Source organism: Comamonas odontotermitis (genome assembly GCF_040396735.1).
GTDB classification, from domain to species: Bacteria; Pseudomonadota; Gammaproteobacteria; order Burkholderiales; family Burkholderiaceae_C; genus Comamonas; species Comamonas odontotermitis_C.
In genome coordinates, this window is the sequence record NZ_JBEBNZ010000022.1 from 1 (window position 1) to 57,181 (window position 57,181).

49 protein-coding genes (1 of these 49 cut by a window edge) are annotated in these 57,181 nt (G+C 62.3%); 28 read left to right on the top strand and 21 right to left on the bottom strand.

Features of this window, described 5'->3' with window-relative positions:
* The 5 genes from ACH2DG_RS16490 to ACH2DG_RS16510 form a co-directional block, all read left to right on the top strand.
* Positions 1–1,095 (top strand): ATP-dependent metallopeptidase FtsH/Yme1/Tma family protein (locus ACH2DG_RS16490; RefSeq protein WP_395027497.1); only part of this gene is annotated, 1,095 nt, incomplete at its 5' end.
* 86 nt (positions 1,096–1,181) lie between these two features.
* Positions 1,182–2,033, top strand: a complete 852-nt coding sequence (gene folP / locus ACH2DG_RS16495; RefSeq protein ID WP_395027499.1) for a dihydropteroate synthase — start codon at positions 1,182–1,184, stop codon at positions 2,031–2,033.
* 136 nt (positions 2,034–2,169) lie between these two features.
* Positions 2,170–3,504: a phosphoglucosamine mutase gene (gene glmM / locus ACH2DG_RS16500; RefSeq protein ID WP_395027500.1), complete on the top strand. Its 1,335-nt coding sequence runs from the start codon at positions 2,170–2,172 to the stop codon at positions 3,502–3,504.
* A 216-nt stretch (positions 3,505–3,720) separates the two neighbouring features.
* Positions 3,721–4,542, top strand: a complete 822-nt coding sequence (locus ACH2DG_RS16505) for a GNAT family N-acetyltransferase (RefSeq protein WP_395027501.1) — start codon at positions 3,721–3,723, stop codon at positions 4,540–4,542.
* 134 nt (positions 4,543–4,676) lie between these two features.
* On the top strand, positions 4,677–5,636 hold the full coding sequence (locus ACH2DG_RS16510) for a 2-hydroxyacid dehydrogenase (RefSeq protein WP_395027503.1): 960 nt from the start codon (positions 4,677–4,679) through the stop codon (positions 5,634–5,636).
* Between the two features lie 113 nt (positions 5,637–5,749).
* On the opposite strand, the gene ACH2DG_RS16515 is transcribed toward ACH2DG_RS16510, so the two are convergent.
* On the bottom strand, positions 5,750–7,270 hold the full coding sequence (locus tag ACH2DG_RS16515; protein WP_395027504.1) for an exopolyphosphatase: 1,521 nt from the start codon (positions 7,268–7,270) through the stop codon (positions 5,750–5,752).
* Between the two features lie 347 nt (positions 7,271–7,617).
* Between ACH2DG_RS16515 and pstS the strand changes: the two genes are divergently transcribed.
* The 7 genes from pstS (at position 7,618) to phoR (ending at position 14,293) form a co-directional block, all read left to right on the top strand.
* Positions 7,618–8,655, top strand: a complete 1,038-nt coding sequence (pstS, locus tag ACH2DG_RS16520) for a phosphate ABC transporter substrate-binding protein PstS (protein WP_395027505.1) — start codon at positions 7,618–7,620, stop codon at positions 8,653–8,655.
* Positions 8,656–8,769: 114 nt separating this feature from the next.
* Positions 8,770–9,741 (top strand): phosphate ABC transporter permease subunit PstC, encoded by a 972-nt coding sequence (pstC, locus tag ACH2DG_RS16525; protein ID WP_224149643.1) that lies wholly within the window; start codon positions 8,770–8,772, stop codon positions 9,739–9,741.
* Positions 9,738–10,619 carry a phosphate ABC transporter permease PstA gene (pstA, locus tag ACH2DG_RS16530; protein WP_377779501.1) on the top strand — a complete coding sequence of 294 codons (882 nt, stop codon included), beginning with the start codon at positions 9,738–9,740 and terminating at the stop codon, positions 10,617–10,619. Before pstC ends, pstA begins: the two co-directional genes overlap by 4 nt.
* A gap of 19 nt (positions 10,620–10,638) precedes the next feature.
* Positions 10,639–11,430, top strand: coding sequence for a phosphate ABC transporter ATP-binding protein PstB (gene pstB / locus ACH2DG_RS16535; RefSeq protein ID WP_184708179.1), 792 nt, complete (start codon positions 10,639–10,641; stop codon positions 11,428–11,430).
* 24 nt (positions 11,431–11,454) lie between these two features.
* Complete coding sequence (gene phoU / locus ACH2DG_RS16540) at positions 11,455–12,156, top strand: phosphate signaling complex protein PhoU (RefSeq protein ID WP_224149641.1); 702 nt, start codon at positions 11,455–11,457, stop codon at positions 12,154–12,156.
* Positions 12,157–12,166: 10 nt separating this feature from the next.
* Positions 12,167–12,874 carry a phosphate regulon transcriptional regulator PhoB gene (phoB, locus tag ACH2DG_RS16545; RefSeq protein ID WP_395027507.1) on the top strand — a complete coding sequence of 236 codons (708 nt, stop codon included), beginning with the start codon at positions 12,167–12,169 and terminating at the stop codon, positions 12,872–12,874.
* Positions 12,875–12,940: 66 nt separating this feature from the next.
* Entirely contained in the window at positions 12,941–14,293 is a 1,353-nt protein-coding gene (phoR, locus tag ACH2DG_RS16550) for a phosphate regulon sensor histidine kinase PhoR (RefSeq protein WP_395027508.1), read from the top strand.
* A gap of 25 nt (positions 14,294–14,318) precedes the next feature.
* Here phoR and ACH2DG_RS16555 read toward each other — a convergent pair whose 3' ends face one another.
* From ACH2DG_RS16555 to trxA, 5 genes are all read right to left on the bottom strand, one after another.
* On the bottom strand, positions 14,319–15,701 hold the full coding sequence (locus tag ACH2DG_RS16555) for an MATE family efflux transporter (RefSeq protein ID WP_395027509.1): 1,383 nt from the start codon (positions 15,699–15,701) through the stop codon (positions 14,319–14,321).
* A gap of 8 nt (positions 15,702–15,709) precedes the next feature.
* On the bottom strand, positions 15,710–17,422 hold the full coding sequence (locus ACH2DG_RS16560) for a hypothetical protein (protein ID WP_395027510.1): 1,713 nt from the start codon (positions 17,420–17,422) through the stop codon (positions 15,710–15,712).
* Between the two features lie 191 nt (positions 17,423–17,613).
* The gene (locus tag ACH2DG_RS16565; RefSeq protein WP_224149636.1) at positions 17,614–17,859 is read right to left on the bottom strand and encodes a type B 50S ribosomal protein L31; all 246 of its coding nucleotides are present in this window, start codon (positions 17,857–17,859) and stop codon (positions 17,614–17,616) included.
* A 139-nt stretch (positions 17,860–17,998) separates the two neighbouring features.
* Complete coding sequence (rho, locus tag ACH2DG_RS16570) at positions 17,999–19,261, bottom strand: transcription termination factor Rho (RefSeq protein ID WP_224149635.1); 1,263 nt, start codon at positions 19,259–19,261, stop codon at positions 17,999–18,001.
* 324 nt (positions 19,262–19,585) lie between these two features.
* Positions 19,586–19,918, bottom strand: coding sequence for a thioredoxin TrxA (trxA, locus tag ACH2DG_RS16575; protein WP_224149634.1), 333 nt, complete (start codon positions 19,916–19,918; stop codon positions 19,586–19,588).
* A 281-nt stretch (positions 19,919–20,199) separates the two neighbouring features.
* Between trxA and ACH2DG_RS16580 the strand changes: the two genes are divergently transcribed.
* The 4 genes from ACH2DG_RS16580 (at position 20,200) to ACH2DG_RS16595 (ending at position 22,971) form a co-directional block, all read left to right on the top strand.
* On the top strand, positions 20,200–20,691 hold the full coding sequence (locus tag ACH2DG_RS16580) for a hypothetical protein (RefSeq protein WP_395027511.1): 492 nt from the start codon (positions 20,200–20,202) through the stop codon (positions 20,689–20,691).
* A 203-nt stretch (positions 20,692–20,894) separates the two neighbouring features.
* Positions 20,895–21,344, top strand: a complete 450-nt coding sequence (gene dut / locus ACH2DG_RS16585; protein ID WP_395027513.1) for a dUTP diphosphatase — start codon at positions 20,895–20,897, stop codon at positions 21,342–21,344.
* Positions 21,345–21,412: 68 nt separating this feature from the next.
* Positions 21,413–21,946 carry a glycine zipper 2TM domain-containing protein gene (locus ACH2DG_RS16590; RefSeq protein WP_224149631.1) on the top strand — a complete coding sequence of 178 codons (534 nt, stop codon included), beginning with the start codon at positions 21,413–21,415 and terminating at the stop codon, positions 21,944–21,946.
* Positions 21,947–22,230: 284 nt separating this feature from the next.
* Complete coding sequence (locus ACH2DG_RS16595) at positions 22,231–22,971, top strand: transporter substrate-binding domain-containing protein (RefSeq protein WP_395027514.1); 741 nt, start codon at positions 22,231–22,233, stop codon at positions 22,969–22,971.
* Between the two features lie 163 nt (positions 22,972–23,134).
* Here the strand turns inward: ACH2DG_RS16595 and ACH2DG_RS16600 are convergent, their stop codons facing one another.
* The 4 genes from ACH2DG_RS16600 to ACH2DG_RS16615 are packed head-to-tail and all read right to left on the bottom strand — an operon-like array spanning position 23,135 to position 28,603.
* On the bottom strand, positions 23,135–24,730 hold the full coding sequence (locus ACH2DG_RS16600; protein ID WP_395027516.1) for a gamma-glutamyltransferase family protein: 1,596 nt from the start codon (positions 24,728–24,730) through the stop codon (positions 23,135–23,137).
* 32 nt (positions 24,731–24,762) lie between these two features.
* Positions 24,763–25,710 (bottom strand): MurR/RpiR family transcriptional regulator, encoded by a 948-nt coding sequence (locus tag ACH2DG_RS16605; RefSeq protein WP_395027518.1) that lies wholly within the window; start codon positions 25,708–25,710, stop codon positions 24,763–24,765.
* Entirely contained in the window at positions 25,700–27,340 is a 1,641-nt protein-coding gene (locus ACH2DG_RS16610) for an ABC transporter substrate-binding protein (protein WP_395027519.1), read from the bottom strand. Before ACH2DG_RS16610 ends, ACH2DG_RS16605 begins: the two co-directional genes overlap by 11 nt.
* Positions 27,341–27,388: 48 nt before the next feature.
* A complete protein-coding gene (locus ACH2DG_RS16615; RefSeq protein ID WP_395027521.1) occupies positions 27,389–28,603 on the bottom strand; it encodes a M20 aminoacylase family protein in 1,215 nt (404 codons plus the stop codon).
* Between the two features lie 428 nt (positions 28,604–29,031).
* Here ACH2DG_RS16615 and ACH2DG_RS16620 point away from each other — a divergent pair, with 428 nt between their 5' ends.
* The 5 genes from ACH2DG_RS16620 (at position 29,032) to ACH2DG_RS16640 (ending at position 35,743) form a co-directional block, all read left to right on the top strand.
* The gene (locus ACH2DG_RS16620) at positions 29,032–31,335 is read left to right on the top strand and encodes a TonB-dependent hemoglobin/transferrin/lactoferrin family receptor (RefSeq protein ID WP_395027523.1); all 2,304 of its coding nucleotides are present in this window, start codon (positions 29,032–29,034) and stop codon (positions 31,333–31,335) included.
* Between the two features lie 63 nt (positions 31,336–31,398).
* A complete protein-coding gene (locus ACH2DG_RS16625) occupies positions 31,399–32,580 on the top strand; it encodes a hemin-degrading factor (protein WP_395027524.1) in 1,182 nt (393 codons plus the stop codon).
* A 10-nt stretch (positions 32,581–32,590) separates the two neighbouring features.
* The gene (locus ACH2DG_RS16630; protein ID WP_395027525.1) at positions 32,591–33,589 is read left to right on the top strand and encodes a hemin ABC transporter substrate-binding protein; all 999 of its coding nucleotides are present in this window, start codon (positions 32,591–32,593) and stop codon (positions 33,587–33,589) included.
* A 203-nt stretch (positions 33,590–33,792) separates the two neighbouring features.
* Positions 33,793–34,806 (top strand): FecCD family ABC transporter permease, encoded by a 1,014-nt coding sequence (locus ACH2DG_RS16635; protein ID WP_395027554.1) that lies wholly within the window; start codon positions 33,793–33,795, stop codon positions 34,804–34,806.
* Positions 34,807–34,816: 10 nt separating this feature from the next.
* The gene (locus ACH2DG_RS16640; RefSeq protein ID WP_395027526.1) at positions 34,817–35,743 is read left to right on the top strand and encodes an ATP-binding cassette domain-containing protein; all 927 of its coding nucleotides are present in this window, start codon (positions 34,817–34,819) and stop codon (positions 35,741–35,743) included.
* Between the two features lie 59 nt (positions 35,744–35,802).
* Here ACH2DG_RS16640 and ACH2DG_RS16645 read toward each other — a convergent pair whose 3' ends face one another.
* Together ACH2DG_RS16645 and ACH2DG_RS16650 are read right to left on the bottom strand one after the other, a co-directional pair.
* Positions 35,803–36,255 (bottom strand): hypothetical protein, encoded by a 453-nt coding sequence (locus ACH2DG_RS16645; protein ID WP_395027528.1) that lies wholly within the window; start codon positions 36,253–36,255, stop codon positions 35,803–35,805.
* A 132-nt stretch (positions 36,256–36,387) separates the two neighbouring features.
* Positions 36,388–37,200: a pyruvate, water dikinase regulatory protein gene (locus tag ACH2DG_RS16650; protein ID WP_224149620.1), complete on the bottom strand. Its 813-nt coding sequence runs from the start codon at positions 37,198–37,200 to the stop codon at positions 36,388–36,390.
* A gap of 305 nt (positions 37,201–37,505) precedes the next feature.
* Here ACH2DG_RS16650 and ppsA point away from each other — a divergent pair, with 305 nt between their 5' ends.
* The gene (gene ppsA / locus ACH2DG_RS16655) at positions 37,506–39,899 is read left to right on the top strand and encodes a phosphoenolpyruvate synthase (protein WP_395027530.1); all 2,394 of its coding nucleotides are present in this window, start codon (positions 37,506–37,508) and stop codon (positions 39,897–39,899) included.
* A gap of 111 nt (positions 39,900–40,010) precedes the next feature.
* On the opposite strand, the gene ACH2DG_RS16660 is transcribed toward ppsA, so the two are convergent.
* Together ACH2DG_RS16660 and ACH2DG_RS16665 are read right to left on the bottom strand one after the other, a co-directional pair.
* Positions 40,011–41,363: a heavy metal sensor histidine kinase gene (locus ACH2DG_RS16660; RefSeq protein ID WP_395027531.1), complete on the bottom strand. Its 1,353-nt coding sequence runs from the start codon at positions 41,361–41,363 to the stop codon at positions 40,011–40,013.
* Positions 41,360–42,049: a heavy metal response regulator transcription factor gene (locus ACH2DG_RS16665; RefSeq protein WP_395027532.1), complete on the bottom strand. Its 690-nt coding sequence runs from the start codon at positions 42,047–42,049 to the stop codon at positions 41,360–41,362. The genes ACH2DG_RS16660 and ACH2DG_RS16665 overlap by 4 nt, the downstream gene beginning before the upstream one ends.
* 264 nt (positions 42,050–42,313) lie before the next feature.
* Here ACH2DG_RS16665 and ACH2DG_RS16670 point away from each other — a divergent pair, with 264 nt between their 5' ends.
* The 4 genes from ACH2DG_RS16670 (at position 42,314) to ACH2DG_RS16685 (ending at position 48,796) form a co-directional block, all read left to right on the top strand.
* Positions 42,314–43,651, top strand: coding sequence for a TolC family protein (locus ACH2DG_RS16670; protein ID WP_395027534.1), 1,338 nt, complete (start codon positions 42,314–42,316; stop codon positions 43,649–43,651).
* A 2-nt stretch (positions 43,652–43,653) separates the two neighbouring features.
* On the top strand, positions 43,654–45,036 hold the full coding sequence (locus ACH2DG_RS16675; RefSeq protein WP_395027536.1) for an efflux RND transporter periplasmic adaptor subunit: 1,383 nt from the start codon (positions 43,654–43,656) through the stop codon (positions 45,034–45,036).
* Between the two features lie 14 nt (positions 45,037–45,050).
* A complete protein-coding gene (locus ACH2DG_RS16680) occupies positions 45,051–48,209 on the top strand; it encodes a CusA/CzcA family heavy metal efflux RND transporter (RefSeq protein ID WP_395027537.1) in 3,159 nt (1,052 codons plus the stop codon).
* Positions 48,210–48,451: 242 nt separating this feature from the next.
* Positions 48,452–48,796 (top strand): DUF4148 domain-containing protein, encoded by a 345-nt coding sequence (locus tag ACH2DG_RS16685; protein WP_395027539.1) that lies wholly within the window; start codon positions 48,452–48,454, stop codon positions 48,794–48,796.
* A 172-nt stretch (positions 48,797–48,968) separates the two neighbouring features.
* Here ACH2DG_RS16685 and ACH2DG_RS16690 read toward each other — a convergent pair whose 3' ends face one another.
* The 4 genes from ACH2DG_RS16690 to ACH2DG_RS16705 all read right to left on the bottom strand — a co-directional run bounded on the left by ACH2DG_RS16690 (position 48,969) and on the right by ACH2DG_RS16705 (position 53,197).
* On the bottom strand, positions 48,969–50,033 hold the full coding sequence (locus ACH2DG_RS16690) for a hypothetical protein (protein ID WP_395027541.1): 1,065 nt from the start codon (positions 50,031–50,033) through the stop codon (positions 48,969–48,971).
* Positions 50,030–50,626 (bottom strand): sigma-70 family RNA polymerase sigma factor, encoded by a 597-nt coding sequence (locus tag ACH2DG_RS16695; protein ID WP_395027542.1) that lies wholly within the window; start codon positions 50,624–50,626, stop codon positions 50,030–50,032. Before ACH2DG_RS16695 ends, ACH2DG_RS16690 begins: the two co-directional genes overlap by 4 nt.
* 112 nt (positions 50,627–50,738) lie before the next feature.
* A complete protein-coding gene (locus tag ACH2DG_RS16700) occupies positions 50,739–51,764 on the bottom strand; it encodes a hypothetical protein (RefSeq protein ID WP_395027544.1) in 1,026 nt (341 codons plus the stop codon).
* Between the two features lie 221 nt (positions 51,765–51,985).
* A complete protein-coding gene (locus ACH2DG_RS16705) occupies positions 51,986–53,197 on the bottom strand; it encodes an ABC transporter substrate-binding protein (protein WP_395027546.1) in 1,212 nt (403 codons plus the stop codon).
* A gap of 265 nt (positions 53,198–53,462) precedes the next feature.
* Between ACH2DG_RS16705 and ACH2DG_RS16710 the strand changes: the two genes are divergently transcribed.
* Entirely contained in the window at positions 53,463–53,741 is a 279-nt protein-coding gene (locus tag ACH2DG_RS16710) for a hypothetical protein (RefSeq protein ID WP_395027548.1), read from the top strand.
* Between the two features lie 15 nt (positions 53,742–53,756).
* Positions 53,757–55,817: a VC_2705 family sodium/solute symporter gene (locus ACH2DG_RS16715; protein ID WP_395027549.1), complete on the top strand. Its 2,061-nt coding sequence runs from the start codon at positions 53,757–53,759 to the stop codon at positions 55,815–55,817.
* A 226-nt stretch (positions 55,818–56,043) separates the two neighbouring features.
* Here the strand turns inward: ACH2DG_RS16715 and ACH2DG_RS16720 are convergent, their stop codons facing one another.
* From ACH2DG_RS16720 to fdhD, 3 genes are all read right to left on the bottom strand, one after another.
* Positions 56,044–56,397, bottom strand: a complete 354-nt coding sequence (locus tag ACH2DG_RS16720) for an FKBP-type peptidyl-prolyl cis-trans isomerase (protein ID WP_224149606.1) — start codon at positions 56,395–56,397, stop codon at positions 56,044–56,046.
* Positions 56,398–56,502: 105 nt separating this feature from the next.
* A complete protein-coding gene (locus ACH2DG_RS16725; protein ID WP_224149605.1) occupies positions 56,503–56,811 on the bottom strand; it encodes a helix-turn-helix domain-containing protein in 309 nt (102 codons plus the stop codon).
* Positions 56,812–57,054: 243 nt separating this feature from the next.
* Positions 57,055–57,181, bottom strand: partial view of a formate dehydrogenase accessory sulfurtransferase FdhD gene (fdhD, locus tag ACH2DG_RS16730; RefSeq protein ID WP_395027551.1) — the 3' end only. 701 nt of this gene lie beyond the right edge of the window; 127 of the gene's 828 nt are visible here — the last part of the coding sequence; its start codon lies off the right edge, out of view; it ends in the stop codon at positions 57,055–57,057.

A 57,181-nucleotide genomic window follows, 5' to 3' on the forward strand; every position in this document is an offset into this window, starting at 1 on the left:
AATGACGAGCGCGAGCAGACCCTGAACCAGATGCTGGTCGAGATGGATGGTTTTGAGACCAACCTCGGCGTGATCGTCGTGGCAGCCACCAACCGTCCCGACATTCTGGATGCGGCCTTGCTGCGCCCGGGTCGTTTTGACCGTCAGGTCTATGTCACGCTGCCCGATATTCGCGGCCGCGAACAGATCCTGAATGTGCACATGCGCAAGATCCCTGTCGGCCAGGATGTGAACCCAGGCGTGATCGCCCGTGGCACGCCCGGCATGTCCGGCGCCGATCTGGCCAACTTGTGCAACGAAGCTGCGCTGATGGCAGCGCGCCGCAATGCGCGCACTGTCGAGATGCAGGATTTCGAGAAGGCCAAGGACAAGATCATCATGGGCCCCGAGCGCAAATCCATGGTCATGCCTGAGGAAGAGCGTCGCAACACGGCCTACCACGAGGCAGGCCATGCGCTGATCGGCAAGCTGCTGCCCAAGTGCGATCCGGTGCACAAGGTCACCATCATTCCGCGTGGCCGTGCGCTGGGCGTGACAATGAGCTTGCCCGAGAAGGATCGCTACTCCTATGACAAGGAGTTCATGCTGAACCAGATCGCCATGCTGTTTGGTGGCCGCATTGCCGAAGAAGTGTTCATGAACCAGATGACCACCGGCGCCTCCAACGACTTCGAACGTGCAACCCAGATTGCCCGCGACATGGTGACGCGTTACGGCATGACCGATGCATTGGGTCCCATGGTGTATGCCGAGCAGGAAGGCGAGCCTTTCCTGGGCCGCTCGATGAGCAAGCCCAGCAACATCAGCGAAGAGACCATGCAGAAGGTCGACGCCGAAGTGCGCCGCATCATTGACGAGCAGTACCACCTGGCACGCAAGCTGATCGAGGACAACAGCGACAAGATGCATGCCATGGCCAAGGCCATGCTGGACTGGGAAACCATTGATGCCGAGCAACTCGATGACATCATGGCTGGCAAGGAGCCCCGTCCTCCCAAGGATTGGACGCCGCGCAACCCGCCGTCCAACAACGATGGCGGCAGCGCTGGTGGCGGTACCTCCGTGGTGACCGACCATGCGCCCAACGCCGCCTGATGGGGCCTGCCTGATTCTCTGCTGAATCAAGACACACACCGAAAAGCGCTCCTGGAGCGCTTTTCTCTTTTGCGAAGGATTCATCCATGCCAATCTGGCAAACCAGCCGCTTTGCGATTGACCTGGCAGAGCCCAGGATCATGGGCATCGTCAATGTTACGCCCGATTCCTTCTCGGACGGAGGCAGCCACCAAGGCGTTGCGGCCGCCATGGCACACGCAGAAAAGCTGCTGGCTGATGGAGCGCACATTCTGGATATCGGTGGCGAATCCACCCGCCCGGGCAGCCCGGCCGTGCCGCTGGATGAAGAGCTGCGCCGAGTGCTGCCGGTGGTGGAGGCCGCAGTGGCATTGCAAGTGCCCATTTCAGTCGATACCTACAAGCCCGAAGTGATGCAGGCAGTGCTAGATGCCGGAGCCGACATCATCAACGACATCTGGGCGCTGCGGCAGCCGGGAGCCCGTGCCGCAGTGGCCGCCCACCCCGGTTGCGGCATATGCCTGATGCACATGCATGCCAATCCGCAGACCATGCACCTGCAGCACATGGACGCGGCACAGGACGTGACAGCGCAAGTGCTGCAATTTTTGCAGCAGCAAACGGTTGAACTACGTGCACTGGGTGTGCAAAAGGATCGCATTGTGTGGGATGCTGGCACCGGGTTTGGCAAAACCGTGGAGCAGAACTTTGTCTTGCTGCAGCAGCAGCCTGTGCTGGCGGCGGCTGGGTATCCACTGCTGGCGGGCTGGTCGCGCAAAGGCTCGCTGGGCAAGGTCACAGGGCGTGAAGTGGGCGAGCGCATGCCTGCGAGCATTGCGGCGGCACTCTTGGCGGCCGAGCACGGGGCGGCCGTGGTACGCGTGCACGATGTGCGCGAAACTGCCGATGCGCTGGCCGTACTGGGCGCCATGCGGCGGCCGGCGGCCTTGCATGTTTAACGAATGACAAGCGGGAGCCTCGCTTTCAACTGGAAACGTGGCACAAACGTTACACTTGACCTGCGCGTCTGAATGGTCGCCAAAACCTGCCATTGCCAAGGCGGGTGCTTACTTTCTTGCTACGGAAACAAAGAATATGCCACGCCAGTATTTTGGAACCGATGGAATTCGCGGCACGGTCGGCAAATCGCCCATCACGCCTGATTTCGTGCTGCGCCTGGGCCACGCCGTAGGCCGTGTGCTGCGCCGGGGCGAGGATCGCCCGACGGTGCTGATCGGCAAGGACACGCGCATCTCGGGTTACATGCTGGAAAGTGCGCTGGAATCGGGCTTCAACTCTGCAGGCGTTGATGTAGTGCTGCTTGGGCCGCTGCCCACGCCCGGAGTGGCTTACCTCACGCGGGCCTTGCGTGCCAGCCTGGGCGTGGTCATCAGCGCCAGCCACAATCCTTTCGAGGACAACGGTATCAAGTTTTTCAGCGCAGAAGGCACCAAGCTGCCCGATACCTGGGAGGAATCGGTAGAGGCCGCGCTGGCCGAGAGCCCGGTGTGGGTGGAGTCTGCGCAGCTGGGCAAAGCGCGCCGTCTTGATGACGCCCCAGGCCGCTATATCGAGTTTTGCAAGAGTACCTTCGACAACCAGTTGTCGCTGCACGGGATGCGGGTGGTGGTGGATGCGGCGCATGGCGCTGCCTACCAGATCGCGCCCAAGGTCTTCCACGAACTGGGGGCCGATGTGATCACCATTGGCTGCAACCCCGATGGTCTCAATATCAACCAGGGCGTGGGCGCCACCCACCCCGAGGCACTGGTGCGTGCCGTGCGCGCCAACAATGCGGACGTCGGCGTGGCGCTGGATGGCGACGCCGACCGGCTGCAATTGGTGGATGCCAATGGTCGCCTGTTCAACGGCGACGAATTGCTCTACCTGATGGCGATGGATCGCCTGCACCGCGGCGAAAAGGTGGCAGGCGTTGTCGGTACCCTGATGACCAACCTGGCCGTGGAGGCGGCCCTGCGTGCGCAAGGCATCGAGCTGGTGCGAGCCAAGGTGGGTGACCGCTATGTGCTGGAAGAGCTGCAACGCCGCAACTGGATACTGGGCGGTGAAGGCTCCGGCCACCTGTTGGCGCTGGACAAGCACACCACGGGCGATGGCCTCATCAGCGCGCTGCAGGTGTTGCAAGCCTGTGTGAGCCGCCAGCAGGGCATTGCCGAGCAGCTCAAGGGCGTCGACCTGTGCCCGCAGGTTCTGCTGAACGTGCGCCTGCAGCCGGGCCAGGACTGGAGCCGAAACCAGAAGCTGGCCGATCTGCAGCGCGACATCACCGAGCGCTTTGCGGGCCAGGGGCGTGTGTTGATCCGCGCAAGCGGCACCGAGCCGCTGTTGCGTGTGATGGTGGAAGCCTTTGATGCTGCCCAGGCGAGCCGTTGTGCCGAGCAGCTGGCCGAAGCAGCGCGTCTGTCCTGAGCGGAGAGGTCTGTACCTGCACCGACCAGTGCAGGTAGCCCTCGTTTGCGGGTGTTGCATGGGCGCCATGTCATGCAGGCGTCATGATTTGCACATCGCGCTGTCATGCGGCAGCGAGAAACTGGCGGGGCTCTGTGATAGCCCGGTGTGGGCACGAGGCGCGGCATAGCGGCTGGTGTGCAGCAAAGGGCGGCAGAGCGATTGAGGAGCCCTGCCATGCACAACAAGCCCGAATTCTCCAGCGCATCCGACATCCTGGTCTCCAGCCCGGCTGCTGCCAAGCATCCCTCTGCCTTGCCGGCTGCAGCGGCATTGGCCGATATCGAGGTGTCCTGGGCGCGCCATCTGGACGAAGTACGCGAAGCCCAGCGCCTGCGCCACCAGGTATTTGCCGGTGAAATGGGAGCGCAGCTGCAAACCACTAAGCCTGGCCACGATGTGGATGGTTTTGACGATTACTGCGAGCACCTGCTGGTGCGCAACAGCAGCACGCAGCAGGTGATCGGCACCTACCGCCTGCTCACGCCCGCCCAGGCCCTGCGCGCCGGGCGTACATACTCCGACGGCGAATTTGATCTCACTGCCATTGATGCGCTGCGCCCGCGCATGGTGGAGCTGGGGCGCAGCTGCGTACATGCCGACTTCCGCCAGGGTGGCGTCATCATGGCACTGTGGGGGGCGCTGGCCAGTTTCATGCAGCGCAACAAGCTCGATGTCATGATGGGCTGCGCCAGCATTCCGATGTGGCACAACGGCATCGTCAGCGGCGATGCGGCAGCGAGTATCTGGCGCCAGTTACAGGCCAAGAAGCAGGTATCGTCGGAGTACACAGTTACCCCACGCCTGCCGCTGCCACTGGAGCAACTGGATGACCAGGTAGATGTAGAGCCGCCGGCACTCATCAAGGGTTATCTGCGCGTGGGTACCGAGGTGATCGGCGCGCCAGCCTGGGATCCGGATTTCAACACCGCCGATCTGCCCATGCTGATGCAACTCGATCGCCTGCCGGCACGCTATCGCAAGCATTTTCTGGGTTGATGGGAACAGCTCCGCAGGGTGCCTCTGGTAATGCTGAGCCAGGGAACAACCCTGTCGTCAAAAAGCCTTCATAATCAAAAGAGCCGCTTGCATACGTTGCAAGCGGCTCTTTTGCTATCAATGAAGGAGTTGTGGTGAGCCAGTCCTCGCATTCCCCGATCACGCTGCTGGTCTTCAATCCCATGGCCGAGCAGCATCTGGACCAGATTCGCCAGCATGCAACGGTCCTCTACGCGCCCACGGAGGCGCAGCGCACGCAGGCTGTCGCAGAGCAGGGCGCCGAGGTGGATGCGGTGCTCACCATTGGCTCCATCGGTTTGACAGCCGATGAGGTGGCACGCATGCCGCGCCTGCGCCTGGCCTGCACCCTGGGCGCGGGCTACGAAGGGCTGGCGCTGGAAGCCTTGAAGGCGCGCGGCGCCGTCGTGGCCACCGGGGCGGGCACCAACGACACCAGTGTCGCCGACCACACCTTTGGCCTCATACTGGCCACGATGCGCAATTTTCGTTCGCTGGACCAGCAGGCGCGCGCTGGGGTGGACCGTTTCACGATTCCGCACCCACCGGGCGTGTCGGGCAAGAAGCTGGGCATCATCGGCCTGGGTCATATCGGCCTCAAGATCGCCAGACGCGCTGCGGGCTTCGACATGCCGGTGGGCTACCACAACCGCAAGCCCAAGGCCGATGTGCAGCACCCGTACTTTGACTCGGTGCTGGCACTGGCTGCCTGGGCTGATGTGCTGGTGTGCGCGACACCGGGCGGTGCGGGCACGCGGCATCTGGTCAATGCGCAAGTGCTGCAGGCGCTGGGCCCACAAGGCTATCTGATCAACATCGCGCGCGGTTCGGTGGTGGATACCGAGGCGCTGGCTGCGGCGCTGAAAGAAGGCCGCATCGCAGGCGCGGGCATTGATGTGTACGAGAGCGAGCCGCACCGGCCCGAGCCTCTGATCGATCTGCCCAATATCCTGATCACGCCCCATGTTGCCGGCTGGTCGCCAGAGGCGACGCAGGCCAGTGTGGATCAGTTCATTGGCAACCTGACCGGGGTGTTCTCTGGCCGTGGCGCTGTGGCGCCGGTAGACCTGGGGTAATGCCTCAACGAGTGTTTACCTGCATCCCGGTAGTTCATTGTTTGCTATATAAATAATAGCTGTTTGCGCTTGATGAATGAGCGCTAGCAGCTATTTCCATATGCAATGGACAATTATTTGGCAAGAATGCTGCCTGCCTGCTTGAACTGGAACACGTACGGGGTCTTCTGCCAGGCGAGCACCTCTTCGCCCAGCAGGTAGGCGGATTGCGGAAACTGCTCCGACCAGCCGGCCAGGGCCTTGAGCGACCATTTCTCGGGTTTGTCGCGCAGATTCAGCTGTTCCAATTCTGGATTGCGGCGGGCATGGCACAGCACGGTGGCCAGGCGCAGGCACAACAGCTCCAGTGCAAACTCGGGGTTCTGCAAGAAGCCCTCGACCTTGCGCAGCTTGCCGCGCTGGGCCAGCACCAAGGCGGCGAGGTGCGACAGCTCGGTTTGGGTAAAGCCCGGCACATCGCTGTGGCTCAGCACATAGGCGCCATGGTGGTGGTAGTCGTTGTGCGAGATGAGGCAGCCCATTTCATGCAGCTGGCTGGCCCAGTCCAGCATGGGGGATTTCAGTTTCACAGGGTCGGTCACGCCGGTGTAGCGTCTGGCCTGCTCAAACAGGATGGCGGCGGTTCGCTGAACGCGGGCCGCTTGCGCGCCATCGACCTGGTAGCGCTCCATCAAGGTGCTGATGGTGCGGTTGCGGATATCGGAATATTCCTCATGCTGCACCATGTCGCGCAGCAGACCCTGGCGCAGTGCTCCGCTGGCAATGCGCAATTCATCGATCTGCAGCAGATCGAAAATGGCGCACAACGCGGTCACGCCGCCGCCGATCACTGCACGGCGCTCCTCCTTCAGACCTTCAAGCCTGATGTTTGCGGCGTTGCCTGCGGCCAGCAACTGTTCACACAGCCAGTACAGCTGCTCGCGGCGCACCACATCGGGCTCTCCGCCATGAGCCGCCAGCACATCCGCAATCGCATTGGCTGTGCCCGATGTGCCGTAAGCCATGTCCCAGCTGTTGGGGGCGAAGTGCAGGGCGGCCTCTTCCATGACGGCCTGCGCGGCAATGTGCGCCGTTCTCAAGCTGGCCTTGGTGAATTCGCCATTGGGAAAGTAGCGCAGCGACCAGGCCACGCTGCCCACGGGGTAGGAGGCCACGCGCTCGGTCAGAAAGCGCTGGCCCAGGATCAGCTCGGTCGAACGCCCGCCGATGTCCACGACCAGCCTGCGCTCGTCAGACGGTGGCAGCGAATGCGCGGCGCCCTGGTAGATCAACCGGGCCTCCTCTGGGCCGGAGATCACGCTGATCGGGTAGCCCAGGATCTGGTTGGCCTGCTGGATGAAGATGTCGCGGTTTTTGGCTTCGCGCAGGGTCTGGGTGGCCACGGCGCGCACCTGGGCAGGCGGAAAGCCCTTCAGGCGCTCGGCAAAGCGCGCCAGGCAATCCCAGCCGCGCTGCATGGACTCCACCGAGAGGTTGCCCGCTTCGTCCAGGCCCGCGCCCTGGCGTACCATTTCCTTGAAATACTGCACGCGTTCGATATGGCCGGATGCGTAGCGCCCAACCTCCAGGCGAAAACTGTTGGATCCCAGATCCACGGCGGCGAGCAGGGTTCCATCGAGCATAGGTGTCGTCATCAATCAAGTCTGCAAAAATAGGAGTGCGCTTTACAAATTACAAATTGCAAGGAAATCCGCGTGGCTGGCCTCGCCAGCACACCCTGTCCGCCTGATGCGCAGTCCAGCAAAAGCACTCCAGGGCAGGGAGCATAGCACCGCGACTGTAGTCCATCGCAAAGCCATTCCTTATGCTGACAAAACTTTGAAATTAAGTCTTTTGCATGACTGAAATATGACAATTGCCTCTTTGTTGCTCAGGGGCATCGATTGATTTCCATGGGGAATATGACGGAATATGTCATATCAATGTCATAAAGGTTTTTTACAGTCCACTCCATTGCGTTTCATTACCAACAGGAGTTTTCATGAAACTGTCCGCGATTCGAGTGCTGGTTGCTGGTTTGGTTGCTGCGGGTGCATTTGCCCAGGTTCATGCGGAAGAAGCCACGGGCGCGGGCGCAAGCTTCCCCGCTCCGCTGTATTCCAAGTGGGCAGCCGATTACAACAAGGCAACTGGCGTCAAGATCAACTACCAGTCCGTGGGCTCCAGCGCCGGTATCAAGCAGATCGATGCCAAGACGGTGGACTTCGGTGCTTCCGACATGCCATTGAAGGACGACGAGCTGACCCAGAAGGGCCTGGTGCAGTTCCCCACCGTGATTGGCGGCATTGTGCCCGTGGTCAACATCAAGGGCATCAACCCCGGCCAGCTGAAGCTGTCGGGCCAGGTGCTGGGCGATATCTACCTGGGCAAGATCACCAAGTGGAACGACCCTGCCATCACCGCCCTGAATCCTGGCGTGGCGCTGCCTGACGCCGCCATTGCCCCGGTGCGCCGTGCTGACGGTTCGGGCACAACCTTCGGCTTCACCAACTACCTCTCCAAGGTCAACACCGAGTGGAAGGACAAGGTCGGCGAAGGCGCTGCCGTGAACTGGCCTACGGGTGCCGGTGGCAAGGGCAACGAAGGTGTTGCAGCGTACGTGGGCCGCCTGCCCAACTCCATCGGCTATGTGGAGTACGCCTACGTCAAGCAGAACAAGATGACCTTTGCCCAGTTGAAGAACGCAGAGGGCAATTTCGTCAGCCCCGATGACACCAGCTTCAAGGCCGCGGCCGCCGGTGCCGACTGGACCAAGAGCTTCTACCAGATTCTGACCAACCAGCCAGGCAAGGATTCGTGGCCCATCACCAGCGCCACCTTCATCCTGATGCACAAGACCCAGGACAAGCCAGCACAGGCTGCCACCTCGCTGAAGTTCTTTGAGTGGGCCTACAAGTCGGGTGACCAGACGGCAGATGGCCTGGACTATGTGCCAATGCCTGCCAGCGTGAAGGACATCATCTACAAGTCCTGGAACAACATCAAGGACAGCGGCGGCAAGGCTGTTGTAGCCAAGTAAGTCGCAAATACCACAGGCCGCTCGGGTAGCGGCCTTTTCCACCTTCCATGGAATTCACAAGTGTCGACATCTTTTCCAGTACAAAACAGCGCGGTCGCGGGGGATAAAGCAGACATGCAGTCCAGCCAGCCTCCTTCGCGAAAGCCCTGGCTTTCCAATTCTGTCGCCGACGGCCTGTTCGCATTGCTGGCGCGCGGCGCGGCAGTGCTGACCCTGGCTTTGCTGCTGGCGATCATGGGCTCCCTGGTTGTGGGTGCCTGGCCTGCCATTCGCGAGTATGGAATCGGCTTCTTCTTCCGCAGCGAATGGGATCCGGTGCAGAACCAGTACGGCGGCCTGGTGATGATCTACGGCACCTTGGCCACATCGGCCATTGCCTTGCTGATTGCGGTGCCCGTGAGCTTTGGCATTGCCCTGTTTCTGACGGAGCTGTCGCCCGTCTGGCTCAAGCGGCCACTGGGTACAGCCATTGAATTGCTGGCCGCCGTGCCCTCCATCGTGTATGGCATGTGGGGCCTGATGGTGTTTGGCCCGCTGCTGGCCACCTATGTGCAGCAGCCTCTGCAAACCCTGTTCAAGGGCATTCCAGTGCTGGAAGGCCTGGTGTCCGGCCCTCCTGTGGGCATCGGCATTTTTTCCGCTGGCGTCATTCTGGCGATCATGGTGATCCCCTTCATCGCCTCGGTCATGCGCGATGTGTTCGAAGTCACGCCCGCGCTGCTCAAGGAATCGGCCTACGGCCTGGGTTCGACCACCTGGGAAGTGATGTGGAAGGTGGTATTGCCCTACACCAAGACCGGCGTGTTCGGCGGCGTGATGCTGGGACTGGGCCGCGCACTGGGCGAGACCATGGCCGTCACCTTCGTGATCGGCAATATGAACCAACTCAATTCCCTGTCACTGTTCGAGGCGGCCAACAGCATTACCTCGGCCCTGGCCAATGAATTTGCAGAAGCGGGCGAAGGCCTGCACCAGGCATCGCTGATCTATCTGGGTCTGGCGCTGTTCTTCATCACGTTCATTGTGCTGGCCTGTTCCAAGCTGCTGCTCAGCCGCCTGCAAAAGAATGAAGGAGCCCGCGCATGACCACGGGAGAACGTTTGATCAAGGCTTCGGATCTTGCAACCATCCGCGCAGCCAAATACCGTGGCCGCAATCGCATCAACAAGATCGCGATCGGCCTGTCGCTGGCGGCCATGGCTTTTGGTGTGTTCTGGCTGGTCTGGATTCTGTGGGAGACCCTGCGCCTGGGTATTGGTGGCCTGAGCGTAGCCCTGCTGACCGAAATGACGCCTGCGCCCAATGAGCCGGGCGGTATTGCCAACGCGATCTGGGGCTCGCTGGTGATGGTGTTCATGGCGACCTGTGTGGGCACGCCCATCGGCGTGATGGCTGGCGTGTACCTGGCCGAATACAACAAGACCGGCTGGCTCGCTTCGGTCACCCGCTTTGTCAATGACATCCTGCTGTCTGCCCCATCCATCGTGATCGGCTTGTTTGTCTACACCGTGATCGTGATCAAGCTCAAGAGCTTCTCCGGCTACGCCGGTGTGATGGCCCTGGCGCTGATCGTGATTCCTGTGGTGATCCGCACGACCGAAAACATGCTGGTACTGGTGCCATCCAGCCTGCGTGAGGCGGCTTATGCCCTGGGCACGCCCAAGTGGAAAGTGATCAGCATGGTCACCTTGCGGGCTGCCCGTGCCGGTGTGATCACCGGTGTGCTGCTGGCCGTGGCGCGTATCGCCGGCGAAACCGCTCCGCTTCTCTTTACTGCGCTGAACAACCAGTTCTGGAATACCGATCTGTCCAAGCCGATGGCGAGCCTGCCGGTGACCATCTTCAAGTTCGCCATGAGCCCCTATGAAAACTGGCAGCAACTGGCCTGGGCTGGCGTCTTCCTGATCACGCTTGCCGTGCTTGGTCTGAACATTCTGGCGCGCACCTTCGCACGTCAAAAATAAATACGGATGGATGAACATCATGCTGACGAAAACCAATGCAGCCAATGCCAGTGCACTGAACTCCAAGATTTCGGTGCGCGACCTGAACTTCTACTACGGCAAGTTCCACGCTCTCAAGAACATCAATCTGGAGATTCCGGAAAAGAAGGTGACCGCCTTCATCGGCCCCTCGGGCTGCGGCAAATCGACCCTGCTGCGTACCTTCAACCGCATGTATGAACTCTATCCCGAGCAGCGTGCGGAAGGCCAGATCGTGCTGGACGGCGAGAATCTGCTCACCAGCAAGCAGGATGTGGCCCTGATCCGCGCCAAGGTCGGCATGGTGTTCCAGAAGCCCACACCATTTCCGATGTCGATCTACGACAACATCGCCTTCGGGGTGAAGCTGTTCGAGGACCTGAGCAAGAGCGACATGGAAGAGCGTGTGGAATGGGCGCTGCGCAAGGCCGCACTGTGGTCCGAGGTCAAGGACAAGCTGGGCCAGAGCGGCTCCGGCCTGTCGGGTGGTCAGCAGCAACGTCTGTGCATTGCCCGAGGTATTGCCATCAAGCCAGAAGTGCTGCTGCTGGACGAGCCTTGCTCGGCGCTGGACCCGATCTCGACCGCCAAGGTGGAAGAGCTGATTGCCGAACTCAAGGACGAGTACACCGTCGTCATCGTGACCCACAATATGCAGCAGGCCGCGCGTTGCAGCGACTTCACTGCCTACATGTACCTGGGCAGCCTGATGGAGTTTGGTGCCACCGAGCAAATGTTCTTCAAGCCCCAGCGCAAAGAAACCGAAGATTACATCACGGGCCGTTTCGGCTAATTCGCCAGAATTGGAAAGAGTCGCATGACTGAAAAACACCTATCCTCACAATTTGACAGCGAACTCAACAACATCTCCTCCCGTGTGATGGAGTTGGGCGGGCTCGTGGAATCGCAGATTCAGCAAGCGATCTATGCGCTCTCGCAATTCAGCATGGAAGCCGTGCAACGTGTTGACGAGGCCGAAAAGCGCGTGAACCAGCTGGAAGTCGACATCGACTATGAGCTATCGACCATCATTGCCCGGCGCCAGCCAACGGCACGCGACCTGCGCCTGCTGATCGCGTTTTCCAAGGCGACTGCCAACCTGGAGCGCATGGGCGACGAGGCCCACAAGATGGCGCGCATGGTGGGCTCCATCATCGAAAGCGGCGCTGCGCGCTCTCTGCCCACGACCGATCTGCGTGTGGCAGCCGATCTTGCCTCGGGCCTGCTGCGCAAGACGCTCGATGCGTTTGCGCGCCTCGATACCGCTGCCGCCGTCTCGATCCTCAAGGAGGACGATCTGATTGACGCCGAGTTTGATGGCTTTGTCCGCAAACTCATCACTTACATGATGGAAGATCCCCGCAAGATCTCTCCGAGTCTGGACCTGCTGTTCCTGGCCAAGGCCATTGAACGCATCGGCGATCACTCCAAGAACGTGGCAGAGCTCATCATCTACCTGGTCAAGGGAATCGATGTGCGCCACACCACGATGGACGAAATCGAATCCAGTGTTTTGTAGAGTTTGAAGTATGAAAAAACTGCCACGTGTACTCATTGTCGAAGACGAGCCGGCCATCGCCGAGCTGATCGCGGTGAACCTGCGGCACAATGGCTGCCTGCCAATCTGGGCGGAAGATGGCGACGCGGCCCAGCGAGAGCTGGATGCCGTGCTGCCGGATGTGATTTTGCTCGACTGGATGCTCCCGGGCCAAAGCGGCCTGTCGCTGGCACGCAAATGGCGCGCCGATGCCCGTGTCAAAGGCATCCCGATCATCATGCTGACCGCCCGTGGAGACGAGCCGGACAAGATCGCGGGTCTCGATGCCGGTGCGGATGACTACATCACCAAGCCGTTTTCCACGCAGGAGCTGCTGGCGCGCATCCGTGCGGTGCTGCGCCGCCGCATTCCCGAGCAGGTCAACGACAGCGTGACGATCGGCGAGTTGGTGCTGGATGCAGCAACGCACCGTGTCACCTACCAGGGCGAGCTGCTCAAGCTGGGACCGACGGAGTTCAAGCTGCTGCATTATTTGATGAAGCATGCCGAGCGCGTGCATTCGCGTTCGCAGTTGCTCGACAAGGTGTGGGGTGACCACGTCTTCATTGAGGAACGCACGGTGGATGTGCATGTGAAGCGCCTGCGTGAAGCACTGGGCGTTGCGAACGTGATGGTGGAGACGGTGCGGGGCGCGGGCTATCGCATCACTGCACAGCCGCAGGCCCTGCAACGCGCTTGATGCGCGGGCTTGCCATTTCTCGTATGCTGCGCTTGTCGCAGCTTTTCTTTTTTGAGTTAGGTCTGCATGCTGTTTCGCATTGTCAGTTTTCTGTTGTTCCAGATCGTCGGCGCTTCGCTGGGCTGGTGGCTGGGGCAAATGCCGGGGGCGCTCGTTGCCACCCTGGTGGGGGCCTGGTGCTGGTTTGTTGCAGACCTCTGGCGCGGCAACAAGGTGGTTTCCTGGCTCAAGCAAGGTGACCTGCAGCGTCCTCCACACCTGTATGGCGTGTGGGGCGAGGCGGTGGACCGGGCGCGTCGGTTGCTGCGCCAGCATGAGAAGCAGGAGCAGCAGGCGGTGGCGCAATTGCAGCAGGTGCTGACCGCGCTGCAGGCATCTCCCAATGGCGTGGTATTGCTGGATGCACAAGGCCATATCGAATGGTGCAACCAGACTGCCTGCGAACACTTCGGCTTTGATCTGCAGCGCGACCACATGCAACTCATCTCCAATCTGGTACGCGCCCCCGAATTCGCAGGCTATTTTGCCGCCAATGATTTCAGCAGGGATGTGGTGCTGATGAGCCCGGTGGTGCGCGCCACCAGCCCGCTGAAACTGTCCGTGCAGATGTTCCCGTACGAAGGGAACCGCAAGCTGCTGCTCTCGCGCGATGTGACATCGATCGAACTGGCCGATGCCATGCGGCGCGATTTCGTTGCCAATGTCTCACACGAGATCCGCACGCCGCTGACGGTGCTGACAGGCTTTATCGAAACCCTGCAGACCCTGCCGCTCAGCAGTGAAGAGCGTACCCAATACCTGGCCTTGATGTCCAACCAGGCGCAGCGCATGCAAAGCCTGGTAGCGGACTTGCTGACCCTCTCGCGTCTGGAGGGCAATCCTCCGCCCAGCTTGAACGAATGGGTGGGAGTGCGCAACCTGATGCGTCGCTGCGAGGAGGATGCGCATGGCCTCGCACGCATGATTGCCAAGGATGGTGACAAACCTTTGCGCCTGAATTTTCCGCAGATGCCGTCGCTTGATGAAGCTGGGCTGGAGGTGGCGGGCGCAGGCAACGAACTGCAAAGTGCGCTGTCCAATCTGGTCAACAATGCGGTGCGCTACACACCGGCAGGCGGGGACATCACGGTGCAGTTTGTGCGCCAGGCAGACGGCACGGGCCGCTTCAGCGTGGTGGACACGGGCCCGGGCATTGCGCCGGAACATATTCCTCGCCTGACCGAGCGCTTTTATCGCCTCGATCGCAGCCGCTCGCGCGACACTGGTGGTACCGGGCTGGGGCTGGCGATTGTCAAGCACGTCCTGCAGCGGCATGGTGCGCAACTGCAGATCCGCAGCACGCTGGGCAAGGGGTCGGAATTCGTGGTGGTATTTCCGGCGTCGCGGATGCGAAAAGCAGATACGGAGGCGCTGGTATAGCGCGTGCCGGTGCTTGCGATGCAGGTCAGGCCATGCTGCGCTGCACGGCCTTGCGGGTGACCTGCTGCAGCAGGACAACAAAGCAGGCGGCAGCCAGCACCAAAGCGCCTGCGGCGCACATCCAGAATGCAATGGGTGAGTGCAGGGCGTCCATGCTGCCCAGCCCATTGTAGGCCAGCTGAAAGCCGCCCCACAGGCCCATGCCCCACAGCAGGCCACAGTACACCAGCAATGGCGCAAAGGTGATGCGGTAGCTGCGCAGCACAAAGATGGATACGGTCTGCGTGGCATCTGCCAGGTGGTACAGGCTGACCCAGGCCAGCAGGCCTACGGCAATGGCTGCAACCTCCGGGGTGTGGGTATAGACCGGCACGATCCAGGATCTGCCGATCAGCACCGCGCAAGACAAGACAGCGGCCAGCAGCATGGCAGACAACAGCCCCATGAACACGACATGGCGCGCACGGAGCTCGTCACCAGCGCCACGCCAGTAGCTGGCGCGTGCGCTGGTGGCAATGGCCAGTGACAGGGGCACCATGTACATCAAGGCCGTCACGTTGGCGGCAATCTGGTGTGCACCGGAGGCTGCCGTGCCCATGCGTGCAACATACAGGGCCATCAGGGTGAACGAGGTGATTTCCACCAGGATCGACAGGCTGGCAGGCACACCGAGCTGCGTGAACTGGAGCAGTGTGGGGCCATGGGGCCGCTCCAGCTTGCGCCAGATTTGTGCGGGGGCATACAAGGATTGCGTGCGCAGCAGCATCCATCCCACGCCGCACAGGAAGAAATTGACCACAAAGGTGGCCCAGGCGCAGCCGACCACGCCCATCGGGGCCAGCCCCAGGCCGCCAAAGGTGAACCAGATGGACAGCGATAGCTTGACGAGCAGCGACACGGCCTGGAGCCAGGTGACCAATTGCGGCTTGCCCAGTGCCTGGCTCACCGTGCTGAAGACGCGGAACAGCAGGGCTGCGGGCAGGCTCCATCCCACAATGGCGAGATAGCTCTCCACCAGTGGCTGCAGATCTGTGGGCACTTCGGTCCAACGCAGTATCGGCGCGGGATGGAACAGTACAGCCATGCCCACGGCACTTGCTGACATGCAGATGTAGAGCGACTGCCGCAGCGATGGCCCGATGTCTGCATGGCGGCGAGCGCCATGCATCTCGGACCAGATGGGTAGCAGCGCCTGCAGCAGTCCCATCAGCGAGACATAGACCGTCACGAAAATGGCGGAGCCCACGGACAGTGCGGCCAATGAGGCTTCGGCATGGCGGCCTGCAACGATGGTGTCGACCACGCCGAAACCCATCACCGCAATCTGTCCTACGAATACCGTGGCCGCGTGTTTGGCAACCACATCGAAATCGCGGCGTGAGAACACGCGGCGCACAGCGCTCAGCATGGCTGCTCCTAATCCTGCTTGCGCTGGTAAATGACAATTTCAGCGTTTTTATCGGTGGGCCGCGGAACGACCGCGTATGGCTCCCAGTCTTCATCGATGCCATGGCTGTGTGCGGACCTCGCCCCTTCAATGGGCAGCGCCAGCCAGCGGCAGGTATTGGCGGTATCCGTGTGCATTGGGGTCAACTGCCAGCCGCCTTGCGCTTGCAGTGCAACGATCTGGGCACGGCCCAGGTTTCCGATGGCGACACAGCCCGCCTGTGACGGCGTGGGCAGTACCTTGGCCAATGCCTCGACCTGCGCCGTATAGCTGCGGCCATAGTCCAGCATGGGCAGCCAGATGCTCATCAGCAGTATCCAACTGAGTACCGTCCCGCCTGCAGGCAGCACCAGGCTGCGCCAGATCTCCGGACGGTTGCGCCTGGCGCGCCAGAACACCAGAGCGCACCACGCCAGGCTGGCCAGCAAGGCCACGAGGAAAAGCGGCAACGAGAAATTGGCTACGAAGCCTGGCGCGATACGGGCCACATTGGCGGCAGGCTTGGCCGGTACACCGGTATAGACAGCCAGCCAGATAACCCAGATGGTGATGGCTGCGGCACTGAAGAACAGCAGGGTGAACCAGTCAATCAATGCAGCCATCGCACGGCGGAATGTGGGCAGTGCAAACGCCGCCAATGCAGCAAATGCGGGCAGGCCCAGCAGCAGGGCGCGGTCGCCCGGATTGGTAGTGACGGTGTTGATGAGGGCCAAGGCTCCCAGCAGTATCGGCAGCCACAAGTGGCGATGCACAAAGCGCCAGTCTGCAATCTGGCGGCGCCAGATCCACAGCGACCACAGCGCCAGAGGCCATGCCGGCCATACAAACCAGACCAGCAACTCCAGCAGGGACTGGAATTGGCGGAATTCCTGCGCAGGCAGAATGCGCCACTGCCATTGGTGCAGATACACCGCCAGCAGCAAGGCCAGCACGCTCATCACGGCGAAAGCAATGGAGGCCTGCAGGCTCTTGTTGCGCTGCGAGGCATTGACGGGGGTGAGCGCCAGGATGAGAGCCGCGCCCAGGCCCATCAACACACTGTAGGTGGGGGCACCACTGAGCGCCAGAATCAGAAGCCCGATTCCTCCCACAGTGAGGGGAAGCGCAAACCGGTTGGGGATGCAGGCGGCAGCAAAAAAGACGAAGCAGACACCTGTGAGCTGCACCACGTAGCTGCTGGCTTCATGGGATGGCTGTGCCAGGCCCAGGCAGGCAATGAGGGCCAGCAGGCCGCCATCTGCCATGGCGCGCGCATAGTCGATCTCCGATGCTTCACCACCGAACGCAAAGGCCACGGGGCCGGCACCCGGGCTGCGGGCGAGGTAATACACGGCATACCAGGTTGCCATCAAGGCCAGCCACAGCAGGGCGGCAAAGGGCAGGCGGCTTGCCATGTCTGCGGGTATCACGCTGCCAAAGGCCTGGATGGCCCATGCGCCCAGCCAGTAGGGCAGCAGGCCCTCGGCGTCCGGGTTCAGGCCCAGGATGGAAGGCGCCAGCCAGGATGTCTTGCCCTGCGCCAGCTCCAGCGAGTAACCGTAGGTGGTGATATCCAGCGCTTTCCAGGGTGCCCGGCCAAAAAAGCCTGGCACGACGTATGCCAGGCACAGCAACAGCAGCAGCGCCCGGGGCAGGGGGCGCACGGCAGCCTGAGGAACAATCGCTGGGGTTGGAAAATTCACCGTAAGAGACCGAATGGAGCAAGCAAGCAAAGATAGCAGAGCGCGCGAGTGAAATCTAGGAGGTTTGCGGTTGCTTCAGAAAGATTCCAGGCATGCGACCCGCAAACAAAAAAGGCAGTACGTCATCCGCACTGCCTTTGCTTTGCCAGAAAACCGTGGCCCCGAAGGCCACAGCATAGGCAAACCGCAAATTACTTCTTGCCGAAACGGTTGCGGAACTTCTCCACGCGGCCGCCCATGTTGTCCACCGACTTTTGGGTGCCGGTGTAGAAGGGGTGCGACTCCGACGAGGTATCCAGCTTGAACAGCGGATATTCCTTGCCTTCGAAGGTTTCGTTTTCCTTGGTGTTCACACACGAACGGGTCACGAACTTGAAACCGTTGGACAGGTCCACGAACAATACTTCGCGGTACTCTGGGTGAATGCCTTCTTTCATGATCTTTCCTTTGGTCAAGTGCGGGAGCCGTGCCAAGCCGGATACAACCTCTGTATCGCAATAAGCTGAGCGTACTTTCCGCAATAAAAGCCCTCCATTATTGCATAAATGAAGGGTGTGTGGCAAATCGGTGTGCTGCTTAGCCGCCCCGGCGCATCATGTCGAAGAACTCGGTGTTGTTCTTCGTGGCCTTCATGCTCTTGATGACCATTTCCATGGATTCGATTTCGTCCATGTTGTACATGAACTGGCGCAGGATGCGGGTCTTTTGCAGGATTTCCGGCGACAGCAGCAACTCTTCGCGGCGTGTGCCGCTCTTGTTGAGCTCAATGGCCGGGAACACGCGCTTTTCGTACAGGCGGCGGTTCAGGTGCAGTTCGCTGTTGCCGGTGCCCTTGAATTCTTCAAAGATCACTTCGTCCATGCGGCTGCCGGTGTCGACCAGCGCGGTGGCGATGATGGTGAGCGAGCCGCCTTCTTCCACATTGCGCGCGGCGCCGAAGAAGCGCTTGGGACGCTGCAGTGCGTTGGAATCCACGCCCCCCGACAGCACCTTGCCCGACGAAGGCACGACGTTGTTGTAGGCGCGGGCCAGACGCGTGATGGAGTCGAGCAGGATGACGACGTCCTTGCCCATTTCGACCAGGCGCTTGGCGCGCTCGATCACCATTTCGGCCACGTGTACGTGGCGGGCCGCAGGCTCATCGAAGGTGGATGCGATGATTTCGCCCTTGACCGAGCGCTGCATCTCGGTCACTTCTTCCGGACGCTCGTCCACCAGCAGCACCATCATGTGCACATCCGGGTAATTGGCGGTGATGGCGTGGGCGATGCTTTGCATCATCATCGTCTTGCCGCTCTTGGGCGGGGCAACGATCAGCGCGCGCTGGCCGCGGCCAATGGGGGCGATGATGTCGATCAGACGGCCGGTGATGTTTTCCTCGGCCTTGATGTCGCGCTCCAGTCGCATCTGTTCCTTGGGGAACAGGGGCGTCAGGTTCTCGAACATCATCTTGTGCTTGTTCTGTTCAGGGGGCAGCCCGTTGACCTTGTCGAGCTTGGTCAGAGCAAAGTAGCGCTCGCCATCCTTGGGCGTGCGCACTTCACCTTCAATCATGTCACCCGTATGCAGGTTGAAGCGCCGGACCTGGCTGGGGGAGATGTAGATATCGTCGGTGCTGGCAGTGAAACTTGTGTCGAGGCTGCGCAAAAAGCCGAATCCATCGGGCAGGATTTCCAGAACGCCGTCGGCAAACACCTGTTCACCGGCCTTGGCCCGCTTTTTGATAATCGCAAACATCAATTCCTGTTTGCGCATGCGGCCGGTATTTTCAATCTCAAGCTCGTCTGCCAGCTTGAGGACTTCAGACACATGCAGTGCCTTGAGCTCATTTAAGTGCATGAATGGACTCCAGAACGGAGTAACTGTTAGATGGAGGGGGAATGCAGAGCCGGTGCAACAAGCGGGAAACCGCCAAGCCGGAGATCAGACGTGATCTATTCTTAGAAAGGGAGATCGATGATCTGGACCCGTATTATAAACAGGGTGTTGGAAAACACCCCCTTTAAATGATCAACTATATGTATCTTTGGGGTAAAAAATGCTGATCTTGCCTCTCAGGAGGCCCGGCGTTTGTGCCCGATCCCATAAAAAAGCGCGGCCTGCAGGCCGCGCTTTGGTTTTTTGAGGCATGGCGCCCCTCGGAGTGCCTCCGAAGGAGCAAACTCAGGCGAGTTGCTCGTCCAGAAATGCCGTCAACTGGGATTTGTTGAGCGCGCCCACCTTGGTTGCTGCCAGTTGGCCGTTCTTGAACAGCATCAGCGTAGGAATGCCGCGAATGCCGAACTTGGCGGAGATGGTGCGGTTTTCGTCCACATTCACCTTGGCGATCTGCAGTTTTTCCTTGTAGCTGACCGATACCTCTTCGAGCACAGGAGCAATCATCTTGCAGGGGCCGCACCATTCGGCCCAGAAATCCACCAGCACATTGGTGTTCGGCTGCAGTACGTCTGCTTCAAAATTGGCTTCGTTGGTATGCTTGATCAGGGAGTCCGACATGGCAGGTTCCTTGTTAAATTTCAAATGTCGTGGAGGTTCAGCGACCGCCGTGTTCAAAGTTGGGGCCATTGTGACAGAAAGCAAGCCCATGCGCTGTATGCGCCATGGGGCGCCAGTACCGTCAGCATGGATGCTGTTCCTGCGCGCCAGAGGGGGTGCTGCCGTGCATATCGATGCATACTATGGTCGACTTTGAAACTATCAATCACTGAGCCATTGCAGCGCAGAAAAAGCTGAAGCGGTGCTCGGTATTCCAGACAGGCAGGAGAGGTGTGCCATCCATGGCCAAAGATGATTTCGCAACGGACAGCATTTATCAGACTCCGCCGGGCGGCGATTTTGTCCGCTATGTGGAAAGACTGTTAGCGCGGCAGTCGCTGGGCCATGCGCACCAGACCACTTCGCAGATGGTCGTGGCGCCGGCGAGCACCTCTGCCAAGGCCCCGCGGCGCCAGGCGAAGGCTTCCGTATCTGCTGCTTCCTCTGCTGCGCACAAGACCTCGGTGTCGAATGCTGCAGACGCCTTGCTTGAGCGCATTCGCCAATTGGAGTCCAGGCGCCAAGGCGGCAGCGCGCAGGCCGACAGGGCAGGAGATGTGTTTTCTCCTGCGGCACCTGCGGCTACCGGCAAGCTGGCGGATGGTCAGCAGATAAATATTTTCAAGCTCATCGGCTGGGTGGTCATGGCCGTGATCGGTGTCGCGTTTCCGCCATTGGGGCTGGTGATGCTGGTAGGGGTCATCAAAAAGGCGATGGACAATGCAAAGAAGTGAAAAGTAGCGCGAAGCTCTTTGCAAATCCGATCTCGCGGTTACATCTGCAGGCTGCACACCCGTGAGTACCGTTACAAATCCATGGATTTTTTGCTGCCCCCTCCGGTTTTCCGCGACCGGCCAGGTACACCTGGGCCGGGTCCTTGCGTTAAGGTGGAGTGGGCTGTGCTAGCCTCGCCCATCCCGAGAAACAAAACCAAACCATGATTGTTGATATCAAAATTCTGGATCCCCGCATGCAGGATCAGTTGCCGCAGTACGCAACGCCCGGCAGTGCGGGCCTGGATCTGCGAGCTTGCCTCGACGAGCCTTTGACCCTGGAGCCCAATGCCTGGCAGCTGGTTCCCACGGGACTGGCCATCCATTTGCGCGACCCTGGCTATGCGGCCATGATCCTGCCGCGCTCCGGCCTGGGCCACAAGCACGGCATTGTGCTGGGTAATCTGGTCGGGCTGATCGACAGCGATTACCAGGGCCAGTTGATGGTGAGCGCCTGGAACCGCAGCGACACGGCTTTCGTTCTGCAGCCCATGGAGCGCCTTGCCCAGATGGTGATCGTTCCGGTGCTGCAAGCGCAGTTCAATGTGGTGCAGGAATTTGGTGAAGTCTCCGAGCGCGGCACGGGCGGTTACGGATCGACGGGAACCAAGTAGGCAAAGTTCAAGCGCCCGACGGTGGCGATACGCTGCAGTGTCGGGCACGAATGCGAAAGGAGAGAGCAATGGCTCAACGCAATATTGGCTGGCGCACCGCGCTGGCGCGCAAGGCGGGCAAACTGGCCGTGGTGGCGGCCAGTGCATCGGTGTTGGCAGCTTGTGTGCAGGCGCCGCCTCGCTATGACAACCGGTATCCGCAAGGCGGCTATCCCCAGCAGGGCAACTATCCCCAGCAGCAGCCGCAGCAAGGCGGCTACGGCGTGGAGTACGGCTCGGTCAGCCGCATTGAAGAGCTGCGCGGCCAGTCCAGCAGCACATCGGGTGTTGGCGTCATCCTGGGTGCTGTCATTGGTGGTGTACTGGGCAACCAGATTGGTGGCGGCTTTGGCCGCGCTGCGGCCACCGCAGCAGGCGCTGGTGCAGGCGCGCTGGCGGGAAATGCGATCGAGCAGAACGGCAACCGCAACCAGACGCGTGGCTACCGCATCGTGATCAATCTGCAAAACGGTGGGCAGCGCGTTTTTGATGTGCCGCATCCAGGCGATCTGCGTCCAGGCGACCGCGTGCAGATCAACCAGGGCCAGATATCGCGTTACTGACGGCACCCGTGCTTCCTGGGTGAAGCACTGATGGGCATCTGCGCCGCACAGGGTCACAATGGCCTCGGCGTGTGACAGACAGCGTGTACACAGCAAGGGGTACACGCTGTTTTTTCATTGGCAGGTCTTGCCAGCATGGAATGCGCTTTTCTCGAAGGGGCTACTGCAGTTGCGCGGTTGCCTGTGGATGGGCCACGCTGTGTATGTGGCGAATGAAGACCTAGGAGCAAGAATTGCAAAGCAACAGATCAAAATTGATAGCTGCCGTGCTAACCACGGTGGGCATGGCGAGCGTATTTTCCTCTGCATCGGTGCAGGCGGGCCCGCGCCTGGATGCCATCATGCAGGCCAAGGTGCTGCGGGTGGGCACGCCTGGCGACTACCGGCCCTTTGCAATGAAGGCCGATGGCAAATATGCGGGCCATGACATCGAAGTGATCGAGGCCATGGCCAAGGAGATGGGCGTCAAGGTGCAGTATGTGGATACGACCTGGCCCAAGCTCATGGCGGACCTGCAGGAAAACAAGTTTGATGTGGCCGTGGGCGGCATCACCCGCAATGTGGCGCGCATCAGCAAGGTGCAGATGCTTCCGGGCTACGCGCCGTTTGGCAAGGTGGCCCTGGTGCGGGCGGCTGACAAGGACAAGTTCACCACGCCCGAGGCGCTGAACCAGGCCAGCGTGCGCGTCATCAAGAATCCGGGCGGCACCAACGAGACCTATGTGCTGCAGAACATGCAGAACGCGCAGATTGCCACCCACGACAAGAATGCCGAGATTCCCGCGCTGATTGCCGAAGGCAAGGGCGACGTGATGATCACCGAAACCTACGAAGCGCTGCATTACAGCAAGGCCGATCCGCGTCTGCATGCTGCGTATCTGGATAAGCCCTTGACTCCCGTCAATCAACTGGGCTTCATGCTGCCTGCCGATGACGCCGATTACAGCCGTGTGATGCAATTCACCTGGGATGTTCTGGCGCTGCGGGGCGTGTTGCAGCAGGAATCGCAAAAGTGGCTCAAATAAGCTTCTCTTGAGTCAGCGTCTGCCCTGGCGTAAACCCACCTGTTTTGCTGCAGGTGGGTTTTTTTGTTGGTGCTCGCATTTCATATTGATAACTCAGTCCCCGGCGATTGATGCATCAGCGCCTGAACTCCTGATTCAATAGCAAAATCAACCGTCCGCCGGGCTAGCGCGCGGCTGCATGGCCATCGCGGCGGCCGTCCGATGCCGCGCCATAGCCGCCGTGGGGCAGGCGCCAGATCACCTGGCCTGCGCCAAACTCCATGGTCGGGTCGGTCACCGGCAGCAACGGGTGCCCCAGCGCCTGCAGACCATTGCGTAGTGCGGGCGAAAAACCGGGCTCGGTGTAGATGCCCTTGCCGGGCTCGATGCGCCAGCGGGGCGCATCGAGTGCTGCCTGGGGGTTCTGGCCATGGCGCAGCATGCGGGTGAGCACCTGTACATGGGCTTGCGGCTGAATGGGGCCGCCCATCACGCCAAAGGCCATCAAGGGCTGCCCGCCTTGTGTGACAAAGCCGGGAATGATGGTGTGAAACGGCTGCTTGCGCGGCCCCACCCGGTTGGGGTGGCCCGCCTGCAAGCTGAAGCCTGCGCCCCGGTTCTGCAGCGCCACGCCTGTGCCTGTGGGCACCACGCCGCTGCCAAAGCCATCGTAGTTGGACTGGATCAGCGACACCATGCGGCCTTGCCGGTCTGCGGTGCAGAGGTATACGGTGCCATGTCCGCCCAGGCCCGATGCAGGGTGCTGCGCGCGCTGCGGATCGATGAGGGCGGCGCGCTGGCGCAGGTAGGAGCCAGAGAGCCAGTTGTGCGGTGGAATGCGCATGCTGGCAGGATCGCCCAGGTGAGGGTACAGATCGGCAAGCGCGAGCTTGGTGGCTTCAATCTGCCAGTGCATGGCAGCAGCGCTGTCTATGCCGGGGGGCAGTTCGTGGTCGCGGACGTTCAGCATCCCCAGGGCCTGCAAGGCGGCAATGCCCTGGCCATTGGGCGGCAATTCATGCACCCAGCAATCGCCCCACACCCGCTGGGCCAGCGGCTGTACCCATTGGGGCCGGTAGTCGCGCAGGTCGCTGGCCTGCCAGGCGCTGCCGTGGTGCTGTGCATGGGTCAGCAGGCGCTGCGCGGTTTCGCCTTCGTAGAACTCATCGGCGCCGTGCGTGGCCAGGCGCGCCAGCGTGTCTGCCAGCGCAAGGCTGGTGAACCGTTCGCCAGCCTGTGGTATGCGTCCGCCGGGCAGAAAGGTTTCGGCAAAGCCGGGCTGGTTGTGCAGGCGGGGGACATGCAGGCCCCATTTGCTGGCCACGCCTTGCGGCACGATGAAGCCGGAGCGCGCGTAGTGCTCGGCGTGTTCCAGCAGACTGGCCCAGGGCTGTGAGCCAAAGCGCTGGTGCAAGGCCTGCCAGCCGCGCAACTGGCCTGGAATGGTCACGCTGTCCCAGCCTTCGTACGGCATGCGCTCCCGCCCGGCAAAGCGCTCGGGCGTCCAGCCTTGCGGCGCCCAGCCCGATGCATTGAGCCCGTGCAACTGCGCGCCATCCCAGACCAGGGCGAAAAGATCGCCTCCGAGGCCGTTGTTGGTGGGCTCCACCACGGTCAGTGTCATGGCGGCGGCCAGCGCGGCATCGATGGCATTGCCACCCTGCGCAAACTGCGCCATGGCGGCCGATACCGCCAGGGGTTGGGAGGTGGCTGCCACGTCGTCGCCGTACACGGGCTGGCGGGTGCTGGTATAGGGCAGCTCGGATGAGAACGTGATCATGGGCGGGGCAGAGGCGGGCGAAGGGATGGGTTTCAGGGTGTCTTGCGTGCCGCACGGGCGCGCGGGCTGGTGTCCACATGGAATGCATCGGCCAGTTGCGCACGCTGGCGCATGTCTTCCGCGCTCCAGGGGCTGCTGGCGGCCAGCACGGTGCAAAGCCCTTCGAGCAGGCCCAGCACGCCCATGGCCGATGCGGGCAGCATGGGGTGCTGGGCTGGGGCCAGCAAAATCTGCTGCGTGTACGCGGCAATGGGGGCGTCCGGGCGGTCGGTGATGGCGATGATGGGAATCTGCCGTGCATGCGCCAGGGCGCACAGCTCCAGCGTCTGGCTGGAATAGCGAGGCAGTGAGATGGCCAGCAGCAGATCGTCCTGGCCCAGCGACATCAGCTTGCGCTGCGTCTCGCTGGGGCCTCCGGCCTGGGGAAGGCACTCCACGTCTGGGCGAAAGAGGCTGGCGTAGCTGGCAAAGTACCCCGCGATATAGGCGCTCACATCGCTGCCCAGCACTGCAATGCGGCGCGCTTTGGCAATGTGGCGCCCCATAGCGTCGGTGGCTGCGGGGTCGAGCAAGGCTGCGGCGGTCTGTGCCTGCGCAGCGCCATTGTGCAGGGTGGATTGCAGGCGCCGGTGGGCGGTGCTGGGTACGTTGCGCTGCTGCTGCAGCTTGTCGAGCGGTGCCATGCCCGGCTGCAGTAGTTGCTGCCAGTGGTTGCGGAAACTGCTGTAACTGCCGTAGCCCAGGGCGCTGGCAAAGCGGTTCATGGTGGCCACCGAGACCGTGCATTCGGCGGCCAAGGCATCGATGCTCAGGGTCGCGGCTTCAAAAGGATGCGCAAGCAGGTAGTCTGCCACCTGTCTCTGGCTGCTCGTCAGGCTGCCGTAGTGCACGCGGATGCGGTCGGGCGCATCCTGTGCCTGCGGCGTGTAGGTGGGAGGAACGGTTGGGTCGTTGGCAGGCTGCTGGCGTTTAGCGCACATGGATATAGCGAAGCGGTTGGCTGTTATCCGGCTGTTGTACCACGTCGATGTTCCGTTTGACGCCCCAGGCAAGATTCTGGTTGTGCAGTGGCAGAACCGGAATGTCGTCCTGCACGATTTGCCAGGCAGCCTTCATCAAGCCCTGGCGTTTGACAGGATCGATCTCCACGCCGATGTCGTGCGTCAGCGCATCGAGCTTGGGGTTGGCGTACCCGCCCAGGTTGAAGCGGCCGCGACCGTCGTTGGCGGGCGTGTTCAGCAGGGCCCACAGCGTGTTCTGCGCGTCGTTGCTGGCAGGTTGCCAGCCCAGCAGGAAGGCCGAAACATCGCGCTTGAAGGCGCGCGGCAGGTACAGCGCCTTGGTTTCCGCATACAAGGTGGTCTTGATGCCTGCCCGTGTCCACATGGCGGTGACGGACTGGCAGATGGCCTGGTCGTTCACATAGCGGTCGGTGGGGCAATGCAGGCCCAACTCGAAACCGTTGGGGTAGCCCGCCTCTGCCAGCAGTTTTTTGGCGGCTGCTGGGTCGTAGGGCAGGCGCTTGTCCAGCGATGCCTCATAGCCACGCACGCCGGGCGCAACGATGATGCCCGCAGGCTGTGCCGCGCCGCGCATGATCTTGCTGCGGATGGTTTCGATATCGATGGCCTGGTAGAGCGCCTGGCGTACACGCACGTCCTTGAGCGGGTTCTTGCCCTTGATATTGCTGTAGAGCAGTTCGTCGCGGCCCACGTCCAGCCCCAGGTACATGGTACGCAATTCGGGCTTTTGCAGCACCTGCAGGTTGGCGCTCGACTGGATGCGCTGAATGTCCTGCAGCGGCACGGGCTCCATCAGGTCGACTTCTCCCGAGACCAGGGCCGCAACCCGCGTGGCGTTGTTGGCGATCGGCGTGAAAACCACTTCGGTCAGGTTGTGCTCCTTCTGGCCCCACCAGCCGTCAAAGGGTTTGAGCACCGTGCGCACGCCCGGCTGGCGCTGCTTGAGCTGGAACGGGCCGGTGCCGTTGGCGTTCAGGCTGGCATGGTTTTCCGTGCCCTTGCGCACATCGGCGGGAACGCCGGCATTGTTCTTCTCGGCCCAGTTCTTGCCCATCACCAGCCAGCCCGACAGCAGGTCGGGCAGGATGGGGGTGGGCTGCGCTGTCTCCATCTCGACCGTGTAGGCGTCGATCTTGCGCATGGCCTTGATCGGTGCCACATACAGCTTGGTGTCCGATGACTCTGATTGCGTGCGCTGGTAGCTGAAGATCACATCATCGGCCGTAAAGGCCGAGCCGTCATGGAACTTCACTCCCTGGCGCAGCTTGAAGCGCCAGATGGTGGGCGAAGTTGCCTCCCAGGCGGTGGCCAGCATCGGCGTCAGCGCAAAATTGCGGTCGCGCCCAATCAGCGGCTCATAGATGTTGCCCAGAAAGGACAGCTGGAACGATTCCTGCAGCGAATGCGGATCCATCGACATCGGGTCGCCCTGGTTGGCGAGACGCAGGGTGTGGGCATTGGCAGTCAGGCTCAGCAGGGCGGCTGCGGCAATCGCCAGCGCGCTTGTCTTGGCAAGCAACCGGGAAGAGCAGGGTGCGTGGCGCGTTGCGATCGAGGAATTGGGGGCAGCGGGGCGGTGGGTCAGCATGGCTTTGTCTCCTGGATTGTTATCTTGCTTGGATGCCTGTCCGGCTGCTCAGCGGTCGGTGTGAAGCGGCAGTGCATCCAGTGCCAGGCTGGCCAGCAGCGCGGCACCCAGCGGAAGGATTTCATCGTTGAAATCGTAGTTGGGGTTGTGCAGGGTGCGGCCCTGTTCTGCTCCGCCCTGGCCCACACGCAGGTAGGCGCCGGGTCGCGCTTCCAGCATGCACGAGAAATCTTCCGACGCCGTCGACGGCATGGGCTTGGTGATCACATGCTCTGCACCCACCAGCCTGGCGGCAACCTGGGCGGCAAAGGCCGCCTCGCGCTCGGTGCTGACGGTGGGCGGGAACAGGCGCGAATACTCCAGCTCGGCGCGCGCGCCATGGGCGGCTGCGGTCTGCTGGGCGATTTCTGCTATGCGGCGCTCGATCAGGTCCTGCACCGATTTGGAGAAGGTGCGCACGGTACCGCCGATTTCGACAAAATCCGGAATCACGTTGCGCGCCTCCATGTCGCCACCACGGATGGCGCAGATGCTGAGCACGGCATTTTCCATCGGCGGAACATTGCGCGGCACGATGTGGTGCAGCGCCGAGATCACATGGCTGGCCGCCACCACCGGGTCAGCTGCCAGGTGCGGATGGGCTCCGTGGCCCCCTTTGCCGATGATGCGCAGGGTGAACATGTCTGCCGACGACAGGCAGGCGCCGGGCGCCACCGCCACGGTGCCCACAGGCAGCACGGGCGAGTTGTGCAGCGCATAGATCTCGTCGCAGGGAAAGCGCTCGAACAGCCCGTCGGCCAGCATGGCCTGCGCGCCGCCCCGGCCTTCCTCTGCGGGCTGGAAGATCAAGTGGATGGTGCCGTTGAACTGGCGGTGCTTGGCCAGAAAGCGTGCGGCTCCCAGCAGCATGGCGGTATGGCCGTCGTGGCCGCAGGCGTGCATCACGCCGGGGTTCTGCGACGCGTGGCCAAAGCGGTTGAGTTCGCACAGGGCAAGCGCATCCATGTCGGCACGCAGGCCCACGCCGCGGCCGCTGTCGGTGCGCTCACCCTCGATGACTGCCACGATGCCGGTGCGACCCACGCCACGGGTAAATGGAATGCCGAGCAGGCCCAGTTCCATGGCAATGCGGTCAGCGGTGCGGTTTTCCTCAAAGCCCATCTCTGGCCAGCGGTGGAAATCCTGGCGCAGTTGCGTCAGATGGGCGTGTTCGCCAGGCTGGCGCAAGGCTTCGAGGACAGGATTGGCAAGGGGGTTTGGCACGGCATCTCCGTTCGTTGTGTAATTTAATTTTCAATTAATACATAAAAATATAGTTTTAGAAAACTTTCTTTCTACTTGTTTTCACCAAGGGGACAGTTGTGCTGTTTGTGCTTGGCTTGCTGGCGGGCAGAGGCGGCCGCAGAGGCGTTGCCGGGCCAGCCTTCGGTACGTCTTCTGGCGAACAGGGCGAGCGCCTGGCACCAAAAGAGGCGTTGCCTCACAAGACCCGCCATGTCCATATGTTTTCAATTTGATTCAAATGAGAACTATTCGCATATAATTTGCGCAACTGCCAGCCTCGGACCAGCGCGGATTGACCGCGCCCTGCAACGCTTTGTGCTCACGCGTCCCAGCCAGCTTCCCTGTTCAACCTCTGTTGTCTGAAAGCTCGGTCCGTGGCTGCTTCACCTCTTTTCGGCATGCGCTGCATGCCTTCGTCTGAATCCTGCGCGTTTGCAGGTGGCCAGCCTGGCAAGGTGCTGGTGTTGCAACCGCTGGCGCTGGCCGCCCTGCTGTGCGCCGCGCAAGCAGCCGGAGCCCAGACTTCTCCGGACACCTCCGCCAGGACCACGGTTGCCGCCGCCAACCCGGCCGTCATTCAGGTTGCTGCAGCCGATGGCCCCGTGCTCAAGGAAATGGTGATCAGCGGATCGCGCCACGAGCAGGATCCTGACGAGTTGCCGATGAGCATTGATGTGCTCAATGCCCAGCAGATGGAAGAGCAGCAGGTTCGCGACATCCGGGATGTGGCGCGTGACATGCCCAACGTGTCCGTCAAGCGCAGCCCAGCGCGGTTCACGCTGGCATCGGGCAGTACCGGGCGCGATCAGAATGCGGGCTTCAACATCCGTGGCCTGGATGGCAACCGGGTGCTGATGATGGTCGATGGCATCCGCCTGCCGCGCAGCTATGTGTTCAGCGCCAACGCCTTTGGGCGCGATTATCTGGATGTGGGCCTGGTGCAGCGCGTGGAGGTGGTGCGTGGCGCCACTTCGGCGCTGTACGGCTCGGACGGCATGGCGGGCCTGGTCAACTTCATCACCACCGATCCATCCAACCTGCTCAAGGATGGAAAGACCTTTGGCGGCCGTGCAAGCATTGGCTATGACAGCGAAAACACCGGAAAAACCCTGGGCCTGACAGTGGCTGGCAAGCCGAGCGATACCCTGGAATGGCTGCTGGGCGTCAACCTGGGGCGCAGCCGCGAGCTCAAGAACATGGGCGACCTCGACACCATCGACAGCCGCCGCACCCTGCCCAATCCGCAGCATGACAAGGACGCTTCGCTGCTGGGCAAGGTGGTGCTGCGCCCGACTGCCGACCAGAAGCACACCTTCACGGTCGAGCATGTCGACAAGAAGGTGGATTACCAACTCTACACGGCACGCACTGCGCCGCCGGCCACCGGCTCCACCGCCGTGATCGATTCGGAATCCACCACCGACATGAAACGCACGCGCGGCACCTGGGCGGGCGAGTGGCGCAATTTTGATGCTCCGATGCTGGACGATGTGAAGGCATCGCTCAGTTACCAGAACGCCGATTCGCGCGAGTTCATCTACGAAGACCGCCTCACTGCTGCAGACCGCACGCGCGATGTGACCTACCAGGAAAAGACCTTCCAGGCCAACGTGCAGGCGCGCAAGCTCGTCAAGAGCGGCGCCAGCATGGCGCAGCAGTTCACCTACGGCGTGGACTATGTGCGCACCAATGTCGAAAACCTGCAGACCGGCCTGACGCCGCCCGTGGGCGAGACCTATCCGCTCAAGCGCTTTCCCGACACCACAGAATCCAGCTGGGCGCTGTATGGGCAGGACGAGATCAGCTTTGGCAACTGGACGATCACGCCGGGGCTGCGCTACGACCATTTCCGCATCAAGGCCGACCAGGCGGGCTTCAACGCGCAGGCGGTGTCGCTGTCGGGCAATGCCACATCGCCCAAGCTGGGCGTGATGTACCAGGTCAATTCCGACTGGCGTGTGTTCGGCAACTACGCCAAGGGCTTCCGAGCGCCCAACGCGGGCCAGGTCAATGCGTTTTTCGAGAATCCGGTGGGTTACTACAAGACCATTCCCAACCCCGATCTGAAGCCTGAGACGAGCCAGAACCTCGAAGTGGGCGTGCGGGGCCGGCTTGCCAATGTCTCGCTCGATGTGGCGGCGTTCACCGGCCGGTACAAGGACTTCATCGACGACCTCGTGCAGGTGGGTGGTACGGGCAAGCCAGGCGATCCGAGTATTTACCAGGCCATCAACCGCGGCAAGGTCAATATCAGCGGGCTGGAGGTCAAGGGCCGTGCCGACTGGGGGCGCTATGCAGGCATCGGCTGGAGCACGCCTTTCGCATGGGGGCGTACCCAGGGGCATGACACCACCAGTGGCGAGCCGCTTTCGTCCATCGATCCCCAGCGCCTCACCCTGGGCCTGCGTGCAGATGCCGCCCAGTGGACGGCACAACTGGGCCTGAACTACTCCCAGGGCAAGAAGGCCAAGGACACCGTCAATCCTTCGGGCGGCACCCAGTTCCTGAACCCGTCGGCCACCGTGGTGGACCTGACTGCGCAATGGCGCATCCGCAAGGATCTGCGTCTGAACGTCGGTCTCTACAACCTGACCGACAAGAAGGTCTGGCGCTGGTCGGACGTGAGGGGTCTTGCCTCCAATCTGGCGGTGATCGATGCCTACACCCAGCCCGGGCGGTCCGCCAAGATCACCCTGGTGGCAGAGTTTTAAGCCAAATGAGCCGACGGCGCTTTCGTAATAAGCGCCACTAGCTATTGAAAAAGGAGCATTCCGATGATCACCACGAAAACCAAACCTGCCGCCTTGACCAGCGAACGCGCCGCGCAGGTCCGCGAGGCCTATGCCGCGCAACGTGCCAAGGGCCTGCGCGCCAAGGATGCGGCAGAAGCCGCTGGCAGCAGCGAAGGCGAGGCCATTGCCGCGCATGCCGTACAACTGCTGGCGGCAGATGCCCGCGAGACCAGCACGCTGCAGGTGCAGCCGCTGCAGGCCCCGCAGGGTGGATGGATCGAGGTGCTCAAGGCACTGGAGCCCTGTGGCCCTGTGATGGCGCTGACGCGCAATGCCAATACCGTGCATGAGAAGACCGGCACCTACACCCAGCTCAGCGCCAGTGGCGAGCCGGGCATGCAGGTGGGGCTGGCGGTGGGGGAGGACATTGATCTGCGCCTTTTCTTTGCCGGTTGGCACGCAGCCTACGCGGTGCAGGAGGCGTCTGCCCACGGCGGCATCACCGTGCTGCGCAGCCTGCAGTTCTACAACCGCGCGGGCCGCGCGGTGCACAAGGTGTTTGCCCGTGAGGCGACCGATCTGGCAGCCTGGGGCGCGTTGGTGGCTCGCTTTGCCTGCGCCGCAGATATGGATGCTGCCGCCTTGCCCGGCTTTGATGCCCCTGTGCCACGCAAGGCCGTGAGCGTGCCGCCTGACAGCAGCGTCGATGTACCGGCGTTGCAATCGGCCTGGGCAACCATGCAGGATACGCACGAGTTCTTCAGCGTCATCAAGAATGCAGGCGCCGAGCGGCAGCAGTCCTTCCGCCTCGTGCAGGGGCGCTTTGCCTGGCCGCTGGCCAAGGACAGCGTGACCCAGCTCCTGAACGAGGCCAGTTTTGCAGGCACACCCATCATGGTGTTCGTCAGCAGCGGCGGTTGCATCCAGATCCACAGCGGCCCGGTGCAGCGGGTGGAGCCCATGACGACGCCGACTGCCGAATGGATCAATGTGCTCGATGCAGGCTTCAACCTGCACATGCGCACCGACATGATTGCTAATGTCTGGCTCGTGGAAAAACCCACCAGCGATGGCACCGTGACCTCGGTGGAGGTGTTTGACGCCTATGGCGACCTGATGGCCATGTTCTTTGGCGCACGCAAGCCCGGCAAGCCCGAGCTGGCCCCCTGGCGCGCACTGGCCACCAGCCTGCCTCGGCTGGACGCCCAGGCGGTTGCGGCGTAAGGAGGCGGCCATGGATGATTTCTCTCGCGCGGGCCAGCGCAGCAAAGGTGCCCATGCCAGCCGCCGCGCGTGGCTGCTGGCCGCTGGCGGCGCAGCCCTGATGCCTTTTGGCACCCTGGCGCTTGCCCAGACTGCGCCAACAGCTTCTAAAAACGTAGCAAATGCAGTGGATGGCGGCGCCAAGGCGGCGCTGCAGCCCTATGTAGGCGTTGAACCGCCTGCGGCAACGCGCCTCATCAGCCTGAGTGGTGCGCTGACCGAGATCGTTTATCAGCTGGGGGCGCAGTCGCTGCTGGTGGGCAGCGACACCACCAGCAACTACCCCGAGGCTGCCAACCGCATGCCCAAGGTGGGCTATGTGCGCCAACTGGCCGCCGAAGGTGTGCTGTCGCTCAAGCCCGATGTGGTGATCGGCACCACCGAGGCAGGCCCGCCCGTGGTGCTGCAGCAGATCGCCCAGACCCGCGTGGCTATTGCTCTGGTGCAGTCGGACCACAGCTGGGATGAGGTACTGCGCAAGATCCGGCTGGTGGGGCAGGCCACTGGCAGGCAGGCGCAGGCCGCGCAACTGGCCCAGGATTTGCAGAAGGAGTGGGACGCCGTGCAGGCCCTGGTACGCACCACGGTGGCAGCGAACCGTTCGCCGCGCGCCCTGTTCGTGCTGTCGCACAGCGGAACGCCGCAGGTGGCGGGCCAGGGCACAGCGGGCGATGCGTTGCTGCGCATGGGTGGGGCCAGCAATGTCATGCAAGGCTTTGGCGGCTACCGACCGCTGACGGCAGAAGCCATGGCGCAGGCTGCGCCCCAGGTGATCGTGACGACGACACAGGGCGTGGAGGCGGTGGGCGGAGAGGCCAAGTTCTGGGCGCGCCCGGAACTTGCGCTGACCCCCGCCTACAGGAACAAGACCTTGATCGCCCTCGAAGCCAGCCAGCTGCTCGGCTTTGGTCCGCGCCTGCCCCAGGCGGTGCGCACCCTGCACCAGGGTTTGCAGGCCGTACAGGCATGAGCGAGGCCGTGACTGCAACTGGCGCCGTGGGTTCGGGCCTGGCGCCGGGTACCGAGCGCCCGTCTCCATTGCAATCTGCCAGTTCGGTGCGCGCCGGGCGGCAGGGTGTATCGAGTGAGGCTTCAATTTCCATAGCGTCTGGCGTCCAACGCAGGCGCCAGAAGGGTGTTTTTCGGCTCAAAAAACCCCACACCATTGGCCTGATGGCTTTATTGGTGCTGGCCGCCTTCGTATTTGCGGCCGGGCAGGGCGCTTTCGCCATCGACGCAGCCCGGCTTCCGGCCATTGCCTGGAGCGCGCTGCAGCACTGGTGGCAGGGCGGCACGGACGCAGGCAGTACCGAGCAACAGGTGTTCGCCGCCATTCGCGCGCCGCGTCTGGTGCTGGGCCTGGCGGCAGGCGCCGGCCTGGGTCTGGCGGGCGCCTTGATGCAGGGGCTGTTTCGCAACCCACTGGCCGACCCGGGCCTGATCGGGGTGAGCAGCGGCGCTGCGCTGGCGGCGGCTGCGCTGATTGTGATGGGCGCGCTGTGGTTTCCCTCGGTGCCACGCAGCCTGGGCAGCTGGCCGCTGATGCTGTGCGCCTTCACGGGCGGCCTCGTGACCACGGGCCTGATCTACAGCCTGGCACAGGCTGGTGGCGGCACCCGCATCGGTGTCATGCTGCTCGCAGGTGTGGCCATCAATGCGCTGGCCATGGCGGGCCTGGGCCTGCTCAGTTTTCTGTCGACTGACGAGCAACTGCGCAACCTGCAACTTTGGTTGATGGGTAGCCTGGGCGGCGCGCGCTGGCCGATGGCCGTCATGGCGTGCGCTGTGGTGGCTGCCAGTGCCTTGGTGGCGCAGCGCCTGGCGCAGCCTCTCAACGCCATTGCGCTGGGCGAGGCGCAGGCCAGCCTGATGGGCGTGGCGGTGGAGCGCACCAAGCGCCTGGCCGTCATTGTGGCGGCGCTGGTGGTGGGCTGCATCACGGCGGCCTGCGGCATGATCGGTTTCATCGGGCTGGTGGCGCCGCACTGGGTGCGCTTGATCGCCGGGCCGGACCACCGCGTGGTGCTGCCCGCATCTGCCTTGCTGGGCGCCGCCATGGTAGTGTTTGCCGATGCCTTTGCGCGCACGGTGGTTGCTCCGGCTGAACTGCCGCTGGGCGTGCTGACGGCGCTGGTCGGGGTTCCGCTGTTCCTCGCCATGCTGCGGCAGTTTCGGCGACAACTGTAGGGAGGGGCGCATGTTCAAACCATTCGAGGTTTTCAGGGAATCCCGCAGTCCGGCACCCGGCCATGAAGCGCAGATAGCTATCAACACAGTAGCAAAAATGGTGGTGCAGGACTCTTGTGGCAGTCCGCCTGTCCAGGACAGCGGCTGGCAGCTGGATCGGCTGGAAGTTGGCGTGCCCGGTGGCGATGTGCTGGTGCGTCTGCACGCCCACATTGCGCCCGGCAGGCTCACGGCCATTGTGGGACCTAACGGCGCTGGCAAATCCAGCCTGCTGGCCACCTTGACGGGCCAGTGGACGCCCCATGCGGGCCGTGTTCTGCTCGATGGCCTGCCGCTTTCCAGGTGGCCGGCTGCTGATCTGGCCCGGCGCCGCGCCATGATGGTGCAGGACGGCTCGGTGGCCTTTGACTTTACCGTGCAGGAGGTCGTGGAACTCGGCCGCTATGCCCACCGCCTGCATCCCAGCCGCAACGAGGCCGCCATTGTTGGCGACGCCATGGCTGCCACGCAGATGGAGGCCTTTGCAGGTCGCAGCGTGCGCAGCCTCTCCGGCGGGGAGCGCGCACGCGCACATCTGGCGCGCGCACTGGCACAGGTGTGGGAGCCGCCTGCTGGCGGTCAGGCGCGCTGGCTTCTGCTCGATGAACCGACCGCCGCCATGGACCTGGCCTGGCAGCACCGCTCCATGGACCTGCTGCAGCACTGGGCGCAGGTGCGGGGTGTGGGCGTGGTCGTCGTTGTGCACGATATGAACCTGGCGCTGCGCTATGCGGATGATGCGCTGCTGGTGCACGGCGGCGGCTGCCTGCACGGCCCGGTGGCCGAGGTGCTCTCGCCGCAGACCATGCGCGATGTGTGGGGTGTGGGCTGCTTTGCCACCACCGCGCCGGACGGAACGCAGCAGTACCTGTTTGCAGGCGCAGGCGTTGGCGGGTAGGCGTTTTCTATTGTTTTTATAGCGGTTGGCGCTTTACAGTCGTGCGCCAGGCCGCATTTTCATTCCAGGGGGCTGTCGTCTGCCGTGCAGGCGCGCTGGAGCGATGCGGCTTCGTAATCCAGCGTCTGCTTCATCGCGCCGCCCAGCAACTGGGCATTGATGTGCAGGCGAAAGTCTGCGCCCGTGTTCACCTGGTAGGCCTGGGCGGTCAGCATCTTGCCGCAGGCCACCGTCCATTCCTTGCGGTTCTTGCCCACCAGCTTGCTGTCCTTGATGCGGCACTGGCTGAAATGCTGCGACAGGATCATGTCGGGGTACAGAAAACCCTCCTTGTCCACCAGCTCCGGCCCAATGCAGCGGTCTTTGGTGCGCGGCGGCTTGGCCGCCTTGTTGCCGACGGCGGATTTGGTTTCGGTGACGGAAAAGGCCCCGGGCTGGGCGGCCTGCGCGGCACCGCACAGCAGCAGGGCGCTGGCGCAGCAGCCGGCAAGGTGGAAACGCAATGAATGCATGATCGAGGCTGTTTGACGTGTAAAGAATTCCATCCGTTATAGCAAGCCGGGGCTGGCATGGCGTATAGCCGGTGTAACGCTGTGTGACGGAGTGCGCGGACTTCTCATGGGTGCGGCGATGGCAGCGGCCGCTCAATCCTCGTCCTTGAGCTCCTGCAGCACCACCGCCGCGATCTCTTCAATGGATTTGTGCGTGGTGGACAGCCACTGAATGCCGGCGCGGCGCATCATCGATTCGGCCTCAGCCACCTCCATGCGGCAGTTCTGCAGGCTGGCGTACTTCGACTCGGGGCGGCGCTCGTTGCGGATCTGGCTGAGGCGCTCGGGGGCAATCGTGAGGCCGAAGATCTTCTTCTTGTACGGCAGCAGGGCGGGCGGGAGCTGCTGGCGGTCAAAATCTTCGGGGATCAGCGGGTAGTTGGCCACTTTCAGGCCGAACTGCATGGCCAGGTACAGGCTGGTGGGGGTCTTGCCGCTGCGGCTCACGCCCACCAGGATCACATCGGCGCCAGCCAGGTCGTGGTTGGTCTGCCCGTCGTCGTGTGCCAGGCTGAAATTGATCGCCTCCATGCGCTCGAAATACTCCTTGCTTTCGCTGATGTCGGTGAACCGGCCGATGCGGTGGTGCGATTTGGCACCCAACTCGTCTTCCAGTGGCTGCACAAAGGTGGAGAACATGTCCATCACCAGGCCTTTGCAGTGGTCGTGCACCACCTGCACGGTGTCCGGCTCGACCAGGGTGGTGAAGACGATGGGCTTCTTGCCTTCCTGCTCGGCGGTGTGGTTGATCTGGCGCACCGCCTGGTGGGCCTTGTCCACGGTATCGACAAAAGGCAGGCGCACGGCGCGCGTGGTGATGTCGAACTGCTTCATGATGGCGCGGCCAAAGGTCTCGGCTGTCACGCCGGTGCCATCAGAGATAAAGAAAATCGTGCGTTGGTGCATAGCGGCTGCGTGTTTTCAAGCGATAGGAAACTATTTTTGTAGCAGGCAGCGGCCCGTCTGCTGCGCCTTTGTCATTCTTGACCCTGGTGTTAACCAAGTCACAAGCAAAACGGCAGCGGCACGCCTACAATGACGCCCATTATTCACATTTCCCGCATGTACTCCGGCCTACCAGTACAAATACAAAGCCAGACGCCCGCGCCAGCCATGGCCCGGATGGAGTACCTGCGTGCGTGCCACCGCCTGATCTGCGGCCGTGGACGCCTCTGCCAGATATCACAGTTTTTAACTTCCGGAGCTCCACCATGTCCAACCTCTACAGCGCGACCGCCCTGGTCGTACCGTTTGAGAACCTGAGAATGACCGACGTCGAGGTCGTAGGCGGCAAGAACGCCTCACTCGGCGAAATGATCTCGCAACTGCCGCAAGGCGTGCGCGTACCCACTGGCTTTGCCACCACGGCCTACGGGTTCCGCGAGTTCCTGGCTTATGAAGGCCTGGCGGGCAAGATCAGCGCCAAACTGGCGGCGCTGGATGTGGACGATGTGCGCGCACTTGCGCAAGTGGGTGCGGAAATCCGCGCCATGGTCGAGCGCCAGCCTTTCCCTGCCGATCTGGAAAAAGCCATCCGCGAGGCCTTTGTGACCCTGCAGGCGGGCAATGACCAGGCATCATTTGCCGTGCGCTCCTCGGCCACGGCAGAAGACCTGCCCGACGCATCGTTCGCCGGCCAGCAGGAAACCTTCCTCAACGTGGTGGGCATCGACGATGTGCTGCACAAGATGAAGGAAGTGTTCGCGTCGCTGTACAACGACCGTGCCATCAGCTACCGCGTGCACAAGGGCTTTGCCCACGATGTGGTGGCGCTGTCCGCCGGTGTCCAGCGCATGGTGCGTTCGGACAAGGGGGCCGCAGGCGTCATGTTCACCATCGATACCGAATCGGGTTTTGACCAGGTGGTTTTCATCACCTCCAGCTATGGCCTGGGCGAGACGGTGGTGCAGGGCGCCGTCAATCCCGACGAGTTCTACGTGCACAAGCCCATGCTGCAGGCAGGCAAGCAGGCGCTCATCCGCCGCAACCTGGGCAGCAAGCTGATCCAGATGGTGTTTGCCACGCCGGAAGAAAAGGCTGCGTCGGGCAAGCTGGTCAAGACCACCGATGTGCCTGCCGAGCTGCGCAACCGCTACTCGCTCACCGACGCTGAAGTGCACGAGCTGGCGCAGTACGCGCTGGTGATCGAAAAGCACTATGCCCGCCCGATGGACATCGAATGGGGCAAGGACGGCACCGACGGCAAGCTCTACATCCTGCAGGCACGCCCTGAGACGGTGAAGAGCCAGTCCAAGGGCCAGGCCGAGCAGCGCTACAAGCTCAAGGGCAGTGGCACCGTGCTGGCCGAAGGCCGCGCCATTGGCCAGAAGATCGGCACCGGCCCCGTGCGCCTGGTGTCCGACATCTCGCAGATGGACCAGGTGCAGGCCGGCGACGTGCTGGTGACCGACATGACCGACCCCAACTGGGAGCCGGTGATGAAGAAGGCGGCGGCCATCGTCACCAACCGTGGCGGTCGTACCTGCCACGCGGCCATCATTGCGCGCGAGTTGGGCATTCCTGCCGTGGTCGGCTGCGGCAACGCCACCGAGTTGCTCAAGGACGGCACCCTGGTGACCGTCAGCTGCGCCGAAGGCGACACCGGCAAGATCTACGATGGTCTGCTCGAAACCGAGGTGACCGAGGTCAAGCGTGGCGAAATGCCGCCAATCAAGACCAAGATCATGATGAACGTGGGCAACCCCCAGCTGGCATTTGATTTTGCCCAACTGCCCAATGACGGTGTGGGTCTGGCCCGCCTGGAATTCATCATCAACAACAACATTGGCGTGCACCCCAAGGCGATCCTGGATTACCCAGCGGTCGATGCCGATCTGAAGAAGGCGGTCGAATCGGTGGCCCGTGGCCATGCATCGCCCCGCGCTTTCTACGTGGACAAGATCACCGAAGGCGTGGCCACCATTGCAGCAGCGTTCTATCCCAAGCCCGTCATCGTGCGCATGTCCGACTTCAAGTCGAACGAGTACCGCAAGCTGATCGGCGGCAGCCGCTACGAGCCCGATGAAGAAAACCCGATGCTGGGCTTCCGTGGTGCTGCACGCTACATCTCGAAGGACTTCGGCGAAGCCTTCAAGATGGAGTGCGAGGCCTTGAAGCGCGTGCGCAATGACATGGGCCTGACCAATGTGAAGATCATGATCCCGTTCGTGCGCACCCTGCAGCAGGCCAAGCGCGTGACCGAGCTGCTGGCCGCCAACGGCCTGCAGCGCGGCGACAACGGGCTGGAGCTGATCATGATGTGCGAAGTGCCATCCAACGCCATCCTGGCAGATGAGTTCCTGGAATACTTCGATGGTTTCTCCATTGGATCGAACGACCTGACCCAGCTCACCCTGGGCCTGGACCGCGACTCCGGCCTCGAGTTGCTGGCTGCTGATTTTGACGAGCGTGACCCCGCCGTCAAGAAGATGCTGGAGCGCGCCATCACCGCCTGCCGTGCGCAGAACAAGTATGTCGGTATCTGCGGGCAGGGCCCGTCGGACCATCCCGACTTTGCGCAGTGGCTGGCAGACCAGGGCATTGCCTCGATCTCGCTCAACCCCGACAGCGTGATCGATACCTGGCAGCGCCTGGCTGCCAGGTAAGCGGCCAGGCCCTGTGCCGCACACATCGCAAGAGTGAAAGATCGAAAGCCAGTCAGTTGCCTGACTGGCTTTTTTGTCGCCGCTTGCGGGGTTGAGATTGCAAAGGTGTTGCTAGCTGGCAGGAAGAATGATGCCAATCCGGGTGCCGTCCTCGTCGGACTCGGCAAACACCGAGCCGCCATGCATCTTGGCAATGGCTTGAACAATGGCCAGCCCCAGGCCATGGTTGTGGTCGGCATTGTGGCGCGATGAATCTGCGCGGTAAAAGCGTTCGAACAGGTGGCGAAGGTGTGTGGCGTCGATACCCGCACCCTCATTGCGCACGGTGATCACCGCCTCCTGGTGGTCGGCTTGCTGCCGGTTGCGAAGCTGTATCACGACCACCGAGCCCGCGCTTGCATAACGGGTTGCGTTGCTGAGCAGGTTGGAGAGGGCGCGGCGGATCAGGGGCGCATCGATGGGCGCGCTTGCATCTCCATCGACTTCGATCCGCAAGTTGGCCTCCAGTGCCACTGCCTCGTAGAAATCGGCCACCTCCGAAGCAACGGGCCCCAGGCGTGCGTATTTCTTCTCCCGCGCGCCTGCGCCCCGGTCGGCTCTGGAGAGGAAAAGCATATCGCCCACAATGCTGGCGATGCGGCGCAGGTCTTCCAGATTGGACTCCAGCACCTCCCGCATTTCTTCCACAGGGCGGGGCTTGCGCAGCACCACTTCGGAACTGCTGATCAAGGTGGCAAGCGGTGTGTTCAGCTCATGCGCCACATCGGCGTTGAAGGATTCGAGCTGGCGGTAGGCATCGGCCAGCCGGTCGAGCAAGGCATTGAACTGTGTCACCAGCGGATGCAACTCCTGGGGCAAGGCGCTGCCATCGAGGCGCTTCTCGAAATCCTTGGCAGTGATCTCGCCGATCTGGGTCACGAGCGCCTTGATCGGGTGCAGGCTTTTTTTAACCAGCAACCGGCCGAACAGGGACAGGATGAGCGAGCCAGCCACCATGGAGGCGAAGAGCGTCCAGGCCAGTGACCGGAGCAGCGCGTCATCGGGCCGCCGGTCCATCACCAGGGTGGCGTTTGCGCTCAGCAGCTGTTCGGACTGCTCCGAATAAAAGGACACCCTGAATGACCGCTCGATCGAGTGGTGCGCTGGAAAGGACGCAGTGCGGCTGTCGAACAGGGTGTTTCCGGCATCGTCCCTGATGTAGACCGCATAGTCTCCATGCCCTGCCAGAAAATCCGTGAGCATGTGCTGCAGCGACTTGGTTCGGTGCTCCTGCAGGTCATCGGCGAGCACATGGGTGAGCGAGGCCTGCTTCTGGTCCAGCATCTCCTGCTGCCGCACGGACAGCGTATGGTCAAAGACCAGATAGACCGCCAGACTGACCGCACCCAGCCCCAGCATGGTGAGTATGGCCAGCCAGCGGAAAAGGTATTTTCCAAGGTGGGGAACGGTGGCTGCAGCACTCATCCGGCGGCCCTGACCTCCAGCACATAGCCCATGCCGCGCACGGTCTGGATCAGCGGGGTGTCGAACGGATGGTCCACCTTCATGCGCAGGCGGCGCACCGCAACCTCCACCACATTGGTTTCGCTGTCGAAGTTCATGTCCCACACCTGCGATGCCAGCTCCGTGCGAGAGAGCACCTCGCCCTTGCGGCGAAGCAGCAGGGCCAGCAGGTTGAATTCCTTGGCCGTGAGGTCCAGCCGGGTGCCCGCGCGCGTAGCCTTGCGGCGGATCAGATCCAGCTCCAGATCGCCTTCGCTGAGAATGGTGGGCTCGGGTGACTGCTGGTGCATGCAGGTTCTGCGCAGCAGTACCTGAATGCGCGCCACCAACTCAGAGAACGCAAAGGGCTTGACCATATAGTCATCGGCGCCACTTTGCAGGCCACGCACCCGGTCTTCCACATCGGAGCGGGCGGTGAGCATCAGAACCGGGGTGGCTTTCGACTGCCGCAGCGCAGCGAGCACGGCAAACCCGTCAATACCGGGCAGCATGCCATCCAGAACGATGAGGTCGTATTCCAGCTCCATTGCCATGTGCAGGCCATCCACACCATTGATTGCGGTATCGACCGTATAGCCTTCCTCGGAGAGGCCCTTGCGCAGGTACTCCCCCAGCTTCGCTTCGTCTTCAATCAAAAGCAATCTCATGTGGCAGATTGTCTGGCATTTGAAACAAAAATGCAGATTACAAATTTGTAATCTGCCTGACGGCTTCGTGTCGCCGTCGGATTCATAGAGTGCCTGCAAGCGCGCATTGACCCTCGTCGACGTAGTGCACGTCACAGTGCGCATGGCTGGGAGTGCATGGCGAATGCATGAGACCGTCTGGGCGTCCGATCCGTACTTTGGTGCAGGCAGGACGCGCAAGTGCAGGGAATGTGTGCGCGAACTTCGATTTCTGGAGAAGCTCACATGGCGACCCCGCTCTATGGCCGGCTCATAGGCCCAATGCATATCAAGACGCTTTCGCTTGCCATCCTGGTAGCGTCAGCCTTCGTTCATCCCGCGCAAGCTGCACCTGGCTGGGCTTCTCCGCCTGAGGCACCTGCAAGCGCTTCCGGGGCGGCTGCCGTGGCCCGGGCTGAGACCACGCTCTCTGCAGCATGGGGCAAGGCATTGGCTGCCAACCCTGGACTGCAGGCCGCACGCCATGGCGCAGAAGCCAGCAGTGGCGCTGTGCTGCAAAGCCAGGCACGGCCCAACCCCGAACTGGCCTACAGCCAGGAAGACACCCGCTCATCGTCGCGTTCGAGCACGGTGCAGTTGAACCAACTGGTCGAGCTGGGCGGCAAGCGCGAGGCGCGCATCCAGGTGGCCGAGCGGGAAAGGGATGTTGCCAACAGCGCGGTATTGGAGGCCAAGGTGGCGCTGAGGTTTCAGCTGGTGAGCCAATTCAATGAGTTGCTGCTGGCCCAGCAGCGGGTGGATTACGCCGCCAAAACGCACGCGCTGGCGCAGCAATCGGCAGACGCTGCAGCCCGGCGGGTGGAGGCAGGCAAGGTGCCTCCGCTGGAAGCCAGCCGTGCACAGGTGGCGCAGGCCAATGCGCTGCTGGAGCTGAACCAGGCACGCTCCAATGTACTGGTGGCGCAGCAGAATCTGGCAGCGCTGTGGGGGGGGCAGGCCCGGGAGGTGGGCGTGGCGACCGGTGATTTTTCTGCGGTTGCCGAGCCACCCAACTTTGATGACATCGATGTGCTTCTGAACAACGCCCCCGGCATTGCAACGGCTCGCCTCGCGCTGGAGCAGAGCCGCGCGGCATCCAACCTGGAGCGCAGCAAGCGTGTGCAGGATCTGACTGTCAGCCTGGGGGTCAAGCGGGCCAAGGAAGTGGGGCGCAACCAGATCGTGTTCGGCGTCAGCATTCCACTGCCATTGTTCGACAGCAACGAGGGCAACCAGCTTCAGGCCTTGCGCAAGGTGGACCAGGCGGAGCAACACCTGCAGGACGTGCGGCTGCAGATACAGACCCAGGTGTTTGCGGCGCGCCAGCAATTGCTCAGCAGCAGCAGCCAGGTTCAGTTGCTTCGCAGCCAGGTGGTGCCGACGGCGCAGTCGGCGTACGAGCTGGCGGTGCGCGGCTTCAGCCTGGGCAAGTTCAGCTTTCTGGATGCCCTGGATGCGCAGCGCACTCTATTCGACAGCCAGCGCCAATTGCTGGAGCAGCTCAACGCCTCCCACAAGGCGCGCGCGGAAATCGACCGTCTTTTGGGTTCGCCCATCGTGGATCTTGCAGTCACTGGAATCTGAATATGTCCGAAAAAACCAAATTCGACGCCTCTCTCTCGTCCTCCCGGCAATGGATAGCGGTTGCCGCAATCCTTGCCACCGGCATGGTAGGGGGCGCACTCATTCTGCGGCCGGCAGCAAAATCTTCTCCGGCGCAGACGCAGGAGGCAGGGCACGCCGAATCCCACGCACATGGCGACGGGGAACACCACGGGGAGAGCACAGCACCCGAAAAAGCCCACCAGGATGCAAACCAGCACCAGGATGGAGAACACCACGAAGAAGACGCGAAAAAGGCCACGCCGGCTGCCAGTCGCAAGGCAGAACCCAAGGCGGAAGAAGCGGGCCATGGCGAAAAGGAGGAGGAAGGGCATGTCAAGCTCAGCCCCGTGCAAGCCAAGGCGGCAGGTATTGTGGTGGCACAGGCGGATGCGGCATCCATCCGCAAGGAGATGGTGCTGTCGGGCGAAATCCGTTTTGACGAGGACCGCACCGCGCACGTGGTGCCCCGGGTGCCGGGCGTGGTGGCTTCGGTGCACGCGCAGCTGGGCGAGCGGGTTGCCAAGGGGCAGTTGCTGGCGGTGGTGCAGAGCGCGGCGGTTTCAGACCAGCGCAGCGAGCTGCAGACCGCACAAAAGCGCCTGTCGCTGGCGCGAACGACCTACGACCGCGAGAAGAAGCTGTGGGAGGAGCGCATCTCTGCCGAGCAGGATTACCAGCAGGCCAGAGCATCCTTGCAGGAAGCCGAGATCGCCGTGGCCAATGCCTCCCAGAAACTGTCTTCCATCGGTGCAGGCGCAGGCGGCAGCGGTGCTGGCGGTTTCAGCCGTTATGAGTTGAGGGCGCCGCTCGCTGGTGTGGTGGTCGAGAAGCACCTCACGGTCGGTGAGTCGGTGGCGGAGAACACCGCCTCCTTCACCATCTCGGACATGAGCTCGGTGTGGGCCGAGATGAATGTCTCTGCACCGCAACTGCCTTTTGTGCGCGTGGGCTCGCCCGTCACGGTGCGTGCAACAGCATTCGACTCCAGTGCCGAGGGGCACGTGGCCTATGTGGGCGCGCTGATCGGCGAGCAGACGCGCACCGCGCCGGCTCGCATTGCGCTTGCCAATCCGCAAGGTGTGTGGCGCCCAGGCCTCTTTGTCGATGTGAAGGTGCTGGCAGAAGAATCGCAGGTGCCCATTGCGGTGGATGCCAAGGCGATCCAGCAGCCCGATGGCAAGGAAAGCGTGGTGTTTGTTCCCACCGATGACGGCTACAAGGCACAGGTGGTGCAGGTGGGGCGCTCGGATGGGCGCCTTGTCGAAATCAAATCAGGGCTGAAAGCCGGGCAGGCATATGTCAGGGACGGCAGCTTCATGCTGAAGGCAGAGATGGGCAAGGCTTCTGCCGAGCACGCGCACTGAACGGGGGAGAGCACATGTTTGAGCGCATCATCCGCTTTGCCATCGAGCAGCGCTGGCTGGTTCTTGTAGCCGCTGCAGCCATGGCCGTTCTCGGCGTATTCAGCTACCAGAAGCTGTCGATTGACGCAGTGCCTGACATCACGAATGTGCAGGTACAGATAAACACCCAGGCGCCTGGCTATTCTCCACTGGAGACCGAGCAGCGCATCACCTACCCGATAGAGACTGTGATGGCTGGCCTGCCGCAGCTGGAGCAGACCCGCTCGCTGTCGCGCTATGGATTGTCCCAGGTCACCGTCATCTTCAAGGACGGCACCGACATCTATTTCGCCCGGCAACTGGTCAACGAACGCATCCAGGAGGCCAAGGAGAAGCTGCCGGCCAACATATCGCCCAGCCTGGGACCCATCTCCACGGGGCTGGGCGAGATTTACCTGTGGACCGTGGAAGCCGAAGAGGGTGCAAAGAAGGCAGATGGCTCGCCCTATACCCCCATGGACCTGCGCGAGATTCAGGACTGGGTCATCAAGCCGCAGCTGAGAAACGTGCCCGGCGTCACCGAAATCAATTCCATCGGCGGGTTCTCGAAAGAGTATCTGGTGGCCCCATCACCGGAAAAGCTGGCGTCCTACGGCATCTCCATGGACCGGATCGTGGCCGCGCTGCAGAACAACAATACCAATGTCGGTGCGGGCTACATCGAGCGGCAGGGTGAGCAGTACCTGATCCGCGCCCCCGGCCAGGCCAAGGGAATCGATGATCTCAGGGAGATCATCGTCGGCACGGCGCAGGGCCAGGCCATACGCATTCGTGACCTGGCCGATGTGGAACTGGGGCGCGAGTTGCGCACCGGGGCCGCCACGGACAACGGGCGCGAGGTGGTGCTCGGCACGGTTTTCATGCTGATTGGCGAGAACAGCCGCGTGGTCTCCAAGGCGGTGGACGAGCGGATGCAGTCGATACGCAAGAGCCTTCCCGAAGGCGTGAAGATTGTCACGGTCTACGACCGCACCACGCTGGTGGAAAAGGCCATCGCCACGGTCAAGAAGAACCTGCTGGAAGGCGCAGCCCTGGTGGTGGTCATCCTGTTCCTGTTTCTGGGCAACATACGCGCGGCCCTGATCACGGCACTCATCATTCCACTGTCCATGCTCTTTACCTTCACCGGCATGGTGCACTACCGCATCAGCGCGAACCTGATGAGCCTGGGCGCGTTGGATTTCGGCATCATCATTGACGGGGCGGTGGTCATCGTGGAGAACTGCGTGCGGCGTCTCGCGCATGCCCAGGAGCACAAGGGGCGGCTGCTGACGCGCAACGAGCGCTTTCAGGAGGTGTTTGCAGCCGCCAAGGAATCGCGTCGGCCGCTGCTGTTTGGCCAGCTCATCATCATGGTGGTGTACCTGCCGATCTTTGCGCTGACCGGGGTGGAGGGCAAGATGTTCCACCCCATGGCGCTGACGGTGGTGCTGGCGCTGGCCGGTGCCATGGTGCTCTCCATCACCTTCATCCCCGCGGCCATTGCGCTCTTCATCGGAGCGCGGGTTGCAGAGAAGGAGAACCGCCTGATGTCGTGGGCACGCAATGCCTATGAGCCGCTACTGCAGGGCGTGATGCGCATGCCCATCGTCGTGATTGCCGGTGCCGTGGTGGCGGTGGTTCTGAGCCTGGTGCTGGCATCTCGCATGGGCAGCGAATTTGCGCCCAACCTCAACGAAGGGGATTTTGCGGTGCAGGCGCTGCGCGTGCCGGGAACGAGCCTGACCCAGTCACTCGATATGCAGATGCAGCTGGAGCGCACGCTCAAGGAGAAATTTCCGGAGATCGACCGTGTCTTTGCGCGCACTGGTACGGCCGAGATTGCGGCCGATCCCATGCCGCCCAATATTTCGGACGGCTACATCATGCTCACACCAAAAGCACAGTGGCCCGATCCCAACCGCAGCAGGGATGATCTGCTGGCTGCGATTCAGGAAGCGGTGGAAGAGATTCCCGGCAGCAACTACGAGTTTTCGCAACCCATTCAACTGCGGTTCAACGAGCTGATCTCGGGTGTGCGCAGTGATGTCGCCGTGAAGATTTTTGGTGACGACATGCAGGTGTTGGAGCGCACTGCGCAAAGCATTGCTGCCATGCTGCAGAAAGTGCCCGGCTCGTCGGAGGTGAAGGTGGAGCAGACCACCGGCCTGCCCATGCTGACCGTGCAGGTGGATCGCGAGAAGGCATCGCGCTATGGGCTGAACCTGGGCGATGTGCAGCAGACCATTGCCACGGCCGTTGGTGGCCAGGAGGCTGGAACCATCTTCGAGGGCGACCGGCGTTTCGATATCCAGGTTCGCTTGCCGGAATCCATTCGCAATGATCTGGCGGCTCTTGAGCGTCTTCCCATTGCATTGCCGCAGCAGGCGAGCAGCAGGCAGGCTTTCCTGCCGCTGTCTTCGGTGGCTACCTTCAACCTGTCTCCAGGCCCCAACCAGGTCAGCCGCGAAGACGGCAAGCGACGCATCGTTGTCAGCGCCAACGTGCGGGGGCGGGACATCGGCTCGTTCGTCGCCCAGGCGCAGCGCGAGCTGGATGCGATTGCCTTGCCTGCGGGTTACTGGACGCGGTGGGGCGGCACCTTCGAGAACATGCAGTCGGCCCAGCAGCGCCTGCAGATCGTGGTGCCCGTTGCGTTGCTCCTCGTTTTCACCTTGCTGTTTGCCATGTTCGGCAACGTGAGAGACGGGTTGGTCGTCTTCACCGGCATTCCCTTTGCGCTGACGGGCGGAATACTGGCGCTGTGGCTGAGAGACATTCCGCTGTCCATCTCTGCGGCCATCGGGTTCATCGCGCTGTCGGGGGTGGCCGTGCTCAATGGCCTGGTGATGATCTCGTCGATCCGCGCCCTGCGCGAGACGGGGCTGGGCGTTCCGCAGGCCGTGCACAGCGGCGCGCTGTCTCGCCTGCGGCCCGTGCTGATGACGGCGCTTGTGGCATCGCTGGGGTTCGTGCCGATGGCGATTGCCACCGGCACGGGGGCGGAGGTGCAGCGTCCGCTTGCCACCGTGGTGATCGGCGGGATACTTTCATCGACGATATTGACCTTGCTGGTGCTGCCGCTGCTGTACCGCATGGTGCACAAGAGTGACCCTTCGGAAGATGAACTGAAGGAGCAAGCGCAGATAGCCTGATGGCTTTGCCAAGAAAACGCCATGTCCAGCCCGGCATGGCGTTTTTTATTCCGCAACGGAAGGGGCGCAGGGGTTATCGGGAAAGCGCTGGCTGCTATGGTTTGTATATTCCTTTTGTAACACGCAGGTGGCGAGAATGTCATCTTCCGGTGGGCAATCCGTCAGGGTGTTTTTTTCAGAATGGAGCCATCTCGAATGCACTCGCTTCGAGGTGTTTACAAACCTTTGAAAGGCACTTCCTCATGCGAAAGAACCGTACTTCCCTGATCGCCACCATGTCTGTTTTCGCTACGGCGTTGCTGGCAGGCAATACAGCTTTTGCGAGCAGCTACATCCACCAGACCAACACGGAAAAGGGCTATGTCACCTATCCCGAGCATTTCAAGAGCGAAAGAACCCGGGCTGAAGTGCAGGCCGAAGCGGCTGCGTTTGTGAAGCAGGGCGGCTCTGACGCGTTCCGTGGCGGCAACTTCCCACCGCGCGATACGAGCGTGGCCTCCGGCAAGACCCGCGAGCAGGTCGTAAACGAGTTCCGCTCGCAGACTCCGCAGGAGCGCAAGGCGCTGGAAGCCCTTTACAGGGGTTGATTCCTGGGAGGCAGAACACGCCTCCAGTATGCAAGCTCTGCCCCTGTTGACGGTGTGCAGGTTGCTGAAGCCTCCATGCATTGCGCATGGGAAGCCGCCCTGGTTTTGAGACCAGGGCGGCTTTTTTCATTGGCTACCCGTGCCTGTTGGCGGAGGCCGCAGCGCGTAGGGGCTAGCGGCTGTCCAGCGGCTCGGTCTGTGGCGGTGCTGGGTTCTGGAGAGGCTTGCAAACCGGGGCAGGATCGGGCAGGGGCTTGCCCGCAGCCTGGGCTTCTTCGCGGGCTTTGATGCGACGTGCTTGCTCGGCCTGTGCAGCGGCGGACAGGGTCGGGTCACAGTAGGGCAACGGTTTGGCGTTGCCGTTGGCAGCGCGGTGCTCCGCAGTAGCTGGGGGCGCAGCTTCTGCCATGCGCTCGGTTGCCGCCGTGCCGGCGTTCATGCTGGCGTCTGCATTTGCACTGCTGGAGGATTCTGCCTCTTTCACCCGGGCGCGGCGTTCCAGCTGTGGAGGTGGGGCCATCGCCACAGGAGCCGCCGGGGCGGGCATGGCGGCTGAAGGAGGCGCGGGCGTCGCTGAAGCTGTGGCAGCGTGCCTGTCGGCCATGGTAGGGGCGCGCTCAGGGGCGTGCTGCTGCACCCTGCCTGCGGAGGCTGCAGCGCCACCGCCAGCAGAAGCCGCTACCGATGGGGTGTTTGCTGCCGAAGGCGCTACACGTTCCATCGATTTTGCTTCTGATTTGGCAGCTGACGGCGCGCTTGGAGTGGGCGCTGCTGGCGCTTTTTCTTCCAGACTGGCACTTGCCGCACTGCTTGCCATGGTGTCATTGGCCATGGGCTCTGCTGCCGGGGGAGCGGATTCGCCCAAGGAGGCCGGCGCGGGGCTGTCGAGCTGCGGCGCGCCGGGCTCGTCCAGATGATGCAGGGTGAGCCAGCCCACCAGGCCGATGGCGGCCAGACTGCCAAGCGCATGGCGTAGCCAGCGGCGGTCATTGGCGGGCTCTCCGCCAAAATTGGTGCCTGCATCTGGTGCGGGCGTGAGTGCAGGTGGCACGCTGCTGGCGGCGCGCAGGGCTGCCTGCTCGCGCGCATAGGCCAGCACGCGGGCATTGGCTTCGGGGCTGGGGCCGTGTGGGCTGCCGTCTTCTGCGCTGGCTGCATGGTAGCGCTGTACCAGGTCATCCGGCGGCGTGCCGGGCGCGGGTACGGCTGCGCTGTGGGGCGTGGTGCGGTCGTTCATGCGGGCACCTTTTGCGGTTCTTCGTCGCCCGCGCCCAGGGCCTGACGCAGCTTGGCGCGTGCGTAGCGCAGGCGGCTCTTGGCGGTCTCCTGGGTCACATGGGTGGCGGCGGCAATATCGGCCACAGCCATGTCTGCCTCGGCTTGCAGCAGAAAGGCTTCGCGCTGCTCCGGCGGCAATTGGGCCAGGGCGTGGAGCAGGGCGCGGGCGATGTCCTTGCGGCCTTGCAGGCGCTCGGGATCAAAGCCGGAATTGGCAAACAGGGTTTCAGCAAGTGCCATGCCTTCGCTGGTTTCCTCATCGAGGCTGGCTTGGGGTTTGTGGCGGCGCCAGTGGTCCACCAGCTTGTGGTGTGCAAGGGTGAAGGCCCAGGTGCTGAACTTGGCGCTGGGCTGGTAGCCGGGCGCGGCATCCACCACGGCGAACCAGGTGTCCTGGGCCAGGTCATCTGCGAGGGCTGCGTTGCCGGTGTTGCGGAAAAAATAGCGCCACAGGCGCTGGCTGTGGCGGGCGTAGAGGGGCTCAAACGCGGCGGCATGGCCGCGGGCGTAGGCCAGCATCAGCGCTTCGTCGGGTTGTTGTTCGTCCACCATCGGGCCCATTATGCAAAGCTGGATGCGCAGTGCGAGCCGATGTGGAGAAAATCGCACAGCAACCCCTGCCCAGGCTGGTGCGTGCCAGGGTGGGGCGCATGGCTGCCCGCGATCAATAGCGAGGTGGGTCGGGCACATAGCTGCGCTCGGCATCGGCGGGAAAGGCATCGGGGCGGCGCTCAGGCGCGGGACGCGGCTCGCGGATCACGCCTTTGGCCACCAGGTTGGCGTAGCTGTCGTAGCGGATCCGGACGATCTGCTCGGGCCGTTGCGTGGCGCTGTCGAAATCCACCGTGCGGGTGTGCGAGGTTTCTAGCGCGCCGTGGCCGGTGCCAAGGCTTGGTGAGCGTGGCACGGCGTTGGCGGTGGCTGAAGGCGCGCGCTTGGCGGCTCTTTCTGCAGACGAGGGTGCGGGAGAGGTCTCGGCTGCGCTTTCTGCGGCAGGTGACGAGGGCGGCGGCACGGCGGCAGGAGAGGCCTGCGGTGCGGATGGCGGCACAGGCAGCGGTGCCGTGGCCGCAGCATCGGCGGTGGATTTTTCCGATTCATTCATGCGGGCTGGCGCACGTTCTTCAGTCACGGGGCTGCGGCGCGCAATCGGTGGCGGGCGCACCGGTTCGGGCACGCGCTCGCGGAACAGGGCGACGCCGATCACGCCCACGTCCAGAGGGCGGCCTGTGCGGCTGGCGTACGACGCGTCGCTTTCCGAAAAGTAGAAGGCCGCAACCTGGGACCGGCTTTTGCGCCAGCCGGTGATGGCCCAGTTTTGCCAGGGGTTGAGGACGTAGCCGTCATCCGGTGCGCTCGATGCCGTCTTGCCGTCGAGCGCATTGACGCCATCGACGCTGATGACCGCCAGAATGCGGCTGCCGGTACGGTTGGTGATATCAACGGCATAGCTGGCGCCAGGGCGGCCCGCCACCCAGTATTCGCCCTGGTGCTGGTACAGCCGCAGGGGCTGGCCCGTCGTGCGGTCCACCAGCTTGACATCGGCCAGCCTGCCGCGCGGCGTGGATGGGCTTGCATAGGCGGTGGCCATGCCTGCTGCCAGCAGGCAAGGGGTGAGCAAGGCCGAGAAAAGTGGAGACCAACGAACCCAGCAAGAATGGGCCGAGCGAGAAGGGGCGGTGGTAGGCATGGTGCATGCTCCGACGGGTTGTGATACCTGCTGAATCGGAGCAGCCGGCCTTGCGGGGTTAACTCAGCCGACGTAATTTGTATGTTTTTGTAATTTTCAATGGCAGTGCTGCGCCTCCTGCCCCTGTGCCCATGAGAAAACCCGGCGGATGCCGGGCTTGGTCACAAAGGTTTTCTTATGTGAAATCAGGCGCTGGCATATACCCAATGCGCGCCAGATGCTCACTTTTTTGCAACAAGCGAGCAGGTGCTCTTGGACAGGGGCTGGAAGGCCTTGTCACCCGGGATGGTGTCGAGGATCTTGTAGTAATCCCAGGGGCCCTTGGATTCCTTGGGCGACTTCATCTGGGCGAGGAACATGTCATGCACCATGCGGCCGTCTTCGCGCACGTAGCCGTTTTGCGAGAACACGTCGTTGATCTTCATCTTCTTGAGCTGGTTCGTCACCGCCAAGCCTTCGTCGGTGCCCGCGGCATCGATGGCCTTGAGGTACTGGGTGACGGCGGAATAGACGCTGGCCTGGTTCATTGACGGCATTTTCTTCATGCGTGCCTGGTACTTTTGGGACCAGGCACGTGATTCGTCATTGCGGTCCCAGTAGAAGGCCGTGGCAAAGGTCAGGCCCTGGCCCAGCTCCAGGCCCATGGCGTGGGCATCGTTGATGTAGATGAGTTGCGGCACAAAGGTGATGTTCTTGGTCATGCCGAACTCACGCGCCGTCTTGATGGAGTTGACGGTGTCCTGCGTGGCATTGGCCAGCGCCACCACCTGGGCCTTGCTGGCCTGCGCCTGCATCATGAAGGAAGAGAAGTCGCTGGCATTGAACGGATGGTAGACGGTGCCCAGCACCTTGCCGCCGCTCTCCTTGACGAAGTCGGTCACCGTGGCGGCGGTCACCTTGCCGTAGGCATAGTCGACCGCCAGGATGAACCAGTCCTTCTTGCCCTGCGCCATGATGCTTTCGACCGCAGACTTGCCCAGCGAGTAGGAATCGACGGTGTAGTGCACCGTGGTGGGGGCGCAGAACTCGTTGGTCAGGCCCGTGGACAGCGCGCCTGTGCTGATGGCGACCTTGTTGCGTTCCTTGGCCAGGGTGAACACGGCGCCGGCGATGGCGGAGTTGTTCAGGTCCATGATCATGTCGACGCCTTCGGCGTCCCACCACTGGCGGGCCTTGGTGCCGCCGATGTCGGCCTTGTTCTGGTGGTCGGCAAATACCAGTTCGATCGGCTTGCCCTGCACCTTGCCACCAAAGTCTTCGATCGCCATCTTGGCCGCCTCGACCGAGCCCTTGCCGCCCGAGTCGGCATACTGGCCCGACATGTCGGTGAGCACGCCGATCTTGACCTTGTCGTCCGAAATACCGGCTGCCAGCGCTGCCAGACTGGCGCAGGCCAGCATGGCGGCAACTGCAGTGGTTGTGAGATGGGTCATGGCTGTTTGTCTCCAAAATGCTTGTTGTATGCGCAAGCGCTGCGCGACGGGTGCGGCTGGCCACCGCATGGCTTGCAGAGCCGATTCAGGCTGGATTATCAAAACCAGGCGGAGGGCGCTGCACCGTGCTTCCCCCTAGAGAGGGCGCAAACCAGTCCCATCTGCGACAAAATGGCGGGGCGGTGGCTGCGCAGAATGAAGAGCCTCGCAGAGCCAACCATCCTTCAAGGACCTTGATGACCGCCCCAGCCTCAACCTATCGCCAATGACCACCGCCAACGAAAGCACCAGCCCCGAGGCGAATTCGCCCGATCCAGCGGCCGCGTTTGATTCGATGCGCTTGAACGCAGCCCATCTGTGGGTGCTGCTCGTGCTGGTGCTCAGCACCTTTGCCTGCCTGTACTGGGCGCCGCAACTCGATGCCGTCTGGGGAGCGGGTGCGGCTTACCGCTATGCTGCCTCGGGCCTGCCGGTTCTGTACGTGGTGCTGGTGGTGGCATATCTTCTGTATCTGCGGCTGCATCCGGAAAAGGACGTGCAGTAAGCAAGCACAGCTGCCATGCAAAGAATTCACAAGCTGTTCGCACTGTATCTGCTGGGCCTGGCCTGTTTCATCGGGCTGGTGGGCTGGGCAGAGCATGCCGGTCTGTCGCGCCAATGGATCGGGCCGATCTTCCTGTTTGTGCCGGTGATGATGTACGCCACCATCGGCGTGTGGGGGCGAACGGCCGATTCGGAAGAGTATTACGTGGCGGGCCGCCGCATTCCGCCCATCTACAACGGCATGGCGACTGCGGCAGACTGGATGAGCGCCGCATCGTTTCTGAGCCTGTCGGGCGCGCTGTACTTGCAGGGCTTTGCAGGCACCAGCCAGCAGCCGGGGGGGCTTGCCTATCTGCTCGGGTGGACGGGCGGCTTCGTGCTGGTGGCGCTTTTGATTGCCCCGCAGTTGCGGGCGCTCAATCTCTATACCCTGCCGGATTTCTTTCAGCTGCGGTATGGCGGCCGCTGGCCGCGCGTGATTGCGGCGCTTGCGGCGGTGATGTGTTCGTTCTCGTATGTGGTGGCGCAGATCTATGCCGTGGGCCTGATCGCCTCGCGCCTGACCGGCGTGCAGTTCGAGATCGGCATCATGCTGGGCCTGGGTGGGGTGCTGGTCTGCTCTTTCCTGGGCGGCATGCGCGCCATCACCTGGACGCAGGTGGCGCAGTACGTGATGATTCTCCTGGCATTTTTGATTCCTGTGTCCTGGCTCGCCTACCAGCGCCTGGGCAGCCCGGTGGCAGTGGCCGTCTATACGCAGGAGCTGGACAAGATTGCAGAGTACGAGAAAACCCTGCTGAGTGATCCGGCCGAGCGCGATGTGGAGCTGGTCTACCTGCAGCGCGGCATGGTGTATGAATCGCGGCTGCGCAATATTCCTGTTGCGCTTGAAGCCGAGCGCGAGCGGCTGCGTGAACTGGTGCACCAGTTGCGCATCAGCAATGCCGACCTGGGCCAGGTGCTGGCAGCGGGGCGTGAGCTGGCGGCCCTGCCGCAGGACGAAGCCACGGCGCGCGAGCAGTGGACGGCTGCCATGCACGAAAACTATGCCCGTGCCCAGCCCCTGGGCGGGATGCCGCAGCATACGGTGCCGTACGCGGTGATTCCCGGTGTGGCAGAGGCCGCGCAGGTGCAGGAGGATGTGTCGCGGCGCAATTTTCTGGCCTTGATGTTCTGCCTGATGCTGGGCACTGCGGGCCTGCCACATCTGCTGACCCGCTACTACACCTTGCCCACGCCGGCTGCGGCGCGGCGCTCGGTGGCATGGACCTTGTTTTTTGTGGTGCTGCTCTACACCAGTGCACCCGCGCTGGCGGCGCTCGTCAAGCTGCAGGTGATGCAGACCCTGGTGGGCAGCCATTTCGATGCCCTGCCCACCTGGATTGCCCAGTGGACGCGGGTGGACGGCTCGCTGCTGTCGATCGAAGACGTGAATGGCGACGGCATTGTGCAGTGGGGCGAGATACGGCTGGGTGCCGATCTGATCATGCTGGCCACGCCGGAGCTGGGCGGGTTGCCGTTTGTGGTCTCGGGCCTGGTGGCTGCTGGCGGGCTGGCTGCGGCGCTGTCAACCGCTGATGGCCTGTTGCTGACCATCAGCAATGCCCTGGTGCGCGACTTGTACCTGGTGGAGCGGGGCAAATCCGTGACGCCGCAGCAGCGGGTGATTCTCTCCAAATTCACCTTGCTGATGGTGGCGCTGGCGGCAGCCGCTGTGGCATCGGTACGCAGCTCCGGCATTCTGGTGCTGGTGTCTGCGTCCTTTTCGATAGCCGCCTCAGCCTTCGTTCCTGCAATGCTGCTGGGGCTGTACTGGAAAGGGGCAACACGCCAGGGGGCCGTCTGGGGCATGCTCGCAGGCCTGGGCATCACCTTGTATTACATGGTCGCCAACACATCGCCTGCGCGTGCGGCGGGATGGCAATCGGCCCCGCCTTCCCATCTGTGGTGGGGTATACAGCCCACGCTGGCAGCGGTTTTCGGAGTGCCTGTGGGGGTGCTGGTGATCTGGGGGGTGAGTTGCCTCACTCGCCACAAAACCGGGGTGGCAGTGGCATCAACGGAGCGGCAGCCCTAGAAATGCCCCGGTGCCTGTTTCATTTCATGGGAGCCACACCTACGCTTTGCCGATTCGTCTGCCAGTCGCTGGCAAAGTGAAAAGAAAAACTGCACCGGGCTTGCGCGCGGTGCAGTTCTTGCCGGGGATGGCATTGAAGGAAGAAACACCTCCTGAGGCGCAGCAGCGGTTGCCTGCTATCGGGCGCCAGTCATCGGGCAGTCTTTCCCCATTGGGTTGCCCGGGGTTATACCTTCAGCAGTTCCACATCGAACTTCAGCGTGGCATTGGGAGGAATCACGCCGCCAGCGCCGCGTGCGCCATAGCCCAGTTCTGCGGGGATGATGAGGGTGCGCTTGCCGCCCACCTTCATGCCTTGCACGCCTTCGTCCCAGCCCTTGATGACCATGCCGGCGCCCAGAGGGAACACGAACGGATCGTTGCGGTCCTTGCTGGAGTCGAACTTGCTGCCCTGCTGGCCATCGGCATACAGCCAGCCGGTGTAGTGCACAGTGACCTGCTGGCCCTTGGCTGCTTCTGCGCCAGTGCCGACTTCGGTGTCTTCGTACTGCAGGCCCGATGGGGTGGTGGTGAATGCCATGGTGATCCTTTGAGAATGTTCTTGCAACAGGCAATCATACCTGTCCATAAAGCACAAAACCCGCACGGGGCGGGCTTGGCATGGTTTTGTCGGGCCTGGGGTGTTCTATTTCTTGGCTTGGCCGGCTGCTACCCAGCGGGTGGCGAAGGCTTGCACGTCCGACAGGCGCTTGAGCAGGTCCTGGCCCGAAGGGGTGACGGTGTAGCCATCGCTGTTGTGATCGAGGAAACCCGCTTCACGCAGTTCCTTGATACGGGTGTTCAAGGTATTGGGAGTGATGCCGCCTACGCTGTCCTGCAGCAGTCGGAAGGTCTGTGGATGGCCGTCACGCAGTGCCCACAGCACACGCAAAGCGTATCGGCATTCCAACCGCTCGAACAGCTGGTTGATGGCGGTATTTTCCTTGGCGCTCATGTATGGTTCTCCTTGCGCTATGTTGAGGAGCGAAAGCGGCGCTTTCGCATTCAAATCCACAATATTGGGCGCGACCATAGTCGCGAGAAATATCTGCTACAAGTTTAATAGCTCTTGATCCGCAATGTATAGGCGCAGTACCCGAATCTGGGGCGATGGCGCGATAAGTGTTGCTGATATGCTACGTTTTTTGAGTGCCTCAGGGCCATCTGTGGGGCGCTGCGGGGCAGAAAGTGGTCTTTATCAATTGGCTGTATAGGCAATGGCCCTGTCACCCCGGCACAGGCCAAAAAGGCGCATGCCAGCCTGGTTCGCGACCTCTATGGCGAGGGTGGTGGGTGCAGAAATGGTCGCCAGCACCGGCAACCCC

Bases quoted from the DNA above. Each gene is read 5' to 3' on its own strand.
- ACH2DG_RS16620 (WP_395027523.1), top strand. From the start codon at position 29,032: ATGCCTTCGTCTGAATCCTGCGCGTTTGCAGGTGGCCAGCCTGGCAAG.
- ACH2DG_RS16610 (WP_395027519.1), bottom strand. From the start codon at position 27,340: ATGCTGACCCACCGCCCCGCTGCCCCCAATTCCTCGATCGCAACGCGC.
- pstC (WP_224149643.1), top strand. From the start codon at position 8,770: ATGCAGTCCAGCCAGCCTCCTTCGCGAAAGCCCTGGCTTTCCAATTCT.
- ACH2DG_RS16505 (WP_395027501.1), top strand. From the start codon at position 3,721: ATGCACAACAAGCCCGAATTCTCCAGCGCATCCGACATCCTGGTCTCC.
- ACH2DG_RS16600 (WP_395027516.1), bottom strand. From the start codon at position 24,730: ATGATCACGTTCTCATCCGAGCTGCCCTATACCAGCACCCGCCAGCCC.
- pstS (WP_395027505.1), top strand. From the start codon at position 7,618: ATGAAACTGTCCGCGATTCGAGTGCTGGTTGCTGGTTTGGTTGCTGCG.
- ACH2DG_RS16630 (WP_395027525.1), top strand. From the start codon at position 32,591: ATGGATGATTTCTCTCGCGCGGGCCAGCGCAGCAAAGGTGCCCATGCC.
- ACH2DG_RS16565 (WP_224149636.1), bottom strand. From the start codon at position 17,859: ATGAAAGAAGGCATTCACCCAGAGTACCGCGAAGTATTGTTCGTGGAC.
- ACH2DG_RS16690 (WP_395027541.1), bottom strand. From the start codon at position 50,033: ATGAACGACCGCACCACGCCCCACAGCGCAGCCGTACCCGCGCCCGGC.
- ACH2DG_RS16645 (WP_395027528.1), bottom strand. From the start codon at position 36,255: ATGCATTCATTGCGTTTCCACCTTGCCGGCTGCTGCGCCAGCGCCCTG.
- ACH2DG_RS16685 (WP_395027539.1), top strand. From the start codon at position 48,452: ATGCGAAAGAACCGTACTTCCCTGATCGCCACCATGTCTGTTTTCGCT.
- ACH2DG_RS16640 (WP_395027526.1), top strand. From the start codon at position 34,817: ATGTTCAAACCATTCGAGGTTTTCAGGGAATCCCGCAGTCCGGCACCC.
- folP (WP_395027499.1), top strand. From the start codon at position 1,182: ATGCCAATCTGGCAAACCAGCCGCTTTGCGATTGACCTGGCAGAGCCC.
- glmM (WP_395027500.1), top strand. From the start codon at position 2,170: ATGCCACGCCAGTATTTTGGAACCGATGGAATTCGCGGCACGGTCGGC.
- ACH2DG_RS16700 (WP_395027544.1), bottom strand. From the start codon at position 51,764: ATGCCTACCACCGCCCCTTCTCGCTCGGCCCATTCTTGCTGGGTTCGT.
- ACH2DG_RS16515 (WP_395027504.1), bottom strand. From the start codon at position 7,270: ATGACGACACCTATGCTCGATGGAACCCTGCTCGCCGCCGTGGATCTG.
- ACH2DG_RS16555 (WP_395027509.1), bottom strand. From the start codon at position 15,701: ATGCTGAGCGCTGTGCGCCGCGTGTTCTCACGCCGCGATTTCGATGTG.
- dut (WP_395027513.1), top strand. From the start codon at position 20,895: ATGATTGTTGATATCAAAATTCTGGATCCCCGCATGCAGGATCAGTTG.
- ACH2DG_RS16675 (WP_395027536.1), top strand. From the start codon at position 43,654: ATGTCCGAAAAAACCAAATTCGACGCCTCTCTCTCGTCCTCCCGGCAA.
- ACH2DG_RS16635 (WP_395027554.1), top strand. From the start codon at position 33,793: ATGGCTTTATTGGTGCTGGCCGCCTTCGTATTTGCGGCCGGGCAGGGC.
- ACH2DG_RS16580 (WP_395027511.1), top strand. From the start codon at position 20,200: ATGGCCAAAGATGATTTCGCAACGGACAGCATTTATCAGACTCCGCCG.
- ACH2DG_RS16680 (WP_395027537.1), top strand. From the start codon at position 45,051: ATGTTTGAGCGCATCATCCGCTTTGCCATCGAGCAGCGCTGGCTGGTT.
- phoR (WP_395027508.1), top strand. From the start codon at position 12,941: ATGCTGTTTCGCATTGTCAGTTTTCTGTTGTTCCAGATCGTCGGCGCT.
- rho (WP_224149635.1), bottom strand. From the start codon at position 19,261: ATGCACTTAAATGAGCTCAAGGCACTGCATGTGTCTGAAGTCCTCAAG.
- ACH2DG_RS16665 (WP_395027532.1), bottom strand. From the start codon at position 42,049: ATGAGATTGCTTTTGATTGAAGACGAAGCGAAGCTGGGGGAGTACCTG.
- ACH2DG_RS16720 (WP_224149606.1), bottom strand. From the start codon at position 56,397: ATGGCATTCACCACCACCCCATCGGGCCTGCAGTACGAAGACACCGAA.
- phoB (WP_395027507.1), top strand. From the start codon at position 12,167: ATGAAAAAACTGCCACGTGTACTCATTGTCGAAGACGAGCCGGCCATC.
- ACH2DG_RS16710 (WP_395027548.1), top strand. From the start codon at position 53,463: ATGACCACCGCCAACGAAAGCACCAGCCCCGAGGCGAATTCGCCCGAT.
- ACH2DG_RS16705 (WP_395027546.1), bottom strand. From the start codon at position 53,197: ATGACCCATCTCACAACCACTGCAGTTGCCGCCATGCTGGCCTGCGCC.
- ACH2DG_RS16695 (WP_395027542.1), bottom strand. From the start codon at position 50,626: ATGGTGGACGAACAACAACCCGACGAAGCGCTGATGCTGGCCTACGCC.
- pstB (WP_184708179.1), top strand. From the start codon at position 10,639: ATGCTGACGAAAACCAATGCAGCCAATGCCAGTGCACTGAACTCCAAG.
- ACH2DG_RS16605 (WP_395027518.1), bottom strand. From the start codon at position 25,710: ATGTGCGCTAAACGCCAGCAGCCTGCCAACGACCCAACCGTTCCTCCC.
- pstA (WP_377779501.1), top strand. From the start codon at position 9,738: ATGACCACGGGAGAACGTTTGATCAAGGCTTCGGATCTTGCAACCATC.
- ACH2DG_RS16595 (WP_395027514.1), top strand. From the start codon at position 22,231: ATGGCGAGCGTATTTTCCTCTGCATCGGTGCAGGCGGGCCCGCGCCTG.
- trxA (WP_224149634.1), bottom strand. From the start codon at position 19,918: ATGTCGGACTCCCTGATCAAGCATACCAACGAAGCCAATTTTGAAGCA.
- ACH2DG_RS16725 (WP_224149605.1), bottom strand. From the start codon at position 56,811: ATGAGCGCCAAGGAAAATACCGCCATCAACCAGCTGTTCGAGCGGTTG.
- phoU (WP_224149641.1), top strand. From the start codon at position 11,455: ATGACTGAAAAACACCTATCCTCACAATTTGACAGCGAACTCAACAAC.
- ppsA (WP_395027530.1), top strand. From the start codon at position 37,506: ATGTCCAACCTCTACAGCGCGACCGCCCTGGTCGTACCGTTTGAGAAC.
- ACH2DG_RS16590 (WP_224149631.1), top strand. From the start codon at position 21,413: ATGGCTCAACGCAATATTGGCTGGCGCACCGCGCTGGCGCGCAAGGCG.
- ACH2DG_RS16625 (WP_395027524.1), top strand. From the start codon at position 31,399: ATGATCACCACGAAAACCAAACCTGCCGCCTTGACCAGCGAACGCGCC.
- ACH2DG_RS16715 (WP_395027549.1), top strand. From the start codon at position 53,757: ATGCAAAGAATTCACAAGCTGTTCGCACTGTATCTGCTGGGCCTGGCC.
- ACH2DG_RS16670 (WP_395027534.1), top strand. From the start codon at position 42,314: ATGGCGACCCCGCTCTATGGCCGGCTCATAGGCCCAATGCATATCAAG.
- ACH2DG_RS16650 (WP_224149620.1), bottom strand. From the start codon at position 37,200: ATGCACCAACGCACGATTTTCTTTATCTCTGATGGCACCGGCGTGACA.
- ACH2DG_RS16660 (WP_395027531.1), bottom strand. From the start codon at position 41,363: ATGAGTGCTGCAGCCACCGTTCCCCACCTTGGAAAATACCTTTTCCGC.